The 53,938-nt window shown below is 70.5% G+C and carries 60 protein-coding genes and 1 pseudogene (2 of these 61 running past the window's edge); 25 read left to right on the plus strand and 36 right to left on the minus strand.

Features of this window, described 5'->3' with window-relative positions; all coding sequences use genetic code 11:
* The 3 genes in view from PUT80_RS07475 to PUT80_RS07485 are tightly spaced (at most 19 nt apart) and all read left to right on the plus strand, a layout consistent with a single transcriptional unit that may run on beyond the window.
* On the plus strand, positions 1 to 208 hold the 3' portion of the coding sequence (locus PUT80_RS07475; protein WP_275291495.1) for a hypothetical protein. The gene continues 761 nt to the left of window position 1, outside the view; only the last 208 of its 969 coding nucleotides appear in the window; its start codon lies beyond the left edge, outside the window; it ends in the stop codon at positions 206 to 208.
* 16 nt (positions 209 to 224) lie between these two features.
* Positions 225 to 659 (plus strand): hypothetical protein, encoded by a 435-nt coding sequence (locus tag PUT80_RS07480; RefSeq protein ID WP_275291496.1) that lies wholly within the window; start codon positions 225 to 227, stop codon positions 657 to 659.
* Between the two features lie 19 nt (positions 660 to 678).
* A complete protein-coding gene (locus PUT80_RS07485; protein WP_134730359.1) occupies positions 679 to 1,062 on the plus strand; it encodes a PPOX class F420-dependent oxidoreductase in 384 nt (127 codons plus the stop codon).
* 1 nt (position 1,063) lies between these two features.
* Here PUT80_RS07485 and PUT80_RS07490 read toward each other — a convergent pair whose 3' ends face one another.
* Complete coding sequence (locus PUT80_RS07490; RefSeq protein WP_037809646.1) at positions 1,064 to 1,408, minus strand: DUF1330 domain-containing protein; 345 nt, start codon at positions 1,406 to 1,408, stop codon at positions 1,064 to 1,066.
* Positions 1,409 to 1,493: 85 nt separating this feature from the next.
* Positions 1,494 to 2,412, minus strand: a pseudogene (locus tag PUT80_RS07495) (YafY family protein).
* 88 nt (positions 2,413 to 2,500) lie between these two features.
* Here PUT80_RS07495 and PUT80_RS07500 point away from each other — a divergent pair.
* Both PUT80_RS07500 and PUT80_RS07505 read left to right on the plus strand, forming a co-directional pair.
* The gene (locus PUT80_RS07500; protein ID WP_275291497.1) at positions 2,501 to 2,926 is read left to right on the plus strand and encodes a VOC family protein; all 426 of its coding nucleotides are present in this window, start codon (positions 2,501 to 2,503) and stop codon (positions 2,924 to 2,926) included.
* Positions 2,923 to 3,249 (plus strand): hypothetical protein, encoded by a 327-nt coding sequence (locus PUT80_RS07505; RefSeq protein ID WP_275291498.1) that lies wholly within the window; start codon positions 2,923 to 2,925, stop codon positions 3,247 to 3,249. The genes PUT80_RS07500 and PUT80_RS07505 overlap by 4 nt, the downstream gene beginning before the upstream one ends.
* Before the next feature lie 29 nt (positions 3,250 to 3,278).
* Here the strand turns inward: PUT80_RS07505 and priA are convergent, their stop codons facing one another.
* Entirely contained in the window at positions 3,279 to 4,010 is a 732-nt protein-coding gene (gene priA / locus PUT80_RS07510; protein WP_037370068.1) for a bifunctional 1-(5-phosphoribosyl)-5-((5-phosphoribosylamino)methylideneamino)imidazole-4-carboxamide isomerase/phosphoribosylanthranilate isomerase PriA, read from the minus strand.
* 145 nt (positions 4,011 to 4,155) lie between these two features.
* Positions 4,156 to 4,779 (minus strand): imidazole glycerol phosphate synthase subunit HisH, encoded by a 624-nt coding sequence (gene hisH, locus PUT80_RS07515; protein WP_134730385.1) that lies wholly within the window; start codon positions 4,777 to 4,779, stop codon positions 4,156 to 4,158.
* A gap of 130 nt (positions 4,780 to 4,909) precedes the next feature.
* Here hisH and PUT80_RS07520 point away from each other — a divergent pair, with 130 nt between their 5' ends.
* Positions 4,910 to 5,095, plus strand: coding sequence for a hypothetical protein (locus tag PUT80_RS07520; protein WP_275291499.1), 186 nt, complete (start codon positions 4,910 to 4,912; stop codon positions 5,093 to 5,095).
* A gap of 33 nt (positions 5,096 to 5,128) precedes the next feature.
* Here the strand turns inward: PUT80_RS07520 and PUT80_RS07525 are convergent, their stop codons facing one another.
* Together PUT80_RS07525 and PUT80_RS07530 are read right to left on the minus strand one after the other, a co-directional pair.
* Positions 5,129 to 6,019 (minus strand): transketolase, encoded by an 891-nt coding sequence (locus PUT80_RS07525; protein WP_134730369.1) that lies wholly within the window; start codon positions 6,017 to 6,019, stop codon positions 5,129 to 5,131.
* Positions 6,019 to 6,717 carry a thiamine pyrophosphate-dependent enzyme gene (locus PUT80_RS07530; protein ID WP_275291500.1) on the minus strand — a complete coding sequence of 233 codons (699 nt, stop codon included), beginning with the start codon at positions 6,715 to 6,717 and terminating at the stop codon, positions 6,019 to 6,021. Before PUT80_RS07530 ends, PUT80_RS07525 begins: the two co-directional genes overlap by 1 nt.
* A gap of 54 nt (positions 6,718 to 6,771) precedes the next feature.
* Between PUT80_RS07530 and soxR the strand changes: the two genes are divergently transcribed.
* Genes soxR through PUT80_RS07545 form a run of 3 tightly spaced genes read left to right on the plus strand, consistent with a single transcriptional unit; the run spans position 6,772 to position 8,082 of the window.
* On the plus strand, positions 6,772 to 7,233 hold the full coding sequence (gene soxR / locus PUT80_RS07535; RefSeq protein WP_037809633.1) for a redox-sensitive transcriptional activator SoxR: 462 nt from the start codon (positions 6,772 to 6,774) through the stop codon (positions 7,231 to 7,233).
* Between the two features lie 46 nt (positions 7,234 to 7,279).
* A complete protein-coding gene (locus PUT80_RS07540; protein ID WP_275291501.1) occupies positions 7,280 to 7,828 on the plus strand; it encodes an RNA 2'-phosphotransferase in 549 nt (182 codons plus the stop codon).
* Positions 7,829 to 7,863: 35 nt separating this feature from the next.
* Positions 7,864 to 8,082: a hypothetical protein gene (locus PUT80_RS07545; RefSeq protein WP_037809631.1), complete on the plus strand. Its 219-nt coding sequence runs from the start codon at positions 7,864 to 7,866 to the stop codon at positions 8,080 to 8,082.
* Between the two features lie 62 nt (positions 8,083 to 8,144).
* On the opposite strand, the gene PUT80_RS07550 is transcribed toward PUT80_RS07545, so the two are convergent.
* Positions 8,145 to 8,960, minus strand: a complete 816-nt coding sequence (locus PUT80_RS07550; protein ID WP_275291502.1) for a class I SAM-dependent methyltransferase — start codon at positions 8,958 to 8,960, stop codon at positions 8,145 to 8,147.
* A 70-nt stretch (positions 8,961 to 9,030) separates the two neighbouring features.
* Entirely contained in the window at positions 9,031 to 9,609 is a 579-nt protein-coding gene (locus tag PUT80_RS07555; RefSeq protein WP_037809627.1) for a TetR/AcrR family transcriptional regulator, read from the minus strand.
* 195 nt (positions 9,610 to 9,804) lie between these two features.
* Between PUT80_RS07555 and PUT80_RS07560 the strand changes: the two genes are divergently transcribed.
* Both PUT80_RS07560 and PUT80_RS07565 read left to right on the plus strand, forming a co-directional pair.
* A complete protein-coding gene (locus PUT80_RS07560; RefSeq protein WP_275291503.1) occupies positions 9,805 to 11,988 on the plus strand; it encodes an MMPL family transporter in 2,184 nt (727 codons plus the stop codon).
* A 33-nt stretch (positions 11,989 to 12,021) separates the two neighbouring features.
* The gene (locus PUT80_RS07565; protein ID WP_275291504.1) at positions 12,022 to 12,666 is read left to right on the plus strand and encodes a GNAT family N-acetyltransferase; all 645 of its coding nucleotides are present in this window, start codon (positions 12,022 to 12,024) and stop codon (positions 12,664 to 12,666) included.
* Positions 12,667 to 13,210: 544 nt separating this feature from the next.
* Here the strand turns inward: PUT80_RS07565 and PUT80_RS07570 are convergent.
* Positions 13,211 to 13,369, minus strand: coding sequence for a hypothetical protein (locus tag PUT80_RS07570; protein WP_162836028.1), 159 nt, complete (start codon positions 13,367 to 13,369; stop codon positions 13,211 to 13,213).
* Between the two features lie 17 nt (positions 13,370 to 13,386).
* Here PUT80_RS07570 and PUT80_RS07575 point away from each other — a divergent pair, with 17 nt between their 5' ends.
* The gene (locus tag PUT80_RS07575) at positions 13,387 to 14,124 is read left to right on the plus strand and encodes an MBL fold metallo-hydrolase (RefSeq protein ID WP_275291505.1); all 738 of its coding nucleotides are present in this window, start codon (positions 13,387 to 13,389) and stop codon (positions 14,122 to 14,124) included.
* Positions 14,125 to 14,301: 177 nt separating this feature from the next.
* Here PUT80_RS07575 and hisB read toward each other — a convergent pair whose 3' ends face one another.
* From hisB to hisD, 3 genes are read right to left on the minus strand one after another with little or no spacing between them, the layout of a single operon-like run.
* Positions 14,302 to 14,901 carry an imidazoleglycerol-phosphate dehydratase HisB gene (gene hisB / locus PUT80_RS07580; protein WP_037367102.1) on the minus strand — a complete coding sequence of 200 codons (600 nt, stop codon included), beginning with the start codon at positions 14,899 to 14,901 and terminating at the stop codon, positions 14,302 to 14,304.
* Entirely contained in the window at positions 14,898 to 16,007 is a 1,110-nt protein-coding gene (locus PUT80_RS07585; protein ID WP_238607675.1) for a histidinol-phosphate transaminase, read from the minus strand. Before PUT80_RS07585 ends, hisB begins: the two co-directional genes overlap by 4 nt.
* Positions 16,004 to 17,329: a histidinol dehydrogenase gene (gene hisD, locus PUT80_RS07590; protein WP_238607676.1), complete on the minus strand. Its 1,326-nt coding sequence runs from the start codon at positions 17,327 to 17,329 to the stop codon at positions 16,004 to 16,006. Before hisD ends, PUT80_RS07585 begins: the two co-directional genes overlap by 4 nt.
* Positions 17,330 to 17,413: 84 nt before the next feature.
* Here hisD and PUT80_RS07595 point away from each other — a divergent pair, with 84 nt between their 5' ends.
* A complete protein-coding gene (locus PUT80_RS07595) occupies positions 17,414 to 18,208 on the plus strand; it encodes a carbon-nitrogen hydrolase family protein (protein ID WP_275291506.1) in 795 nt (264 codons plus the stop codon).
* A 176-nt stretch (positions 18,209 to 18,384) separates the two neighbouring features.
* Here PUT80_RS07595 and PUT80_RS07600 read toward each other — a convergent pair whose 3' ends face one another.
* From PUT80_RS07600 to eccB, 3 genes are read right to left on the minus strand one after another with little or no spacing between them, the layout of a single operon-like run.
* Positions 18,385 to 19,038, minus strand: coding sequence for a response regulator transcription factor (locus PUT80_RS07600; RefSeq protein ID WP_037809611.1), 654 nt, complete (start codon positions 19,036 to 19,038; stop codon positions 18,385 to 18,387).
* A complete protein-coding gene (locus PUT80_RS07605; RefSeq protein WP_037810075.1) occupies positions 19,035 to 19,706 on the minus strand; it encodes a response regulator transcription factor in 672 nt (223 codons plus the stop codon). The genes PUT80_RS07600 and PUT80_RS07605 overlap by 4 nt, the downstream gene beginning before the upstream one ends.
* 38 nt (positions 19,707 to 19,744) lie before the next feature.
* Positions 19,745 to 21,151, minus strand: coding sequence for a type VII secretion protein EccB (gene eccB, locus PUT80_RS07610; RefSeq protein WP_275291507.1), 1,407 nt, complete (start codon positions 21,149 to 21,151; stop codon positions 19,745 to 19,747).
* Positions 21,152 to 21,303: 152 nt separating this feature from the next.
* Between eccB and PUT80_RS07615 the strand changes: the two genes are divergently transcribed.
* Positions 21,304 to 22,386 (plus strand): type VII secretion protein EccE, encoded by a 1,083-nt coding sequence (locus PUT80_RS07615; protein ID WP_275291508.1) that lies wholly within the window; start codon positions 21,304 to 21,306, stop codon positions 22,384 to 22,386.
* Between the two features lie 10 nt (positions 22,387 to 22,396).
* Here the strand turns inward: PUT80_RS07615 and PUT80_RS07620 are convergent, their stop codons facing one another.
* The 4 genes from PUT80_RS07620 to PUT80_RS07635 are packed head-to-tail and all read right to left on the minus strand — an operon-like array spanning position 22,397 to position 26,923.
* Positions 22,397 to 23,326, minus strand: a complete 930-nt coding sequence (locus tag PUT80_RS07620) for a sugar phosphate isomerase/epimerase (protein WP_134665783.1) — start codon at positions 23,324 to 23,326, stop codon at positions 22,397 to 22,399.
* The gene (locus PUT80_RS07625; protein ID WP_275291509.1) at positions 23,323 to 24,849 is read right to left on the minus strand and encodes a GMC oxidoreductase; all 1,527 of its coding nucleotides are present in this window, start codon (positions 24,847 to 24,849) and stop codon (positions 23,323 to 23,325) included. The genes PUT80_RS07620 and PUT80_RS07625 overlap by 4 nt, the downstream gene beginning before the upstream one ends.
* Positions 24,846 to 25,778 carry a sugar phosphate isomerase/epimerase gene (locus tag PUT80_RS07630; RefSeq protein ID WP_037809606.1) on the minus strand — a complete coding sequence of 311 codons (933 nt, stop codon included), beginning with the start codon at positions 25,776 to 25,778 and terminating at the stop codon, positions 24,846 to 24,848. Before PUT80_RS07630 ends, PUT80_RS07625 begins: the two co-directional genes overlap by 4 nt.
* Positions 25,775 to 26,923, minus strand: a complete 1,149-nt coding sequence (locus PUT80_RS07635; protein ID WP_134665779.1) for a Gfo/Idh/MocA family oxidoreductase — start codon at positions 26,921 to 26,923, stop codon at positions 25,775 to 25,777. The genes PUT80_RS07630 and PUT80_RS07635 overlap by 4 nt, the downstream gene beginning before the upstream one ends.
* Positions 26,924 to 27,075: 152 nt before the next feature.
* On the opposite strand from PUT80_RS07635, the gene PUT80_RS07640 reads away from it, so the two are divergent.
* Entirely contained in the window at positions 27,076 to 28,323 is a 1,248-nt protein-coding gene (locus PUT80_RS07640) for an ROK family protein (RefSeq protein ID WP_275291510.1), read from the plus strand.
* Positions 28,324 to 28,426: 103 nt separating this feature from the next.
* Positions 28,427 to 29,701, plus strand: coding sequence for an MFS transporter (locus PUT80_RS07645; protein WP_275291511.1), 1,275 nt, complete (start codon positions 28,427 to 28,429; stop codon positions 29,699 to 29,701).
* 31 nt (positions 29,702 to 29,732) lie between these two features.
* Here PUT80_RS07645 and PUT80_RS07650 read toward each other — a convergent pair whose 3' ends face one another.
* Positions 29,733 to 30,014, minus strand: a complete 282-nt coding sequence (locus tag PUT80_RS07650) for a hypothetical protein (protein WP_037809604.1) — start codon at positions 30,012 to 30,014, stop codon at positions 29,733 to 29,735.
* A gap of 474 nt (positions 30,015 to 30,488) precedes the next feature.
* Positions 30,489 to 31,082: an NIPSNAP family protein gene (locus tag PUT80_RS07655; protein WP_275291513.1), complete on the minus strand. Its 594-nt coding sequence runs from the start codon at positions 31,080 to 31,082 to the stop codon at positions 30,489 to 30,491.
* A gap of 84 nt (positions 31,083 to 31,166) precedes the next feature.
* On the opposite strand from PUT80_RS07655, the gene PUT80_RS07660 reads away from it, so the two are divergent.
* Positions 31,167 to 32,120, plus strand: coding sequence for a helix-turn-helix domain-containing protein (locus tag PUT80_RS07660; protein ID WP_238607687.1), 954 nt, complete (start codon positions 31,167 to 31,169; stop codon positions 32,118 to 32,120).
* Here the strand turns inward: PUT80_RS07660 and PUT80_RS07665 are convergent.
* On the minus strand, positions 32,065 to 33,384 hold the full coding sequence (locus PUT80_RS07665) for an MFS transporter (protein WP_275291514.1): 1,320 nt from the start codon (positions 33,382 to 33,384) through the stop codon (positions 32,065 to 32,067). The two genes, PUT80_RS07660 and PUT80_RS07665, sit on opposite strands and share 56 nt — an antisense overlap.
* A gap of 80 nt (positions 33,385 to 33,464) precedes the next feature.
* Between PUT80_RS07665 and PUT80_RS07670 the strand changes: the two genes are divergently transcribed.
* A complete protein-coding gene (locus PUT80_RS07670; protein ID WP_343076872.1) occupies positions 33,465 to 34,433 on the plus strand; it encodes an AsnC family transcriptional regulator in 969 nt (322 codons plus the stop codon).
* Here the strand turns inward: PUT80_RS07670 and eccD are convergent.
* Genes eccD through PUT80_RS07700 form a run of 6 tightly spaced genes read right to left on the minus strand, consistent with a single transcriptional unit; the run spans position 34,423 to position 39,821 of the window.
* Complete coding sequence (gene eccD / locus PUT80_RS07675) at positions 34,423 to 35,799, minus strand: type VII secretion integral membrane protein EccD (RefSeq protein ID WP_275291515.1); 1,377 nt, start codon at positions 35,797 to 35,799, stop codon at positions 34,423 to 34,425. The genes PUT80_RS07670 and eccD overlap by 11 nt on opposite strands.
* On the minus strand, positions 35,796 to 36,119 hold the full coding sequence (locus PUT80_RS07680) for a YbaB/EbfC family nucleoid-associated protein (RefSeq protein ID WP_037809598.1): 324 nt from the start codon (positions 36,117 to 36,119) through the stop codon (positions 35,796 to 35,798). Before PUT80_RS07680 ends, eccD begins: the two co-directional genes overlap by 4 nt.
* Entirely contained in the window at positions 36,112 to 36,603 is a 492-nt protein-coding gene (locus PUT80_RS07685) for a hypothetical protein (RefSeq protein ID WP_275291516.1), read from the minus strand. The genes PUT80_RS07680 and PUT80_RS07685 overlap by 8 nt, the downstream gene beginning before the upstream one ends.
* A 5-nt stretch (positions 36,604 to 36,608) precedes the next feature.
* Complete coding sequence (locus PUT80_RS07690) at positions 36,609 to 37,955, minus strand: WXG100 family type VII secretion target (RefSeq protein WP_343076873.1); 1,347 nt, start codon at positions 37,953 to 37,955, stop codon at positions 36,609 to 36,611.
* Positions 37,956 to 37,958: 3 nt separating this feature from the next.
* Positions 37,959 to 39,014 carry a hypothetical protein gene (locus PUT80_RS07695; protein WP_275291518.1) on the minus strand — a complete coding sequence of 352 codons (1,056 nt, stop codon included), beginning with the start codon at positions 39,012 to 39,014 and terminating at the stop codon, positions 37,959 to 37,961.
* 27 nt (positions 39,015 to 39,041) lie between these two features.
* On the minus strand, positions 39,042 to 39,821 hold the full coding sequence (locus PUT80_RS07700) for a hypothetical protein (protein WP_037809590.1): 780 nt from the start codon (positions 39,819 to 39,821) through the stop codon (positions 39,042 to 39,044).
* A 135-nt stretch (positions 39,822 to 39,956) separates the two neighbouring features.
* On the opposite strand from PUT80_RS07700, the gene eccCa reads away from it, so the two are divergent.
* Positions 39,957 to 43,901, plus strand: coding sequence for a type VII secretion protein EccCa (gene eccCa, locus PUT80_RS07705; RefSeq protein ID WP_275291519.1), 3,945 nt, complete (start codon positions 39,957 to 39,959; stop codon positions 43,899 to 43,901).
* Positions 43,902 to 43,907: 6 nt separating this feature from the next.
* Here eccCa and PUT80_RS07710 read toward each other — a convergent pair whose 3' ends face one another.
* From PUT80_RS07710 to PUT80_RS07735, 6 genes are all read right to left on the minus strand, one after another.
* Positions 43,908 to 44,360 carry a hypothetical protein gene (locus tag PUT80_RS07710; protein ID WP_275291520.1) on the minus strand — a complete coding sequence of 151 codons (453 nt, stop codon included), beginning with the start codon at positions 44,358 to 44,360 and terminating at the stop codon, positions 43,908 to 43,910.
* 163 nt (positions 44,361 to 44,523) lie between these two features.
* Positions 44,524 to 44,889, minus strand: coding sequence for a hypothetical protein (locus PUT80_RS07715; RefSeq protein ID WP_275291521.1), 366 nt, complete (start codon positions 44,887 to 44,889; stop codon positions 44,524 to 44,526).
* Positions 44,879 to 45,682 carry a colicin immunity domain-containing protein gene (locus tag PUT80_RS07720; RefSeq protein ID WP_275291522.1) on the minus strand — a complete coding sequence of 268 codons (804 nt, stop codon included), beginning with the start codon at positions 45,680 to 45,682 and terminating at the stop codon, positions 44,879 to 44,881. Before PUT80_RS07720 ends, PUT80_RS07715 begins: the two co-directional genes overlap by 11 nt.
* A 4-nt stretch (positions 45,683 to 45,686) precedes the next feature.
* Positions 45,687 to 46,445, minus strand: a complete 759-nt coding sequence (locus PUT80_RS07725; protein WP_275291524.1) for a colicin immunity domain-containing protein — start codon at positions 46,443 to 46,445, stop codon at positions 45,687 to 45,689.
* Entirely contained in the window at positions 46,442 to 46,990 is a 549-nt protein-coding gene (locus tag PUT80_RS07730) for a hypothetical protein (protein WP_275291525.1), read from the minus strand. The genes PUT80_RS07725 and PUT80_RS07730 overlap by 4 nt, the downstream gene beginning before the upstream one ends.
* A 172-nt stretch (positions 46,991 to 47,162) precedes the next feature.
* The gene (locus tag PUT80_RS07735) at positions 47,163 to 47,435 is read right to left on the minus strand and encodes a hypothetical protein (protein WP_275291526.1); all 273 of its coding nucleotides are present in this window, start codon (positions 47,433 to 47,435) and stop codon (positions 47,163 to 47,165) included.
* 464 nt (positions 47,436 to 47,899) lie between these two features.
* Between PUT80_RS07735 and PUT80_RS07740 the strand changes: the two genes are divergently transcribed.
* Positions 47,900 to 48,562 (plus strand): trypsin-like serine protease, encoded by a 663-nt coding sequence (locus tag PUT80_RS07740; RefSeq protein ID WP_051171815.1) that lies wholly within the window; start codon positions 47,900 to 47,902, stop codon positions 48,560 to 48,562.
* 55 nt (positions 48,563 to 48,617) lie between these two features.
* On the opposite strand, the gene PUT80_RS07745 is transcribed toward PUT80_RS07740, so the two are convergent.
* Both PUT80_RS07745 and PUT80_RS07750 read right to left on the minus strand, forming a co-directional pair.
* Entirely contained in the window at positions 48,618 to 50,060 is a 1,443-nt protein-coding gene (locus tag PUT80_RS07745; RefSeq protein WP_275291527.1) for a long-chain fatty acid--CoA ligase, read from the minus strand.
* Positions 50,061 to 50,109: 49 nt separating this feature from the next.
* Complete coding sequence (locus PUT80_RS07750; protein ID WP_275291528.1) at positions 50,110 to 51,084, minus strand: hypothetical protein; 975 nt, start codon at positions 51,082 to 51,084, stop codon at positions 50,110 to 50,112.
* Between the two features lie 214 nt (positions 51,085 to 51,298).
* Here PUT80_RS07750 and PUT80_RS07755 point away from each other — a divergent pair, with 214 nt between their 5' ends.
* From PUT80_RS07755 to PUT80_RS07775, 5 genes are all read left to right on the plus strand, one after another.
* Positions 51,299 to 51,640, plus strand: a complete 342-nt coding sequence (locus PUT80_RS07755) for a WXG100 family type VII secretion target (RefSeq protein ID WP_078870305.1) — start codon at positions 51,299 to 51,301, stop codon at positions 51,638 to 51,640.
* A 16-nt stretch (positions 51,641 to 51,656) separates the two neighbouring features.
* Positions 51,657 to 51,956, plus strand: coding sequence for a hypothetical protein (locus PUT80_RS07760; protein ID WP_037809581.1), 300 nt, complete (start codon positions 51,657 to 51,659; stop codon positions 51,954 to 51,956).
* A gap of 97 nt (positions 51,957 to 52,053) precedes the next feature.
* Entirely contained in the window at positions 52,054 to 52,437 is a 384-nt protein-coding gene (locus PUT80_RS07765) for a hypothetical protein (protein WP_043828864.1), read from the plus strand.
* Positions 52,434 to 53,756, plus strand: a complete 1,323-nt coding sequence (locus PUT80_RS07770; RefSeq protein WP_275291529.1) for a WXG100 family type VII secretion target — start codon at positions 52,434 to 52,436, stop codon at positions 53,754 to 53,756. The genes PUT80_RS07765 and PUT80_RS07770 overlap by 4 nt, the downstream gene beginning before the upstream one ends.
* Positions 53,753 to 53,938, plus strand: partial view of an alpha/beta hydrolase gene (locus PUT80_RS07775; RefSeq protein WP_275291530.1) — the beginning only. Its footprint extends 1,092 nt past the window's final position; only the first 186 of its 1,278 coding nucleotides appear in the window; it begins with the start codon at positions 53,753 to 53,755; the stop codon falls past the right edge of the window. The genes PUT80_RS07770 and PUT80_RS07775 overlap by 4 nt, the downstream gene beginning before the upstream one ends.

The raw sequence follows: 53,938 nt of genomic DNA on the forward strand, positions 1-53,938 counted from the left end.
CAGCGGGTCCGGGCCGGTGCAGGTGCGCGGCCTCCCCGGCGCTTACGTGCCCGCCTCCGGACCGGCCGACGCGCAGGTCACCGTGCGATTGTCGACCGGGCGATGGCTGACCGTTTCCGGCCGCTTGCCGCGCGAGCAGCTGGTCGCGGTGGCGGACGGGATCGTGCTCGATTCGGCACCGGAATACGGATGGCTGGGAACCCGCTGACCGCTACCGTGAAGCCATGTCCGAACTGGGGGAGTCTCGGAGCACGCTTTCGCGAGTGGCGTACGCCGTCGGGCTCGGCGCCGCGATCATCGCCGTTCTGGTGGCCTGGTGCGTGGGTGCCAATTACCTCGCCCAGCTCACTGCGAGCGAGCAGCTGACCTGCCGGTTGCGCCAGCTCGTGCCGTGGTCCGGCCTGGGCGTGACGCTGTGGCAGGTCAGTTCCCTCTTGCTGTTCCTGCTCGCCGGAGCCGGGATTTCCGCGCTCCTGGGGCGAATCGGGAGCCGAAAGACGGCGCTCGGCGTGTGTGCGGCCGTGGTCGTGCTGTTCACCTGGGGCTATGTGGCGGCGACGCACGTGGTGATGGAGAAGGTGGCCGGCCACGGCACCTCGGTCGCCGTGCCGACGACGCCCGGCTCGCCGCAGCCCGCCGACCGCTGCCAAGGACTGTGACGCCGTCTACCGTAGGGCTATGTCCGAACTGGAGCGTCTCGGCGCCGAGAAGTACGTCGTGCTGACCACTTTCCGCCGCGACGGCCGCGCGGTCCCGACCCCGGTGTGGGCCTCCCGCGACGGCGACGAGCTGGTCCTGTTCTCCGAACGCAACGCGGGCAAGGTCAAACGCATCCGCAACAACGGCGACGTCCGGCTGCAAGCCTGCGACGTCCGCGGCCGCCGAGTGCACGGCGCCGAAGTCAGCGGCACCGCCCGGCTCCTCGACACCGCCGACAGCGACCGCATCCGCGGGGTCATCGCCCGCGACTACGGCCTCGTCGGACGCGTGACCATGTTCTTCAGCCGCCTTCGCGGCGGACCCGAGCGGACGATCGGGATCGCGATCAAAATCGCCGAGTAAGTCACCGGGCCTCTTCACGGAGCCGGGCGCCCATCGCGGCCGAATCGTGGTTCGGTCCGCAGCCCTCCACCAGGATCACGTCGCCCACCAGATGATCGGTGCGCAGGTGCAGGATCTTGCGGTAGTCCGCCGACGCGTACCACTGCTCGGCGGCGGCGAAATCGGGAAATTCGAGCACCACGGTCGCGCCCGGCCAGGTGCCTTCCAGTACGCGGGTATCCCCGCCGTGCACCAGGAACCGGCCCTCGAACGGGTCGAGCGTCGCCTGGATCAGTTCCATGTACTCGTAGACCTCGGGGTCCACGGTTCCCGGCTGGCGCAGGTGGGCGATGGCGTAGGCGGTCATGTCAGCTCCTTGGCTCGATTCCGTTGTCTGCCAAGCAATCCTGTCCGTTCCCGGGAATGGAGTCGATTACCTCGCGGGTAATCGTTCAGCCGCCGTAACGGGCGGTCAGCTCGCGTCCGATGCGGGCGAGTTCGGCGCGGACCGAGTCCGGTTCCACCACCTCGACCAGGTCTCCCCACCCCGCCAGTTGCTCCGCGATCGAACGCACCCAGTGCGCCGCCACCTTCACTTGTACCCGGCCGTCCTGCTCCCCGAGCACCTCGCAATGCCGCCCGAAATGGGACCGCAGAGTACCGCGCGTCGATCAGGACGGTGGCCGACACGAGCGAGCGCCGCTGCTCCATCTCCTCCACGACCCTGGCCCACTGTTCGCGGAGGTCGAAGTCGTCCGGCCGCTGCGAAGGCAGGTCCGTGGTCGTCGCCGCCGACATCCGGTCGACGCGGAAAGTCCGTTGTCCCGCAGGGGTTCCCGCGATGAGATACCAGACGCCGTCCTTGTCGGCGAGGCCGTACGGATCCACTAAGCGGTCCTTGCCGCTGTAGTCGAACCGCACCTTGCGCCGCTGCACCACCGCCTGTTGGAGGGGTTGGACGAGCGCGGGCGGTTCGCGATCCTGCTCGCCCCACCCCGCCGGATCGGACACGACAGCCCGCGCGGCGGCTTCGGCGTCGGCCCGGAACGTGGCGGGCAGTGCGCGGACAAGCTTGCGCAGCGCGGACGACAGTTCCGGACCACCGGACGCCGCCGGCCCCAGCATCAAGAACAACGCCTGCGACTCGGCCGCGGTCAGCCCGCTGAGGTCGGTGCGCGCCCCGCCGACGAGCGACCAGCCGCCGCCGCGTCCGGGCTGCGGATAGACCGGGATGCCGGCCGCCGACAACGCCTCCAGGTCGCGGCGGGCCGTGGCTACGGAGATCTCCAGGTCCTCGGCCAGTTCGGCAGCGGTCACCCGGCCGCGGGCCTGAAGCAGCAGGACGGCAGCGACGAGACGGTCAGCGCGCATGGTTGGGATTCTCTCTCTAAAAGTGCTCAGAAGATGAGCACTTTGGCGGAGAAGCTAGTCCCACAACCGAGCAGACAAGGATTCAGAGATGCTTCGAGGACTCAGCACCGTCACCTTCGACTCCCCCGACTTCGACGCGGCGAAGCGCTGGTACACCGACCTTTTCGGCGTCGCGCCATACCTGGACACCTCGGCGTACCTGGAGTGGCGCATCGGCGATTACCAGCACGAATTCGGCATCATCCACAGCTCGTACGCCACCAGCGAGCTGTCCCGGACCGCCGATCTCGCCACTGTCGGACAGCCCGCGGGCGCGGTCGTGTTCTGGCACGTCGAGGACGTCCCCACGACGCTGGAGCGAGTCGTCGCGATGGGCGCGAAGGTCCACGACGCCCCGCGCGACCGCGGCACCGGGTTCATCACCGCGTCGGTGATCGACCCGTGGGGCAACGTCCTCGGCCTGATGTACAACCCGCACTACGTCTCGATCCGCGAAACGCTGGTGCGGGCATGACGATCTTCGCCGACGCCGCGGCGTGGCGGAACTGGCTGGCCGAGCACCACGATTCCGCCGCCGAGGTCTGGGTGGTGCTGGCGAAGAAGGGCGCGCCCGGCCTCACCTACGAGCAGGCGCTGCGAGAAGCGCTCTGCTACGGCTGGATCGACGGCCTGACCCGCCGCCGCGACGACTCGACCTACACCCAGCGGTACACGCCGCGACGGCCGAAAAGCCCGTGGTCGCCGCGAAATCTCGCCCGGGCCGAGCTGCTCCGGCAGGAGGGCCGGATGCGCCCGGCCGGGCAGCTCGCGCTCGACCGGGCCGCGATTCCGGTGTGATGTCCGGTGCTCGCCGACGATTCCCGCTTTCAGCGGACGGCGGCGAGGGCTTCCGGGAGGGTGAAAGCGCCCGCGTACAGCGCCTTCCCGACGATCGAGCCTTCGACGCCGTCCGACGCCAGCCCGGCGAGCGCCCGCAGATCGTCCACACTGGACACTCCGCCGGAGGCGATCACCGGGGCGTCGGTGCGGGCGGTGACCTCGCGCAGCAGGTCCAGGTTCGGGCCGCGCAGGGTGCCGTCCTTGCTCACGTCAGTGACGACGTACCGGCTGGCCCCGTCGCGGTCGAGCCGCTCCAGGACCTCCCACAGGTCTCCGCCGTCGGACGTCCAGCCGCGCGCGGACAGCCGGTGCCCGGCCTCGGTGATCCGCACGTCGAGCCCGATCGCGACGCGGTCGCCGTATTCGGAGACGACCTTCGCCGTCCAGTCCGGGTCCTCGAGCGCGGCGGTGCCGAGGTTGACCCGGCGCGCGCCGGTGGCGAGCGCCGCCTCGAGCGACGCGTCGTCGCGGATGCCGCCGGACAGCTCCACCTGCACGTCGAGCCGCTTGACGACGTCGGCGAGCAGCTCGCGGTTGCTGCCCTTGCCGAAGGCCGCGTCGAGGTCCACGAGATGGATCCACTCGGCGCCGTCGCGCTGCCACTGCAGCGCCGCCTCGAGCGGGCTGCCGTAGGAGGTCTCGGTGCCCGCCTCGCCCTGGACGAGTCGGACCGCCTGGCCGTCGGCAACATCAACTGCGGGAAGGAGCGTGAAAGTCACGCGCACAGCCTAAGCGGCGCGGCCGGGCGCACCTTCCGGGGGATATCCGCGCGGCCGGACGGCCTCGGCGACCTGGCGATGCGGCGCACGCCACGGACCGGCGAAGTGAGCGGCGGCACAGTCGCCTCCTGACGGAAACTCCCGGCTAGGCCAGCGTGCCCAGCCAGTTGCGCAGCAGCTGCGCACCCGCGTCCCCGGACTTCTCCGGGTGGAACTGGGTGGCCCACAGCGGCCCGTTCTCCACCGCCGCGACGAAGTCCTCGCCGTGGTTCGCCCAGGTCACCTTGGGCTGCTGCCCGGCGAGGCCGGAGTCCAGTTCCCACTTCCGCGCCGCGTAGGAGTGCACGAAATAGAACCGCTCGTCCGGGTCGATCCCGGCGAACAGCTGCGAATCGGCGGGCGCGCGGACGGTGTTCCAGCCCATGTGCGGGAGCACGTCGGCGTGCAGCCGCTCGACCGTGCCCGGCCATTCGCCGGTGCCCTCGGTCTCCTCGCCGTGCTCGACGCCGCGCGAGAACAGGATCTGCATGCCGACGCAGATGCCCAGCACCGGGCGTCCGCCCGCCAGCCGCTTGCCGATGATCCGGTGCCCGTGCACGCCCAGCAGCCCGCTCATGCACGCCGAGAACGCGCCGACGCCGGGCACCACGAGGCCGTCGGCTTCGAGCGCGGCATGCGGGTCGGCGGTGACTTCCACGTCGGCGCCCGCGCGCGCGACGGCGCGTTCGGCGGAGCGGAGGTTTCCGGAGCCGTAATCGAGGATCACCACACGAGACACGCCCCGAGCCTAGCCTCCCGGACAATTTCGTTCCGAGCCCGTTTCGTTCTCGCCCCGAACGGGTACCCACTGGGCTATGTGCGGGTGCCGCCGGCGCCCCCGGACCCGGAAAGAGGACGAAATGTCCGAGTCCGATCTGCTCTGCCGGATGTTCCAAGCATGGCGGGAAGACATCGACAGCGTGCCGTTCCCGCAGTTCAGGGAGCTGACCATCCCGCTGCAGAAGACCCGCGCGGAGATCGACCTCGCGCGCCAGTCGACCGCGCGCACGGTGAACCCCGTGCGGCGCGCCGACAGCGGCTGGTGACCCCGGGCGGTTGCCCGTTGCCGGGGTCTCTCCTCATCCGGTGAAGAATTCCTTGAGGGACAACGCGATCGAACCCGCGTCGAGCCCGTGCACGAGATCGTGGTCGGCGAGCGTGCCGTAGATCCGCACCTCGGCGTCCCGGCGGGTGCCGAGGTTCAGCAGCCGGTGCGGCCGGTCCGCGAGCGCGTCGGCGACGCAATGCGCGGAGGTTCCCTTGAGGTACGGCTCCACCAGCGCCACATCAGCCACCTCCGGCATCGCGGCGCGCAGCCCTTCGGCGTCGAACGGGCGCACCGTCGAGGTGTAGAGCACCGTCACGTCCATGCCCTCGGCCGCCTCCAGCACCCGGTCCAGCATCGGCCCGACCGCGATCACCACGCCGCGCGTGCCCTGGCGGATCGTCTGGAGCCCGACGCCGAGGTGCGGCTCGGAATTCTCCTGCGCGGACAGCCGCAGGTACGTCCGGCTGTCCCCGGGCACCGAGTCGAGCAGCAGCCGCCGCGCCTCCTCGGGATGCCCGGGCACGTGCACGTACCAGCCGGGCAGGGAATCGATCAGCGCGACGTCGCCGGGAGCCTGGTGCGTTCGGCCTTCCATCGGCATGTCGTAGGAAGCGCCGTACGACACCAGCACCGCGCCGAGGTCCTGATGGCTGAGGTCCAGTTTGATCTGCTCGAACGCGCGCTCCACGAGGAACGCGTTGAAGGTGTGCACGATCGGCCGGAGCCCGGCGAGTGCGAGGCCGGCGCCGGTGCTCACGAGCAATTGCTCGCGGATCCCGACGTTGATCACCCGGTCCGGATGCCGTCGCGCGGCCTCGGCGAGCGACGCGGCCGAGATGTCGGCGAGGACGATCGCCACGTCCTGGTCGCGGTTGACGATTTCCTCGGCGGTGGTCAGGAAGGTGTCCCGCATGTTCGGCATCAGTGCGCGCCTTTCGGTTCCACGACGGCGACGACCGCGAGCGGCCGTCCGGGATGGGGGGTGGTGAACGCGTCGTACAGCGCTTCGTGGTCGCGGCCGGAGACCGTGCGCACGGCCCAGCCCTCGGTTTCGAAACGGCGCGCGATGCCGCCTGGCCAGCCGTGCGTCGAGGATTGGTTGTCCACGACCACCGTGGTCAGCTTGTCGAGCCCGAGCCGTGCGGCGACGACGATCGCCTCGTGGTTGGAGCCTTCGTCGAGTTCGGCGTCGCCGACGAGCGTGACGATGCGCGAGCGGAACCGGCGGGCGCGCAGGCCGAGTGCGGTGCCGACGGCGATAGGCAGGCCGTGCCCGAGCGAACCGCTGGAGATTTCGACGCCGGGCGCGCGGACGCGGTCGGGATGGTGGCCGAGCCGCGAACGCGCCGAACTCCAGCCGGCGAGTTCGTCCTCGTCCAGCCAGCCTTTCGCGACGAGCACCGCGTAGTACGCCATCGGGCCGTGCCCCTTGGACAGCAGGAACCGGTCGCGGCCCGGCTGCCGGGCGGTGTCCGGGCCGAGGTCGAGGACCCGGTCGAACAGCACCCAGAGGACGTCCATTGTGGACTCCGCGGCCGCGTGGTGTTTGTCGTCGCCGGTCATCAGCGAGATCAGCCGGGGCAGGTCCGCGCAGCCCGGCTCGTGCGTCGTCGTGGTCATGGTCCCGACCATGCAACCTCGACCAAACTGAAGGTCAAGCGCTAACCTGGACTAATGACGAGGTTGGCGGACAAGCTGAGCATCGGCCAGGTCGCGGAACGCAGCGGGGTCCCGCACACGGCACTGCGGTTCTACGAGGAGCGCGGCCTGATCACGTCCGAGCGCTCGGCGGGCAACCAGCGCCGCTACGCGCGTTCGGTGCTGCGGCGGATCGCGTTCATCCGCGCCGCGCAACGGGTCGGGCTGTCGCTGGAAGACATCAGCGCGGCGTTGGAGACGCTCCCCGCCGACCACGCGCCGACGAAGGCGGACTGGGCCCGGCTGTCGCGCGAATGGCAGACCGAACTCGACGCCCGGATCGACGCGTTGCAGCGGCTGCGCGACCGGCTGACCGGATGCGTCGGCTGCGGATGCCTGTCGCTGCGCAGCTGCGGCCTGTACAACGCGGACGACGAGCTCTCCCGGTTCGGGCCCGGAGCCAGCAAGCTCCGCCCGGTGCTGGAGGGCGGCATCTGAATTCCGTTGCGCGCCAGTGCTTCGGTGTGGGTTACTACGGGCAGAGATGAACGAGAAAAATCGAACCCGGGTGTCCAAACGGCTGTCCCGGCACCTGCGCCACGACCCCGGCGGACTCGGCCTCACCCTCTCCCCTGGCGGCTGGGTTCCGGTCGACGAGCTCCTCGCGGCACTGGCCCGGAACCGGTTCCCGGTGAGCCGCGCGGAGCTGGACGAGGTCGTCGCGAACTGCGCCAAACAGCGGTTCGCCTTCGACGAGACGAGGACGTTGATCCGCGCCAGCCAGGGACACAGCGTCCGGGTGGATCTGGAACTGGCGGACGCGCCGCCGCCGGAAATCCTCTTCCACGGCACGGCGACGCGGTTCCTGCCCTCGATCCAGGCGGAGGGATTGCGCCCGATGAAGCGGCACGCGGTGCATTTGTCGGCGACCCGCGAGACGGCGTGGAAGGTCGGTTCGCGGCACGGGAAACCGGTCGTGCTCACGGTGGCGGCCGGGGAAATGGCCGCGCGCGGGCACGTGTTTCAGGTGAGCGACAACGGGGTGTGGCTGACTTCGGCGGTTCCGGCGGAGTTTCTGACGGCGCCCGAGTAGCGCATACTGAACGGGTCGCGCCCGAGGAGGTGGCCATGCCGGACTACACGATCGTCCAGTGCAGCGAAGGCCATTATTTCTCCACGATCTGGCTGCCCTTGGTGTCGTTCAAGGCGATCCGGCTCGGCGACCGCCGGCTGCAGCGCTGCCCGGTGTGCCGCCGTTTCCGCTCTGTCGTCCGGGTTCCCGCGGATCAGTTGACGGCCGAGGAACTGCGCGCGGCTGAAGCGCTGAAGGACTCCCGGCTGCCGTAACCGACCGCCTCGGCGAGTTTCCGGGTGCGGACGGTGCGGAGGTACGTGGGCGCTTCCGCGGTTCAGCCGGTTTCGCCGACCCGGCACAGGATTTCCCCGTGCGGGATCGAGAACCAGCCGTCCGGATCGGCCGCCCACGCACGCCACGCGGCGGAGATTTCGCGGAGGTCTTCCGCGGACGCGTGTCCGCCCGCCACGGCTTGTTCGGCGATTTTGGAATCCAGGATCCGTTCCGCCCACATGCCGCCCCACCACGCGCGTTCCTCGGGCGTGGAATGACACCAGATCGAGGCGCTCGGCTTGACGTCGCGGGCGCCCGCGGCGTGCGCCCAGGCCAGCAATCGCCGTCCCGCGTCCGGCTCGGCGCCATTGCCGTGCGCGACCGCGCGGTAGACCTCGAGCCAGCGGTCGAGCCGCGAATCCGCCGGCCACCAGAACGCCGCGGCGTAGTCGGTGTCGCGCGCGGCGACCACACCACCGGGCTTCGCCAGCGCCAGCATGTGCCGCAGCGCTTCCACCGGTTCGGTCAGGTGCAGCAGCACCTGGTGCGCGTGCACGACGTCGAACCGGCCGACCGCCGGGGCCGCGGTGATGTCGGCGCGCTCGAACCGGACGTTGGACACGCCTTCGCTCCGCGCGTGCGCCCGCGCCTGCTCCAGAACGGCTTCCGACACGTCGATGCCGACGACCTCGCCCGGAGCCACCCGGCGGGCGAGATCCACCGTGATCGTCCCGGGGCCGCAGCCGACGTCCAGCACGCTGCGCCCGGGAAGCAGCTCCGGTGCGAGGTAGGCCGCCGAATTGTCGACGGTTCGCCAAACTTGCGACCGTACAACGCTTTCCGCGTGCCCCTGCCCGTAAGCGCTATCCGAAGACATGCTTCGAGGTTAGGAGCCTCGTCCCAGATACTGCAACAGGATTCTCAGTTCTTGAGATTACCTCGAGTGCTCAGCAGACCCGGCGGCGCGGCCTGCCCAGCAGCCGCCGCCCCACTCCGACCAGTTCCTGGCGGAGCGTTTCGTCGTCCACCTCGGCCAGATCAGGCGCGCCGCCCGCCATCGCGATGCCGGTAAACGCCACGATCGCCGTCACGCGAGCGGTCACGTCCGGCTCCGGCTCCCCGGCCACGATCGAGATCAGCGCCTGTTTGAACCCTTCGACGCCGTGCCGCGATTTCGCGAGCGCCGCGTCGATGCCCGGGTCGCTGGAGAACAGCGCGACCAGCACCCGGTGTCGCACCACAAGATCGACGAAACCGTCCAGCAGATGGTCCACGCGCGCGCCGTGGCGGCGGTGCTTCGCCGCCTCGACGACCAGTTCGTCCAGTTCCCGGATGCCCGGTTCCGCGACCGCCTCGGTGATCTCCGACTTCGTCTTGAAGTGGTAGTACACCGCGGCCTTGGTGACGCCCAGCTCGTCGGCGATCATCTGCAGCGACGTGCCTTCCACGCCGTGCTCCGAAAACAGCCGCAGCGCGGTGGCGAGCAGCCTGGTCCGGGTGTCCGCGACCGGTTCGACGGTCGTCATCGCGCCCTCCTCGTCAAGCGGAGTGCGCTGCTCCGCAGCACATCATCGTACTTGCCGGGCGACTAGTCCGAAACTTGCCGTGCGGCTAGTCACATCCTAGCCGATCGACTTGGCAGCCCCTTGCCGAACGGCTAGCTTCGAAAGGGCGATTCCCAGTGCGGAGAGCCCGCTTCGGGCGCGAAACGGAGACGACTCGTGGCACCCTTCCTGTACCGGCTCGGCAGGCTGTCGTTCCGCCGCCGGGTCCTCGTGGCGGCGGTCTGGGCGCTTGTCCTCGCGGCGGTGGGCGCGGGCGCGCTCACGCTGTCGGGCAAGCTGTCCGATTCGGTGACCATCCCCGGCACCGAATCCCAGCAGGCGATCGACCGGCTGGCCGAGCACTTCCCGCAGGCCGCGGCGGGCGGCGGCACCGCGCGCGTGGCGATCGCCGCGCCGGAGGGGCACAAGGTCACCGACCCGGCGGGGCAGGCGGCCGTCGAGTCGGTGGTGGGCAAGCTGAAGTCCGCGCCGAAGGTGGCCGCGGTGGTCGACCCGTTCCAGGCGAAGTCGGTGTCCCCCGACGGCCGGGTCGCGCTCGCGCAGGTGAGCTACCAGGTGAAGGGCTTCGAGCTCAGCGATTCCGACCGGTCCGCACTGCTGGCGACCGGTGATCACGCGAAGCAGCTGGGATATCAGGTCGAGTACGGCGGCGACGCGGTGCAGGGCATCCCGGCGACCGGAGCCACCGAAGGCCTCGGCGTCGCGGTCGCGGCGGTCGTCCTGATCATCACCTTCGGTTCGCTGCTGGCCGCCGGGATTCCGTTGCTGACCGCGCTGATCGGGGTCGGCGTCGGGATGGCGGGCATCATGCTGGCGTCCGGCTCGCTGGAGCTGAACTCCAACACTCCGGTGCTGGCGTTGATGATCGGGCTCGCGGTGGGCATCGACTACGCGCTGTTCATCGTCTCCCGTTACCGGCACGAACTCGCCGAGGGCCGCGAACCCGAGGAAGCCGCCGGCCGAGCCGTTGGCACCGCTGGTTCCGCGGTGGTGTTCGCCGGGCTGACGGTGATCATCGCGCTCGCCGGGCTGACCGTCGTCGGTATTCCGTTCCTCGGCCAGATGGGCGTCGCCGCCGCGGCGACCGTCGTGATCGCCGTGCTGATCGCGTTGACGCTGCTGCCCGCCGTGCTCGGCTTCGCGGGTGCCCGGGTCGCCAGCAGCAAGATCCGCGTGCGCCGCCGCACCGAGGGCCCGACGCATGGCGAGCGCTGGGCGCGTTTTGTTGCGCGGCACCGGGTTCCGGTCCTGCTGACCGCGCTGGTCGGGTTGGCCGTGGTCGCGGTTCCCGCGCTGAGCATGCAACTCGGCCTGCCCAACGACTCGACCGCCGCGCCGGACACCACCCAGCGCAAGGCCTACGACCTGGTCAGCAAGGGATTCGGCGAGGGCGCGAACGGACCGCTGCTGGTCGTCGTCGACACCGGCCCGAACCACAATCCGGCCGCGTTGAAGCAGGCCGCGGCGGACATCGGCAAGCTGCCGGACGTCGCCGCGGTGACGCCGCCCCGGGTCAACCCGGCCGGGGACACCGCGGTGCTCACGGTGATCCCGAAGAGCGGCCCGAGCAGCACGCAGACCGAAGACCTCGTGTCCGCGATCCGCGCGCAATCCGCGCCGTTGCAGGAAAACACCGGCGGCAGCCTCGCGGTGACCGGCCAGACCGCGGCCAACATCGACGTGTCGCAGAAGCTGTCCGACGCGATGCTGCCCTACCTCGCGCTGATCGTCGGGCTGGCGTTCCTGTTGCTGATGCTGGTGTTCCGCTCGGTCGTGGTGCCGCTGAAGGCGACGCTCGGCTTCCTCGGCTCGGTGGTCGCGACGTTCGGCGCGGTGGTCGCGGTGTTCCAGTGGGGCTGGCTCACCGATCTGCTCGGCGTCGCCTCGACCGGCCCGATCATGAGCATGCTGCCGATCCTGCTGATCGGCGTCCTGTTCGGGCTCGCGATGGACTACCAGGTGTTCCTGGTGACCCGGATGCGCGAGGAGCACGTGCACGGAGCCGAACCGCAGGAGGCGATGGTGACCGGGTTCCGGCACGGGGCGCGGGTCGTCGTGGCGGCGGCGCTGATCATGATCTCGGTGTTCGCCGGGTTCGTGCTGGCGGAGTCGGCCCTGATCCAGTCGATCGGGTTCGCGCTGGCCTTCGGCGTGCTGGTGGACGCGTTCGTGATCCGGATGACCATCGTGCCCGCGGTGATGTCCCTGCTCGGCCGCGGCGCGTGGTGGCTGCCCAAGTGGCTCGACCGGATCCTGCCGAACGTCGACGTCGAAGGCGAAGGCCTCGTCCGCGAACTCGGCACCCGCGGCGACGACGAACGCGAGCTGACTCGAGTCTGAGTTTTTGTCGGTGGTGGTTCGTACCCTGGTTTCATGATCGAGGACACGGTACGGACTTGGGTCGCGGGATGGGCGTTGTCACGGCAGACGCCGGCGCCGGTCGAGAAGCCATGGGGGCTTTTCGTCGAGGTGCCGGACAATCCCGCGGAAGTGGGCAGGCACGTCCTGCCCGAGGCTGAGGAATCGCTGGTCCGCGCTGCTGCGGGCGCGGTCAGCGAACCTCGGACGTGGCTGAAAACGCCCGCTGAGCCAGAAACAATCGAGCCGTGGATGCCGGATGGCTGGGTAGTCGCGTGGGAAGAAACCGGCCACCTGATGGCGACGGATCTGCTGGCGACGAACCCGGTCGCGCCGGAGGGCTACACGGTGACGGTGGAGGTCAGCGGCGCCGTCACGTTCCTCCACGTGCTGGACGCGACGGGCGAGCAGGCAGCGAAGGGCCAGATGGCGACTGTCGGCGACGCGGTGGTCGTGGACCGGGTGGTGACTGAGGAAGCCCACCGGCGCCGCGGACTGGGCGGGTTCGTGATGCGCTCGCTCGCCGACCACGCGGTCTCGGACGGAGCGGTCCTGGGCGTGCTCGGGGCGACGGATGCGGGGCGGGCGCTGTACGAGACGTTGGGGTGGAAGAAGCAGGCGACGCTGGCTGAGTGCATTTATCAGCCGTTGGCGGCTTAGTCGCGGGACGCTTGGGGAGGTGTTTCATTGACAGGAGTCACGTGCTAGGCGTGGGGAGATTCGCGTTCGTTGCCGGGAAGGCTTGCTTCAGGAGCGGCGTGGGACCGCGCTCGTCGCCGCGAGTTACGCGCTTGCCGTGAGGGGCGTGCGCTAGCTGTGGGGAGGCACGCTGTGGGCAGGGAAGTCCGTGTTTCGTTGCGGGGAGGGCGCCAGGAGCGACAAGGGCCGCGTTGGCCGCCGCGAACCACGGGCTGCTGTGGAAGGGCTCGCGTTAGCTGCCTGGGCAAGTCTCGGGAGGCGCGAAGGTCCGCACCAATTGCTGGGCGGCACAGGGCAGGTGCGGGCCCGCACCTGCGCGAGAGGGTCCGGGTCGGCGGCCAAGCCCGCGTCAGCAGCCAAGCCCGCGTCGGCGACCAAGCCCGTGTCGGCGCCCAAGTCCGCGTAGGCGAGCAGGTCCGCGTCAGCAGCCAAGCCCGTGTCGGCGAGCAGGTCCGCATCAACAGTGCGGGAAGCGTGCGTCGGGAGCGGGAAGATCCCGGAGTGGTCAGCTGACCAGCCAGGCGATGGCCCCGCCGATCGCCAGCACTGCCGCGATGCCCAGCACCACGGCGAAGAACTTCGCGGTCTTCCACAGCGAGTAGACCCCGCCGGCCAGGAAGCCGCCGAGGGCCAGCAGCAGGACCGCGATCAGTTCTTTGCTCACAGGGGTTAGCGTGCCACATGGCTTTCACCGTGACGGTACTGGGCAGCGCGACGCCGTACCCGCGCCCGGACGCTCCGTGCTCCGGGTACCTGGTGCGCCACGAGGACACCGCGATCTGGCTCGACGCCGGGCCCGGCACCCTCGCTGCCCTGCAGGAACACGTCTCGCCGGCCGAGCTGGACGCGATCTGGATCTCGCATCTGCACGCGGACCACGTCGCGGATCTGTTACCGGCGGTGTACGCACTGTTGTTCGCGGATCTCCGCCCGCGGCGGCCGATCCCGCTCTACGGCCCGCCGGGGACGGCGGCGCGGATCTCCGCGTTCCTGAGCAACACCGGCCGCGCGCCGATCGAGGAGGCGTTCGCCGTCCGGGAACTCCACGACGGACATCGGACCCGGGTCGGCGGGCTGCGCCTCGAGACGGTGGCCGTGTCGCACGGGTTCCCGGCGTTCGGCGTGCGGATCACTGACGGGGAGCGGACTTTCGCGTACTCCGGGGACACCGGGCCGTGCTCGGCGCTCTCGGAGCTGGCGAAGGGGACGGATCTGTTCCTGTGCGAAGCGGACAGCATCGAGCCGTCCGCGGAACACCTGACTCCGGCGGAAGCGGGCCACGCGGCTGCCGGTGCCGCACGGCTGGTGCTCACGCATCTCGGCCACACGGTCACCGCCCGCGACGCGGTTCGCCTTGCCGCCGAACACTTTCCCGGGCCGGTGGCTTATGCCGCGCCGCGGACGGTGTTCCGCGTGTGAGCGGTCAGAACGAGAACCGAGTGCGCGGTGGCGGTCCGCTGGAGCGAGCTTGCCCGCGAATTACCGACCTGAATATCGCGAGGTCGATTCCCGCGTCTCCTGCTCGATGCGGGCCGCATTCCCGTCGCGGCCACCGTGCGCGGCGTCCAGCAGCAACGCCGCGCACGTTCGTAGCCGTTAAAGCACGCCCTTCGTGGACGGAATCCCACCGGCGCGCGGGTCCGGTTCCGTGGCCGCGCGCAGCGCCCTCGCCACAGCCTTGTACTCCGCTTCCGCGATGTGGTGCGGGTCGCGGCCGTGGATGACGCGGACGTGCAGGGCGATCTGCGCGTGGAACGCCAGCGAGTCGAAGACGTGCCGGGTCAGGACGAACGGGTAGTTGTTGCCGATCGTGAAGGTGTTGAACTGCTCCGGCTCCCCGACGTGCACGCAGTACGGGCGGCCGGAGACGTCGATCGCGGCGTGGGCGAGGGTTTCGTCCATCGGGATCCACGCGTCGCCGAAACGGCGGATGCCGCTCTTGTCCCCGAGGGCCTGACGCAGTGCCTGGCCGAGCACGATCGCGGTGTCCTCGACGGTGTGGTGCGCGTCGATGTGGACGTCGCCGGTCGCTTCGACCTTCAGGTCCAGCGAACCGTGCACGCCGAACGCGGTGAGCATGTGGTCGTAGAACGGCACGCCGGTGGCGATCTCCACCTGGCCGGTCCCGTCGAGGTCCAGCTGGACCAGGATGGACGATTCCTTGGTGGTGCGCTCCACCTTGCCGACGCGGCTCATCGCTTGACTTCCTTACTCGCTTCGAGGAAAGCGTCGTTCTCTTCCGGGGTGCCGACGGTCACCCGCAGGTGGCCTTCGATGCCCACGTCCCGGATCAGCACGCCGTGGTCCAAATAGGACTGCCAGCTGGCCGGCGCGTCGCTGAACCGTCCGAAGAGGACGAAGTTGGCGTCGCTCGGCACCGGGGTGAATCCCAAGCCCAGCAAGGCTTCCACGACGCGGTCGCGTTCGGCGGAGAGCCGGTGCACCGACGCGAGGGTGGCGTCGGCGTGCCGGAGGGCGGCGCGGGCGGCCGCCTGGGTGACCTTGGAAAGGTGGTACGGCAAGCGGACCAGCTGCAGGGCGTCCACGATGGCCGGTGCGGCGGCGAGGTAGCCCAGCCGTCCGCCGGCGAAGGCGAACGCCTTGCTCATCGTGCGCGACACGATCAGCTTCGCCGGGTACTCCGCGATCAGCTCGATCGCGGAGGCCTGCGACGAAAACTCCGCGTACGCCTCGTCCACCACGACGATCCCCGGGGCCGCGTCGAGCACGCCGCGCAGCTGGTCCAGCGGGATCGACCCGCCGGTGGGGTTGTTCGGGCTGGTCACGAAGACGATGTCCGGCTTCCGCTCGGCGACCGCCTTGGCGGCCTGCTCGGTGTCGAGCGAGAAGTCCGCACGGCGCGGCACCGGCAGCCAGTCGGTGCGCGTGCCGGTCGCGATGATCGGGTGCATCGAGTACGACGGCTCGAAGCCCAGCGCGGTGCGGCCGGGACCGCCGAACGCCTGGAGGATCTGCTGCAGGATCTCGTTCGACCCGTTCGCCGCCCACACGTTCGCCTCGGATAGCACGACCCGGGTGGACACCGTCAAGTAGTCCGCCAGATCGGTGCGCAGCGCCACCGCGTCGCGGTCCGGGTACCGGTGCAGCGACGCGGCTTCGGCGCGCACGGCCTCGGCGACGTCGTCGACCAGTTCGGGCGGCGGCGGATACGGGTTTTCGTTGGTGTTGAGCCGGATCGGGACGTCCAGCTGCGGCGCGCCGTACGGGGTGCGGCCCCGCAGGTCTTCGCGCAGCGGAAGTTCGGCGAGGGTGACCTCGCCGCCGGGAGTGGCTTCGTTCATCGGCCGTCTCCTTCGAAACGTGCGGTGACGGCTTCGCCGTGCGCGGGCAGGTCTTCGGCGTCCGCGAGCGCGACGACGCGGGGGGCGATCTCGCGCAGGGCGTCCTCCGAGTAGTCCACGACGTGGATCCCCTTCAGGAAGCTCTGCACCGACAGGCCCGAGGAATGCCGCGCGAACCCGCCGGTGGGCAGCACGTGGTTCGAGCCGGCGCAGTAGTCGCCCAGCGAAACCGGGGCGTACGCGCCGACGAAGATCGCTCCGGCGTTGCGCACCCGTGCGGCCACTTCGCGGGCGTTCGCGGTCTGGATCTCCAGGTGCTCGGCGGCATACGCGTCCACGACGCGCAGTCCGTCGTCCACAGTGGACACCAGGATGACGCCGGACTGCTTGCCGCCCAGCGCCTGGCCGACCCGTTCGGAGTGCTTCGTCGCGGGGACGCGGGCGGCCAGTTCCGTCTCGACCGCGTCGGCCAGCTTCTCGGACGTGGTCACCAGGACGCTCGCGGCGAGCGGGTCGTGCTCGGCCTGGCTGATCAGGTCGGCGGCGACGTGCGCCGGGTCGGCCGTCTCGTCGGCGAGGATCGCGATCTCGGTCGGACCGGCCTCGGAGTCGATCCCGATCACGCCGCGGACCAGGCGCTTGGCCGCGGTGAGGAAGATGTTGCCGGGACCGGTGACGATGTCCACCGGGGCCAGTTCGGCGCCGTCGGTGTCGACGCCGCCGTAGGCGACCAGCGCGACCGCCTGCGCGCCGCCGACCGCCCACACCTCGTCCACGCCGAGCAGCGCGGCCGCGGCCAGGATCGTCGGGTGCGGCCGCCCGCCGAACGCGGCCTGCGGCGGCGAGCACACGACCAGCGAGCGCACGCCGGCCAGCTGCGCCGGGACGACGTTCATCACCACGGTCGACGGGTACACCGCCAGCCCGCCCGGCGCGTACAGGCCGACGCGGTCGACCGGCACCCAGCGCTCGGTGACCGTGCCGCCGGGCACGACCTGGGTCGTGACGTCCTGGCGGCGCTGGTCGGAGTGCACTTTCCGGGCGCGCTTGATGGACTCCTCCAGCGCGGCGCGGACCTGCGGGTCCAGCTCGGACAGCGCCTTGGACAGCTCTTCGGCGGGCACCCGGACCGTCTCCGGGCGCACCTTGTCGAACCGCTCGGTGAACTCGAGGACCGCCTCGACCCCGCGGTCGCGGACCGCCTCGACCACCGGCCGGACCTGATGCAGCGCCGCGTCCACGTCGTACTCGGCGCGCGGAAGCGCGGCACGGAGCTCGGCAGCGGAGGGGACCTGCCCGCGCAGGTCGGTGCGGTTCAACATGGACACCAGGGTACGAGGTGGCCCGCGCGCGCCCGGCAGGGATACTCGATGCCGACCCGCTGTCCCCGGACCAGGGAGGCTCGTGTGCCCCGGATCGCGTTGTGCCAGCTCAACTCGGGCGACGACCCGGAAGAAAACCTGAAAACGGTTCGCTCCGGCGTGGAGGCCGCGGCGGCCGCCGGAGCGCGGGTGGTGGTGTTCCCGGAGGCGACGATGGCCCGCTTCGGCCGCCCGCTCGCCCCGGTCGCGCAGCAGCTGGACGGCCCGTGGGCGACGGCGGTCGCCGCGATCGCCTCGGAGCACGACGTGCTGGTGATCGCCGGGATGTTCACGCCAGCGGACAACGGGCGGGTGCGGAACACGCTGCTGATCACCGGGCTGGGGCAGCATCTCGGGTACGACAAGATCCACCTGTACGACGCGTTCGGCTTCGCCGAATCGGACACCGTCGCGCCGGGTGCGGAGGTCGTGACGTTCTCCGCGGAGGGGACGGTGTTCGGGGTCGCTACCTGCTACGACCTGCGGTTCCCGGAGCTGTTCCGACGCCTGGCCGACGACGGCGCGGACGTGGTGATGGTCCCGGCGTCGTGGGGCGCGGGAGCCGGGAAGCGGGAGCAGTGGGAAGTCCTGGTGCGGGCACGGGCGCTGGACTCGGGCTGCTGGGTAGCGGCTTGCGGGCAGGCCGACCCGGCGGCGACCGGGGTGGAAGTCAACCCGAAGGCGCCGACCGGCATCGGGTACTCGCTGGTGGCGGACGGTTTCGGGCGGGTGGAAGCGCAGGCTGGGGCCGGGGTGGAGATGCTGGTGGTGGACGTGGACCCGGAGGTGGCGGGGAAGGCTCGGACGGCTACTGGGGCGTTGGCCAACCGGCGGCTCTGACTCTGGGGGCCTTGCGCCCCAATGTGGCATTGGTTGCGTCAGACGCACCGAACGCCACATTGGGTGCGTTGAATGAGCCAGCGGCGCGCAGCGCCTCCGCTGAGGGCGGTGGCGGGGGGCATGGATGGAGCACCCAATGCCACATTGGGGCGCCGGCGGCGTGCGGTCACGAAACCTCAGCGCAGCAACCCTTCCCGGATCGCCACCCGCACGAATCCCGCCCTCCGTCGCTCTCCCGTCTTGTCCCGGATCCGGTCCAGATACGACCGCACCGTCCGGACGCTGATGTCCAGGATCTCCGCGACGTCGACGTCCCGCTCCCCCGCCGCTACCAGGCGCAGGACCTGTTTTTCCCGTTCCGACAGCACGATCTTCGGTCCCGCGTGCCGTTCGTCGCTGTCCTGGATGATCATGCCGGCCAAGGTCGGCGAGACGTACGCGTTGTCCTCCGCGATCGTCCGGATCGCGCGAAGCAGTTCGTCGCCGTCTACGTCCTTCGACAGGAAGCCCTTCGCGCCGGCTTGCATCGCGCCGAGGACCTCGGGCTGTTCCGCGTGCGCGGACACCACGAGCACCTTGTGCCCCATCTGCCCCACCTCGAGCACCGCGGCCGCGTCCTGGACGCCGCGCAGTTTCAGGTCGAGCACGACCACGCTGCCCTTCGGCTGGTCCTGCACCGCGAACCGCGCCACGGAGTCGGCTACCGCGCCCAGTTCGATGTCCGGGGCGTCGTTCAGCACGCGCGCGACCGCGTCCCGGTACAGCGGGTGGTCTTCGATCACCCCGACCTGGATGGGTCCGCTCCGGCGCCGCCCCTCGTCGGCTTTCACGTCACTGTTTCCTTCCCCACCAGGCCGCGGCGGATCGCTTCCTTCACGAGGCCGGGGCGCCGCCGTTCGCCGGTCTTGTCGCGGATCCGGTCGAGGTAGCCGCGCACGGTGCGGACGCCGATGCCGAGGATCCGCGCGATGTCGACGTCCCGTTCGCCCGCCGCGACGAGCCGCAGCACCTGCACTTCGCGCGGCGACAGTTCCATTTCCGGCCGGGTGACCGGGCGGTCGGTGTTGTCCTTGATGATCATTCCGGCGACCACTGCCGACACGTACGCGCCGCCGCCCGCGACCGCGCGGATGGCGATCAGCAACTCGTCGACGTCGACGTCCTTCGACAGGAATCCCTTGGCCCCGGCGGCGATCGCGGCGAGCACCGTCTCCGGCTCGGCTTGCGCCGACACGACCAGCACGTGATGGCCCAGCTCGGCGACCTCGAGCACCGCGGCCGCGCCGGCCACGCCCGGCAGGCCGAGGTCGAGCAGGACGACGCTGCCGGCGGGCTGGCGCGCGACGTGGAAGCGCGCGACCGAATCGACCACCGCGCCCAGTTCGACGTCCGGGGCCTCCATGAGGACGCGTTCCACCGACCGGCGGTACAGCGGATGGTCTTCGATCACTGCGACGTGGACGCTGCCGGAAGCTGGGGATTCGGGGCGGTCCGGCACGTCGCTGGGTCGCTGCGCTGTCGTGGTCACCGGCTCGCTCACCCCGTTCCCGCAGGCTGCCCGGCCGCGGCGGGATCGAGCGCGGGACCGGTCGGCATCAGCGCGAGAAGCCCGCCCGCGACCGGATGCCCGGACCCAGAACCGTAGCCCAGCGACGTGAGCGCCGTCCCGTTCGCCACCGGATATTTTCGCCCCGTGTCCGTGACGAGATAAATGGTTCCCGACCCGGGATCGGTCGCGACCGCGCCGCGCGAGGGCGGGACGTAGACGACATCGGCGACCCGGGCGTCGGTCCGGCTCTGCACCGGCAGCGCGCGGGCGCCGGGCGGGACCGGCAGATCCGCCGAGACCGTCACGCGGCCGTTCTGCGCGCACAGGGTCACCGCGCTGCCGGTGATCGGCGCTTTCCCGGGGATCCGGTCCGGGTACGCCGCCGGATCCGCGCCGCCGGAACGGGGTTCGCTCACCTTCTTCACCGAGGCGACGTCCGCGGCGCGCACCCGCGCCGGTTCCGGACGGCCCGGATACGCCGGTTCGTTCGCCGGGGTCGTGACGAGCAGCGCGGCCTCGGTCTGGCCGACGGGTTCGAGTCCGTCCGGGCGGACGAGGTAGTAGGTCGAGGCGGTGGCGGGCCCGGCCATCGGGTCGACGACCGACAGCACCTGGCCGACGCGCGTCTCCTGCGTCCCGACGCGCGGGCCGCGGTTTCCCGCGCCGTCGACGGGGATCTCGCCGAGGTCGCGTCCGGCCGGCACGGTGTCGATCCAGCGCGCGGACACGGTGATCGTCGGGTAGCTGTCGAATTGCAGGGCCGCCGCGGCTTCGTCGCTCAGCCGGTACCGGTGGCCGCCCGCGAGCAGGAACCGGCCGCCCTGCGGAACGCGCACGATCACGCCCGAATCGCGCGGCAGCTCGACCCCGGACGCGGCCGGTTCCAGCAGCACGGCGACGAGCGGTTCGGCCGACGCGGGCGCGTCCTGGGTGGTGCGGCTGCAACTGGCCCACGGGGTGGTGATCAGCTTGCTGGGCAAGGAATCCGGCGCGCCGACGATGCCGATCTGGGTGCCGCGCGGGGCCGTGCCGAGCTTCTCGGCGGGCACCGTGACGGTCTCGTGTCCGTTGCCGCCGGCGAGCAGCCGCGCGGACGCGTAGTTGAGCACCGGGTGCACCGCGCCGTCCGCGCCGAGCACGAACCGCGCCCCGCTGTCCTCCTCGACGATCACCTTGCCGCCGGCCAGCCAGTCTTTCCCGCCGGACGGGCTGACCAGGCCGATCACCCCGAACACCGCGGTCACGAGCAGGGCCGCGCCGACGCCGAGCAGCGTGCCGAGCACGAGACGGCGGCTGGGCGACACCGGATGGTTGGCGTCCGCGGCGACGAGCGCGGACACGAGACGGCGGCGCAGGAACTGGTACGCCTGGATCTGGTCCCGCTGCGTCCACACGCTGTCCCGGCCCCCTGGAGATCACATCCGCTTCCCGCGCAGGCTAGACAGCTCTCCGGACGCGCACGAGGGTAATTTTTACGCCCACGCGCCCGCGCGGGGACGCTAGCGTTCGCGGGGCCGGGTCTCCGCCCGGGGAAGAGGGGAATGCGTTGTCCGTGTCCGCGCCGCCTGCCCCTGCTCCTGCCCGAGCCCCCGGGACCGCCGGGATTTCGGGCACCGCGCCGTGGCCGTGGCTGCTGCCGATCCGCCCGTTGCAGGCGGCCGGGTGGGAGATCGCCGCGCTGGCCCTGCTGCTCGCGTTCACCGTGCACGGCCTGGCCCAGCCGATGCGGATCACCATCGCCGCGCTGGCCGGGCTGCTGGTGGTGACGACGTCGGTACGGGTCGCCGGACGGCATTTCGCCGGCTGGGCGTGGACGTGGCTCGCGCATCGGCTGCGTCGCCACGACAGCCGCCGCGACAGCCCGGACGCCTTGCTGCGCATCGCCGGTCCGGTGAAGGTGCGTCAGCACGTCGACCGCGCGGGCAACCGCTTCGGCGTCGCCGAGGTCGACGGCGACTGGAGCGCGATCGTCCGCCTCACGCCCGGTGCCGGGGAACCTTCGACGGACGAACTGCTGGCCATCCTCCGCACGACGTTCCGGAACCCGGACATCCCGCTGGCCGCCGTGCAGCTGCTGACGTGGGCGGTGCCCAGGGATTCGCGGGTGTACCGGGTGCGCTGGCTCGCGGTGCGCTACCGGCCGGAAGACGCGCCGATCGCCGCCCTCGCCCGCGGCGGCGGCGAACTGGGGGCGCTGCGGAGCACGGCGAGCGCGGCGCTGAGCTTGATGGTGGCGCTGGCGGAGGCGGGCTTTCCCTCGACGGTGCTGGAGGCCGGCGAGCTGACCAACGAGCTCCGGGTGGCGCTGGGGGTTTCCGCTGGCAACCCGGAGTCCGACGGGGATTTCTGGCGCGCGTGGCAATGGGGCGGGCTCACGCAGACGTGCTACTCGCCGCGGTCCTCGCGGGGGCTTGCCCGGACGCTCGGATTGGCGGTGCAGGGGGCGGCGTTTACCGCTACGTCGGCGACCGTGCGGCGGACGCCGGGCGGGCGGGAGAAGCTGGAGCTGACCGTTCGGGTGGGGGCGAGGGCGGCGGAAGTGCCTGTGCCGCAGGGGATTTCCGTGGTGCCGCTGCACGGTGGACACGCCGCCGCAGTACGACGGACCCTGCCGCTCGCCCTCACCTGACAACCCGACCTCACGCGGCAGGGAAGTTGCTCTCCACCCACTTCCAGCTCGCCCGCGCGCTGGCCAGCGGTTCCATCGACGGCCGGTCGACCTCCACGATGATCCAGCCGTCGAACGCGGCGGGCAGTTCGCCCAGGCAGTCGAGCAGCGGCACGCCGCCGAGGCCCGGTTCGAGGAAGAGGTTGTCGGTCGAGCGGGTGTAGGGCCCCGGCGAGGCCTGCAGAGCACGGACCCGGTCGACGTCGAGGTCCTTGATGTGCAGCGCGGCGATCCGGTCGCGGTGTTCGCGCAGCATCCCGCGGACGTCCGCGCCCGCCCAGAACAGGTGGCCGAGGTCGAATCCCGCGCCGAGGACGGAATCCGGGATCCCGGCGAGGACGTGCTCGATCTCCTCCCGCGTCTCGACCCACGAGCCGACGTGGTTGTGGAACGCGGGCCGGATCCCTTCCGCGGTCAGGATTTCCGCGGCCCGGCCGAGGAGGTCGGTGTAGTGCTCCAGCCGGGCCCGGTCGAAGGCATGTCCGACACCCGCCGCCTCGTCGAAGCGCGGCATTCCGCCGCCGGTGACCATCTCGGCGGACAGGAAGATCGTGTCGAGGCCGAGGGCGTGCGTTTCGTCGGCGCGGCGGCGCACGCCGTCGAACCAGCGGAATTCCGCCGCGGAACCCGGTTCGAGCGTCACGCCGTGCGATTCCGGCAGCGGGACCTGCAGGTAACCCGGGGCCGCGCGCAGGCCGTTCTCGGCGAGCAGTTCGCGGTAGGCCCGGATGGTCTGCGTGGGCAGGACTTCCATCATCACCGCGGAAAACCCGGATTCGGCGGCCTCGCGGAGCACTCGCGGCTGCTTGTCCAGGAAGGCCGGGTCGTCGTACTCCCAGCCCTTGGCCAGGTCCGTCCACTGCAGGGTGTTGATGGCGAACTGGGAACGGTCGAGCGTCATGGCTGCTCCTGCTTCGTCGAAGTCGAAGATGTCCGGCCGAGCACGGCGCGGGCGGCGCGCACGGCGGTCGTCATGCCGGTGAGGGTCGAGTTGCAGACCAGCGCGGTGGGCACGACGCCGTTGCCTGCCACGTAAAGGTTGTCGAAGCCCCACACCCGGCAGTCCGGATCGCAGACGCTCGTGCCGTCGTCGGCGGGCCCCATCCGGACGGTTCCGGTGAAGTGCAGCGAACATCCCGGGTCGAGCAGCGCCGATTCCGTCGCCGGGTCGAACGAGCCGAGCGCGTCGCCGAGCGCCTGCTGGGTGCGCCGGGCCTGCTCGATGAGTTCGCGGTCGCGCTCGGACCATCCGAAGTGGACAGTGAGGCGAGGCATGCCCATCGCGTCGGTCTCCTCGTCGGAGAATTCCAGCCGGTTGTCCGCCTGGATTTCCGTCGGGATGTAGAAGCTCGCGCCGACCTGGTACGCCAGGCGGGTGCCGTCCTCCGCGGTGAACGTCTGCGTGCCGATCTGGGCCTGGAACGGTTGCGCGGCACCGCTGTGCGGCAGCCAGTAGTGCTCGACCATGATCTCGCCGTCGGCCGGCGTCGGCAGCGCGGACAGGTCGAATCCGAGCCGCTGGGGGTCGGCGAGTACGCGTCCGGTGAGGAAGGCGTGTTCGTTGAGGTAGCGGCCCAGTGCGGGCGGCCGGATTCCGGAGGCGAACAGCAGTTGAGGGCTGCGCATCGTGTCAGCGCAGACGACGGTGGCGGCGGCCCGGATTTCCCGGGTGGCACCGGATCGTACGTCCTGCAGCACGGCACCGCGCACCTCGCCGCCTTCGTGGATCAGCCGGATCGCGCGGGTGCCGGTCAACAGGGTGAAGTTCGGATCCGTTGCGGCGTCGGCGATCGGCGGGAAGATCACGTTGGGCCCGGTGCGGCGGAGCACTCCCTCGGCGTCCCGCTGGGCCGCCATCGGCATCGGCTGGATGCCGCGGCCGGGAGCATCGACGTCCGCGAACAGCTTCTCGATGGTCGCGGTCACCACCCGGCCCGCTTCGGTGTCCGGGAAGGGATTCCGGTTGACCCGCAGCAGTTCTCCGGCCCGGCCGAGGTCGTTCCGCCATTCCGCGGAGTCCACAAAGGACGGTATCTCGTCACCCCACGGCGCGGGGGTGGCGGCGGTCCAGTGGACGCCCATTCCGCCCGCGTTCCAGGCGATCGAGGCGGCGGGCATCTCGTCGGCGTTCTCGCCGAGCGACGTGAGGTGGTACATGCCGGGCTCGACATCCACGATGGTGGCACCGACGTCCGCGGTCGGCGCGACGCCGGTGTAGAAGCCCTGGATGCCGGAGGCGACGCGCTGGTTGTAGCGCTCCCAGATCTCCGGGTCGGCGACGTCGTGCAGGTGCTGGCCCGGGGTCGGGCCGATCACCGGGCCGCCGTCGGCGATCACGATGCGGACGTCCGGGTCGGCGTCGCGCAGTTCGCGGGCGACGGCGGCGCCCATGAGCCCGCCGCCGACGATGAGCACGTCGTTCACGCTTCCTCCGGGGTTTCGATCACGTGCGGCCGCAGCGTCCGGTGCGCGATCTCGAGACCGCGCGTGACCTTTCCGGGAGTGCCGCCCCAGACCGGGTCCTCGTGCTCGACCGAGAGCGTGCCGTCGAACCCGTGCTCGTGCAGCCGGTCGACGACCTTCGCCCAGTCGACCTGGCCCAGCCCCGGGATCCGGTAGCGCCACCAGCCGGTTTCCCACGGGTCGGCCTTGGCGGTCTTGCCGAAGAAGCCGTAGCGCTGCCGGGCGCGCGGGTCCAGTTCGACGTCCTTGGCCTGGGCGTGCAGGATGCGGTCGGCATACGGGGCGATGGTCTCCACCGGGTCGATGCCGATCCAGGTGAGATGCGACGGGTCCCAGTTCAGGTACAGGCCGAGGCTGAACATCCACTCCCACAGCTCGGGCGAGTAGGCGAGGTTGCCCGGATAGCCGTCCGGATGCCAGCCCTCCATCACGCAGTTCTCGATGATCAGCCGGACCCCGCGCTCCCCCGCGTACTCGACCAGCGCCGGGAAGACGGTCTCGGCCTCGGCCTGGTTCTCCCGAACCGACTTGCCGGGGTCCCGGCCGACGAACGTGCCGACCAGCCCGACGCCGAGCTCCTGCGCGGCGTCGATCGAAGCCCGCAGATGGGTGTGGATCTCCGCGCGCCGCACCGGATCCGGGTGCAGGTTGTTCTCGTAGTAGGCGAGCGCGGAAATGCCGAGACCGTGGCGCGCCATCAGTTCCCGGGTCCGGTCCGCCTGCTCCGGCCCGAACTCGGCGACCGGCAGGTGGGACGCTTCGAAATCACGGCCGCCGGTCGAGGGCCAGCACGCCACTTCGAGCGCTTCGTAGCCCGCGCCCGCGGCCCACTTCGCGATCCGTTCGAGGTCCCATCCGGGCAGGCACGCGGTCAGCATTCCGAGTTTCATCGTTCCACCTTCGTCCACGATCCGTCGCGGGCCGAGCGCAGCACCGCGTCGACCAGCCGAGCCGAACGCAGCCCGTCCGCGAAACCGGGCAGGCCGTCGGGCACGGCGCCGTCCACCGCCGCGTAAGTGTCGGCGACGAACGCTTCGAAACACTGGGCGTACCCCTGCGCGTGCCCGGCGGGAAGCTGCGACAGCCTGCGCTGCTCCGGCGAGCCGGTTCCGCTGTCCCGCACGACGATCCGGGATTCGTCCGCGCCGCCGAGCCAGATCGACTCGGGCCGTTCCTGGTCGAAGACCGCGCTGCCGCCGGAGCCGTCGAGTTCGAACCACAGCCGGTTCTTCCGGCCGGCGGCCACCTGCGAGATCGTCGCCGAAGCCAGCACCCCGGTTCCGGTGCGCAGCAACAGCGTCGCCGAATCCTCGGTCCGCACCGGGACCCGTTCCCCCGAACCGGATCCGCCGAAGCTGGGGCCGCCGGAGCCCGGGCGGTCGGGCACGGCGACCGAGGTCGCGGCGGTCAGCTCGGCGAACGGGTCGCCGGTGATCCACTCGACCAGATCGCACCAGTGCGAGCCGATGTCGGCGAACGCCCGCGACGGCCCGCCGGAGTCCGGGAAGACGCGCCAGCCCGAGACGTCCGGGGAGAGCATCCAGTCCTGCAGGTAGCTCCCGTGCACCAGCAGCAGCCGGTCGCCCAGTTCGCCGCTGCGCACGCGGGCCCGCAGTTCGCGGACGATCGGGTGGTAGCGGTAGACGAACGGCACGGTCGCCACGAGCCCGCTCTGCTCGGCGAGGGCGGCCATCCGCCCGGCCTGCTCGACCGAGACGCCCAGCGGCTTCTCGCAGATCACGTGCTTGCCCGCCCGCAGCGCGGCCTCGGCGTATTCGGCGTGCGTGGCGTTGGGCGTGCAGACGTGCACGACCTCGACGCGCTCGTCTTCGAGCACTTCGGCGAGGTCCCGGTATCCGGTGCTGATCCGCCATTGGTCGGCGACCTCGCGGGACCGCTCCGGCGTCGAGGCGAGCACCCCGGTCACCTCCGCGCCCGCCAGCAGCGCGGCCCGGCGGTGCACGGCGGCGATCATCCCCGCACCGAGCACGGCGACGCCTCGCCGGGGTTTCTTCCGGGGGTCCTGCTCCGCCATACGTGTCCTTTCACCTGCGAAGACGTGGCCTGGGGTCTCACGCCCTGCTCCGTCGTGGCCCCACGCTAAGCCGCCGCTTTATGTCGGATCAAGTCAAAAATAAAGGCACTTTCAGTCAAAAAGAACGGCATTAATGGTCTAACATCCGGGCTATGACCGACTGGACCCCCGTCCGGCTCTCCTCCCCGCCCGCCCCGGAAAACGACGCCGCCGACCGGGCGCACAGCCAGCTGCTGCGGCTGATCGCGTCCGGTTCGGCGGACACGCGCGCGGCGCTCGTGCGCTCGACCGGCATGTCGCGGTCCACGCTGAACGGGCACCTGGACGCGCTGCTGCGCTCCCGCGTCCTGGTCGAATCGGGCACCTCGGCGCACGTCGGCCGCGGCCGTCCGGCCCACCGGCTCCGGCTCGCCGCGCGGGCGGGTGTGGTGCTGGCGGCGGACCTCGGCGCGCACAGCACCCGGGTCGCCGTCGCCGACACGGCGCAGACGATCCTCGCCGAGCAGCAGTTCCCGCTCGCGCTGGAGCAGGGCCCCGAAGCCGCGCTGGACGCGTTGACCGACCGGCTGCGCGAACTGCTCCGCGAGGCCGAGGTCGAGCCCGGCGAGGTCACCGCGCTCGCCATCGGGCTGCCCGGCCCGGTCGACGCGCAGACCGGTTCCCCGGTGCGTCCGCCGATCATGCCCGGCTGGGACCGGTATCCGGTCGGGCAGGTGATGGGCGAGCGGCTTTCCTGCGCCGTGCTCGTGGACAACGACGTGAACCTGATGGCGCTCGGCGAGGCACGAGCCCGGCCCGCCGAGGCGAACCCGTTGCTGTTCCTCAAGATCGGCACCGGGATCGGCGGCGGCCTCGTGCTCGCGGACGGGCGCATCCACCGCGGCTCCGACGGCGCGGCCGGCGACATCGGGCACGTGCGCGTCCCCGGCGACGACCAGACCGTCTGCCAATGCGGCAACGTCGGCTGCGTCGAAGCCGTGGCCTCCGCCGGAGCCGTGCTGCGCATCGTCCAGGCCGAACTGCCCGCGCTTCAGTCCATTGAGGACCTCGCCCGCGCCCTCCGCGACGGGGAGCCGACCGTGGTGCGCCACGTCCGCACCGCGGCCGAAACGATCGGCGAGGTGGTCGCGATGCTGGTGCACTTCTACAACCCGCGGACGATCGCGCTCGGCGGCCTGATCACCGCGGCGGGCGACGACGTGCTGGCCGGGATCCGCAGCGTCGTCTACCGCCGCGCGCTGCCGCTGGCCACCCGGAACCTGGTGCTGACGCACAGCGAACTCGGCAGGCACGCGGGCGTCGCGGGCGGGATCGTCTCGGCGGTCGAGCACACCCTTTCGCCGTCCGGGATCCGGGCGCTGAAGGAATCCGTACTTGACAGGGTGCCCGGCGCGAGGTGAACATCCTTGCTGTCTCACGCCCGAGAACGTCGGAACCGCCACCGCGGGTGGCGTCTGCGTCGCCCCGGCGACCCGCGGAACCGATCCCCTCTCGGAGAAAGCCATGACGCACACGGTCAGTGCGGACCGGTCCGTTCGCACGGCAGGCCCGAAATTCGTCGTCGCCTACATCGCGGCACTGCTCGGCTGCTACTTCGCCCTCATCACCCCGGCGTCGGTCACCGTCGCCCTCCGGCTCCAGCAGATCGACCCCGAGCACAAGGTCGGCGCCCTCGCGCTCGCGCTCGGCCTCGGCGCGCTGCTCGCCGTCGTCGCCAACCCGCTCTTCGGCCACCTGTCCGACCGCACCACGTCCCGGTTCGGCATGCGCAAACCCTGGCTGATCGCCGGGATCTTCGGCGGCACCGGCGGGCTGCTCGTGGTCGCGTTCGCCACCACGACGGCCATGGTCGTGGTCGGCTGGTGCCTGACCCAGATCCTGTTCAACGCCGCGCTCGCCGCGATGGTCGCCCTGCTGCCCGACCAGATCCCGGCGGAGCGGCGCGGCGTGGTGAGCGCGCTGATGGGCGTCTGCTTCCCGGTTTCGATGATCGGCGGCAGCTACGTCGCGCAGGCCGTCACCGGGCTGCCGCCGTTCTGGATGTTCCTGCTCCCCGCGATCGCCGCGCCGATCACCGTCGTCATCCTGTGCGCCGTCCTGCGGGACCGCCGCCTCGACCCGGCGGAGCGGACCCCGTTCGGCATCCGCGACCTCGGCCGGATGTTCTCGTTCCGGCCCCGGCACAACCCGCCGTTCGCGTGGGCCTGCCTCATGGTTTTCCTGCTGTCCATCGGGTTCTCGACCTTCACCACCTACCTGGTCTACTACCTGTCCGACGTGCTGGGCGTGGGCAGCGGCGAGGTCGCGCACGCCGCGTTCGTCGTGAACCTGATCGCCTTCGGCATCGCCCTGCCCGCGAGCCTGGCCGGCGGCTGGATCACCGACCGGTTCGGCCGCCGCGGGCTGATGATGCTCTCGTCAGCGGTGATGCTGGCGCTCGCGCTGGCGGTGCTGATCGTGGCGAAGAGCGTCCCGATGCTCTACGTCAGCGCCGCGATCGCCGGAGTCGGGCTGGGCGGGTACTTCTGCGGCCATTTCGCGGTCCCGGCCGCGCTCCTCTCGGGGGACGGCGAGGCGGCGCGCGAGATGGGAGTGGTGAACATCGCGCTCACGCTGCCGAGTTCGCTGGTTCCGGTTTACGGGCCCGCGCTGCTGTCGTTCGGGTCGAGCACGAGCACGAATTACCCGCTGCTGTTCGGGTCGGGTGTGGTCGCTTGCCTGCTGGCGATTCCGGTGATGCGGAAGATCCGCGGGCTCAACCGGCAGTCTGCGGGGTGACGGGAGGTTCGTGAGGGGAACCCTGAAGGAATCAGATTCCGTCAGGGTTCCCCTCACGACCTGGGGAAAGCAGGCGCTCCAGTTCGGTTTCGGCCTCGCTGCTTCCGGCGTCCGAAAGCCGTTGCAGTTCCCGCAGATCGCTCTTCGCCACCGCCCGGCGGGTCAGCAAGCGTCCGGCGTGTTCGCTGCCCTCGTCGAGCAGTTCGGACAGCTCGGCCAGGTCGCCGCGGCGGTCGGCGAGATCGGCGAGACGGTCCAGTGCGGTTTCGTTCCCCTCGTCAGCGAGGGCGCGCAGGGTGTCGTAATCGTGCATGGCTCCTGCCCGAGCCCGCGCGCGACGCCTCCGGATACCGCCGCTACGACGCGCAGGCGGTCATCGACCTGGCCCGCATCGTCACGCTCGACCGGATCGACGCGGAGTGGCGCGGTCGCATCCGGCAACGCGAACAACGCCGCGCCCGGTTGCGGGGCCTCGATCAGCCCGACCGCCTCTGTCTGCCGTCCGACGCCATCACGTTCATGGACCGGCTGAAGCGAGCAGGACTGTAGCGGCACGAGAATGCCATCCGCGACGGCCGGATCCTTTGTCTGCGCGCTCGGTCCGGACGTCGCCCGCGCCGTTCTCGCCAGCCGCAGGACTATCCGGAGTACGTCGCTGTTCTCCGCGCGTACGACGAGGCGATCGAGTGGAGTCCCGACGATCCCCCGGCTCGAAACGATCGCCGACGCAGCCGCCAAGCTCGGCCAGCGGATGACGTTGCCGTCTGATCTGCCGTCGCCCAGCGGATCAGCGAAGCGAAGAACGCGCCGTCGGAGCCAAGCGAAGCCGCTGCACCTCGGCACCGATAGTCAACTGGGACTCGAACACCCGCAACGCCGCGAGATCCGGGAAAACCCAGACCCCGACGCGGACGTTCTCCCCTTCGCGCACCGGCAGCGCACGGAAGGTGTTCTCCGCGGGCTCGGTGACGAAGGAGGCAAGCGGCGCAACGAAATCAGCACCAGGCGGGCCGATCAGGACCAGGATTCGCGAGGGCGGTTCGACGGCATCGGCGGGCCGGGACATCGGCGGGAAGTCGGTTTCGGGGCGGAGCAGCAGGACGTTGTCGCTGTCGAGCATGGTGGCGTTCGCGGCGGCGCGGTGTTTCCGCCAGGCCTCGCCTTCGAGGTAGAACGCGGTCAGCGCGGCGTGCCGGGCGGCCATGTCCGGGAAGGAACGGAACCACACGAACCGGTCCGGGTCGTCCTCGTCGCGGAATTGGCCGACGACGGTGCAGCCCGCGGCCTCCTGCGGTTCCACCAGCGCACGGTCGAACAGGTCGATCAGGACGTCCCGTTGCCCGGGCTGGAGGGTGTACTGGCGGAGTTCCACGACGGTCACGCCAGCGAATCTGCCACCCGTTCGCGGCGCGAGCGAGTGGCAGGACTGACTCCTTCCGCAAAATTCCTGCCGTATCCTCACAGCATGCGAACCGTCGCGGTCGCGCTGGTCGACGACATGCCGTTGTTCGAGCTGGCCATCGCCGCCGAGGTGTTCGGGCCGTCCCGGACCGACCTCGCCGACCCCTGGTACGAGCTGCGGTTCTGCGCGGAGAAGCCGGAAACCCGCACCGAATTCGGCTTCCGGCAGCACGCCAGTCACGGTCTCGAGACACTCAAAGACGCCGATACCGTGCTGGTTCCCGCCTTGCCGTACGCGTGTGTCCAAACTGGACAACCGATCCCGGCGCACCTGGTCGACGCCATCCGGGAGGCAGCGGCCCATGGCGCCCGGATCGTTTCGCTGTGCACGGGCGCGTTCGCGCTCGCGGCGGCGGGGCTGCTGGACGGTCGGCGAGCGGCGACGCATTGGATGTACGCCGCCACGCTCGCCATGCTGCATCCGCGGGTCCAGGTGGACGCGTCGGTGCTCTACGTGGACGACGGACAAGTGCTCACCAGCGCCGGACGCAGCGCGGGCATCGACCTCTGCCTGCACGTCGTGCGCAGCGACCTCGGCGCGCACGTCGCCAACGAGGTCGCCCGCCGGATGGTGCTGCCCGCGCATCGCGGCGGCGGGCAGGCGCAGTACGTCTCCGCGACGGTGCCGGACACCGACGACGCCGGGCTCGGTCCGGTGCTGCACTGGGCGACGCGCCACCTCGATCAGCCGCTGACTGTCGTGCAGCTGGCCCGCCGAGCCGGGGTCAGCCCGCGCACATTCGTCCGCCGGTTCCACGACGCCACCGGGACCACGCCGTTGCAATGGCTGCTCGACCAGCGCGTCCTGCGCGCCCGCAGCCTGCTGGAATCCACCGATCTGCCGGTCGGCCTGATCGGCGAACGCAGCGGCCTCGGTTCGGCGGCCAACCTCCGCCGCCACTTCACACTCCGGCTGGGGACGGCTCCGACGGAATATCGGCGCGCGTTCCGCGGATGAGCCCGAGCGCGGTCACTCCGGCCGCGACGGTCAGGACGACCGCTGTCCAGCACGCGACCGTCACGCCGGCGTCGAGGAAAACCGTGGTCAGCATGGCGACTCCGACGGTTCCGCCGAGTTGCTGCACCGCGTTCAGCAGCCCGGCCGCCGAACCTGTCTCCGAGGGACGGACGAGGGCCAGCGCCGCGGTGAAGAACGGCACGGTGAACAATCCGGTTCCCGTTCCCGCGATCGCCAGCGGGAGCAGCAGCGGCCAGCCCAGCGCGATACCGGTGATCCCCGCGGCCAGGAAAACTACGCCAGCAAAGAGAATCCGGGTGCCGAAGCGCGGGACGAGCCAGCGTCCGGCCACAAAGGACGATACTGCCAGTCCGCACGACCACGGCAGCAACGAGAGTCCGGCGGTCCGGGCGTCGGCGTGCTGGGTCAGTTGCAGGAACAGGACGACAACCTGGGTCAGACCGGTCATCACGGCGAAGAACAGCACTGACGTCGTCAATCCGGCCGGGAAACCGAGGCCGCGAAAAAGGCTGCGCTCGATCAGGCCGCCGCGAAACCGTTGCTGCAGAGCGAAAACCACGAGCACCGCCACTCCGGCGGCAACGAGATAACCGTTCCACTGTGTGAGGAGCGGATAGACCACGAGCCCGGCCCCCAGCACGACCAAACCGGTCCCGAGCAGGTCGAGCCGCGGCCGGGAGGCGGACCGGTCTTCGGTCAGCAATCCGGACGCGGCGAGCACGGCGACGCCGAGCGGGACGTTCACCAGGAACACCGACCGCCACGACCAGGCGTCGGTCAGCAGCCCGCCGAGGACCGGACCGCTCACCGCGGCCAGCCCCATCACCGGGCCGATCATGCCGAGTGCGCGAGCCCGGGCCGCGCCGTCGAACAGGACGCGGATGAGGCCGATCGTCTGCGGGATCACCAGGGCGGCCGAAGCTCCTTGCAGGGCCCGGAAAACGAGCAGGAACCCGGGTGTGGTCGCCGCCGCGCACAAGGCCGAGGAGAGCACGAAACCGGCCACGCCGAGTTGGAAGGTGCGGCGTCGGCCGATGATGTCGCCGAGGCGTCCGCCGGTGATCAGCAGGAGCGCGAAGGGCAGCGTGTACCCGGCGGTGTAGAAGGAGATCGTGCTGGCCGCGCCGCCGAGTTCGGCGTGCACCGCGGGGGCGGCGACCTGGACGATGGTGGTGTCGAGGAGGTTCATCGCCTCCGCGACGAGCAGGACCGTCAGCGCGGCCCAGCGACGTGAATCGTTCATGCCGCCAGCCTGGGCAGCGGCGAGACACGATTCCAGCCACCGGCTCAAAGGAACAGAAATCTTCCACTCAGGACAGTCTGGTGCAGAATCAAGCCATGCTCGACGACCTCGACCACGCCCTGGTCCACGCACTCCAGATCGACGGCCGCGCCCCGTTCGCGCGGATCGGCACCGTCCTGGGCGTCTCGACGCAGACCGTCGCACGCCGCTACCGACGGCTGCGCGCTGAAGCCGGACTGCGCGTCGTCGGGCTCGCCGCACCGCATCGCGCCGGACAGACGCAGTGGCTCGTGCGGCTCACCGTCGTCCCGGCAGTCGCACAACGGGTCGCCGACGCGCTGGTCCGGCGCACCGACACGACCTGGGTCAAGCTCGCCGGCGGTGGTACGGAAATCTGCGTCATCGTCCACACCGCCAACGGGTTCGCACCGGAGCACGGCCTGCTGCTGCACGACATCCCGCGTACGACCGGCATCACCGCCGTGTCCGCGCATCAGCTGCTGCACCTGTATCACGGCGGGCCGACCGCCTGGCAAGGCCGCGCCGAGGTTCTCACCGACGCCCAACGTCGCCAGCTGGAACCCGAAACCCGCGCCGCGGCTACCGAAGCGACCGCCGCCGACGAGCCCTTGCTCACCGCGTTGCAGCGAGACGGCCGCCTAGGCCAGACCGAGCTGGCGACCGTCACCGGCTGGTCCGCCGCAACCGTCGCCCGCCGAATCGCCGACCTGCGCGCGGCGGAAACCCTCTATTTCGACGTGGAAATCGACGCCCGGCTCTTCGGCGCGACCACGCAGGCACTGCTGTGGATGGCCGTCGCCCCCGCCGACCTCGACGCGGTCGCCACCGAACTCGCCACCCACCGCGAACTAGCCGTCGTCGCCGCGACCACCGGGCCGACGAACCTGCTCGCGCACGCCCTCTGCGCCGATCCCCCAGCCCTGCACCGCTACCTCACCCACCAACTCGGCGCACTCCCCGGCATCCGCTCCTGCGAAACCGCGCCAGTCCTGCGCACCCTCAAAGCCGCCAGCCCACTCACCCGCTGACCGCCTCGTACACCCCAGCGATCAACGCCACGAACGGCACCAACGACAACAGCACCAGAAACTCGGAAATATCCAGCAACCGCGACCAGTACGGCGATCGCACCCCGCGTGCGACCCGCGTCGCGTAGAACAGCGACACCACCGCGGCCAGCACCAGCGCCAGTCCGGCGGCGAGGAGCGCGATCCGCTGGTTGTCCGCGATCAGCCAGAAACCCGCGGTCAGCAAGGCGGCGAGACCAAAACCAACCAGCACCAGCCGTTGCGTGCGGCCCGCGTACGCGCGCGAACGCTGGATCCACGCCGTCCCGACCAGCGCCGCCAGCCCGGCTTCCCACGGTCCGCCGGTGGCGAGCACGATCGACGAACCGATCACCACCAGCCCGAGCGCCACCAGCAGGCTGGTGAGCAACGCCTGCGCGTACGTCGTCCGCCCGGCCATTTCCGCGCCGAGCGACGGCTGTTCGTTGGCGCGGAAGGATTCCATGTCGTCCGGCACGCGCGGGAGCGGCATCCGGCCCAGCCGCAGCGCGAGCATCGGCGCGACAGCCGCCAACGCGGTCGCCAGCACGGCCGCGACAGCCGCGGCGGCAACCGGCTTCGCGCCCGTCAGCAGCACCACGCCGGTCGCGATCGCGCCGATCCCGGCCGAACCGACCACCGCGACGAAGAACGGCAGCCGGTCCGCCACCGAAACCGCGGCCAGCACCCCGTAAACAGTCACCGCGGCGAGCCCGGCGGCAAGCGGTCCGGCGGAGAGCGAGAACATCGAATGCGGTGGCAGCAAAGACATTCCGGACAGGAACGCCACTCCGACCCCGGCCAGCGCACCGGCCGCACCCGCGCCCGAATCGCCGTATGCGCGGCTCAGCGCGCCGCCGCCGAGCAGCAGCACGACCGCGAGCAGCCCGGTGCCGATCGGTGCGAGCACGCTTCCCGCCAGCGACGCCTGGATCAGCAGCCCGCCCGCGAACAACAGCAGCGCGGCCGCGGTGATCCCGGCCCGCCGCGCGACCTTCGGCCCCCACGCCGTCGACGCGGATTCGCCGACGCTCGCGATCGAGTCGACCACGTCGTCGAACAGCAGCGGGCCGCGCGGACGTTCGCGCGGGGTCAGGTGCAGCACCTCGCCGTCTCGCACCTGCGCGGCGGCCACGGTGAGCCCGAGCGCGAGCGGCGCGCCGCCGAGCCGCGACAGCACCCAGCCCGGATGCTCGGCCGACGCCTGCCCGGCCGCCCCGGCGAGCCGGACCAGCTGCGGCACCAGTTCGGCGAACGTGCTCTGCTGCGGCAGCGCGACGTCCACCCTGGCGCGCGGGGTGACGATCGTGACGCGCCGGGTCGACCCGGCGACGGTCGGCGCGCTCACTGCTGGGACCTGGACGCCTCGATCACCGGCGCGAACTTCGCGCTGCTCGCCTCGGCGAGCTTCTGCAGGCCGGCGTTCACCGCTTCGAGCACGATTTCCGACAGCGTGCGCGCGTCGTACTCGCGGATCGCGCGCTGGTCGATGTCGACCGAGGTGAACCGGCCGTCGCCGCGCAGCGTCACGGTCACCTCGTTCTGCCGCGAGGCGGCCTTGACCTCCATCGCCTCGACCGTGCGCTGGATCCGCTGGACCTCTTCGGTCTGCTTGCGGACCTGCGCGAGCAGCTCGTCCATGTCCGGCACGGCATACGGTTCAGTCACCGTCGTTCTCCTTCTCCTGCGGGGTTTCGCGGCGGACGTGCACGCTGGCGACGAACTTCCGGAAGTCGGGGACGAGCGTGCGCGCGTCCTGCGGATCGGCCGTGCAGACCAGTTCCAGCACGACCCGTCCGGCCGGACCGGGCACGGTCAGGAACACCTGGATCTGCACCAGATCCTGGCCTTCCCCGGTGCGCAGCCGCAAGGTCTGGGTGCAGCCGGGCGCGACCGCGCTGCCGACCTCTTGGCGGTCGAGGACGTCGAGCAGCGCCATCGTCCGGCCGAGCCGTTCGACCGCCTCGTCGGCGATGTCCTTCATCGGCAGGGAATCCGGGCGCTGCTGGATGCCGAGCGTGATGTTCGGGGTGAACTCCGCCCGCGGATTCGGGTGCACGGCAACGAAAACGAGACCGGGTGCGATCGGCGGCACCGGCGTCCAGCCCTCCGGGACGTCGAAGCCCAGCGGGAGCGTCACCAGATCCGCCATGGCGCTCACCACGAACCCACATACTGCACGGCGTCGTCCCACGCCCCGCCGAGCGCGTCCGCCGCCTGACCAGCGGCGTCGCCGACCGCGTCGACCGCCGCGCCGCCGTATTCGCTGACCGCCGCGCCGACCTTCGGCAGGTCGATGTCGATCTTCGCGCCGACTCCGGCCCCGAGCCCCAGCGCGGCACCGGCCTTGAAGTTCATCTTCAAATGCCCGTTGTCATACACGAACTGCCCGTCGAGCTGCGCGCCGATTCCATATTGGACACTCCCGCTCGCGCCGACGCCGACCCCCGCGACATCCGCCGCGACCTGACCCTCGAGCTTGCCGCCCGCGAAAGCGTTGGCGTGCACACCAAGCCCGTGTATCCCCAGCTGCCCCGACGCGCTGACCTCGCCGCCAGCGAAAGCCGAACCGCGAGCGCTGCCGTGCGCGACGCCGTAGCTTCCGCTGGTCCCGATGTCCTCCCGGAACCCCAGCTCCGCATGGCCGGACGCCTTCGCGTCCCAGCCTTGCGAGGAGATTTTCCCGTCGTACTCCGGAATGAAGCCGTCCTGCTCGTGCGCTGCCTTGAGGTAAGTGATCTCGGTGGCGCGGGCGATCGCGCTCTTCTGCTTCGGCTGCCCGAACGGCGTGTCCGCCTTCTTCGGCGCACGGGTGCCTTCGAGCCCGTTCCAGGTCAGCTTCTTCCAGCCGGAATTGCCGAACCACGACGGCACCGAACGCGGCCGCTTCCGTCCGTCCAGCGTGTCGCCGTTGACCCAGGACAACGGGCCGTAAACGCGTTTGCCCAGCTTGCCCGGCTTGCTCATCGGCCCGGCCCACGGCGCGGGGAACAACTCGGCCAGCGCGTCCGACAGCTCGTCGGCGACCTGCCCGGCCGCTGCGACCGCTTGCTCGCCCAAATCCCTTGCCGCAGCGATAAAAGCGCCCACCGCGTTCGGATCCGCCGACCGGGCTTGGTTGATCAGCTGTGCGCCGTACTGATCGAACTGCGCGACAACGGAATCGACCCCTGAACGCGCCCACCGCAACAGCTGTCCGGCCATCGACAACCGCTTGCTCTGGTCAGCCAGCTTCGTGCCGTCTTCGGTCAACGCGTGCGCGACGTCGGCCGCTGCTGTCGCGTACGCGGTGTACGCAGCACCGTCCCAGTCAGCGTGCAATGCCGTGGCAGCGTCCGCGATTTCGGTGGCTTTGCCGGTGATCGTGGACGCGTTGGTGCCACAGCGGTTCGCCGCCGCTTCGAGCGCCGCCGGGTCGCCCGTGACCCGGCGCTGGTATTCGACCAGCACCTGCCGGTAGTTCGACAGCACCGAGCTGACGACTCCGGACGCGTCCACGGCCACCGGCTACGCGCCCTTCGCGTCGATGTCGACGTGCTGCTGGAAGTGTTTGCCCTGGTAGGTGACGTCGACATCGATGTCCACGTCCTGCCCGGCCGGGGCCTCGACGGTCGACTGCCCGGTGTTCAGGTCGGTGTGGATCACGACCTCGTGCGCACCGGTCGACTGGCCCGGCACCGAAGGCACCGAAGGCGCGGGAGACGGTGCCGGTGCCGGAGCCGGGTGGTCCACCGGAATCCAGCTGTTCCCCGCATTGGCCCCCACACCCGCACCGCCTCCAGAAGGCCAGCCACCAGTACCGCTGCCAGTCGGCCAGCCGCCGTTGGACAACGCGGGCGGCGTGTAGTTCGTGAACGACGGGTTGCCGCCGGGCACTCCCCCGCCGCTGCCGCCGATGGCCGCCTGCCCGGACGCGCTCGCGACCGGCGCGGGCATCTGCGGCGCGGTGACCGGCGTGCCGGAGACCGCCGCGTTGCCCGCCGCACCTCCTCCGTCGGAAGAACCGTGGTGGAACAGCTTTTCGAGGTCGCCGATGATCGTCGCGACCTGGGTGATCTGGTTCGCGAGGTCGCCCGCGCCGAGGGCCTTCAGCAACCCGCCGACCGCGGTGATGAATCCGCGCAGCGTCGCGCTGGTAGCAGTGGAAAGCGCGACCGCGGCCCCGTAGGTCCACCAGTTCGACATGAGCGACGCGACGGTCGGGTTCACCGCCGCGACCACCGACCGGTACGCCTCCTGCGCCGTCTTCACCAGCGTGCCGGAAACGCCGAGCAGTTCAGCGCCCTTCTCGATCACGTTGATGATCTTGGTGAGCTGGTCGAGCGAATGGGAGATCTTCTGCAGCGCCGATTCCGACGCCCCGCCGGACCAGACCTTGCCGAGCTGGTCGGCGGCCTTGCTGAGCTCGGTGTAGAGCGAGGTCAGCTCGGCGGCCTTGTGCAGCAGGTCGAGGACGTGCTTCGCGATCTGCTCCGGCTGGCCGGTGACGATCTGCGGCAGCACGGTGATCGGGCCGCCGCCGGAAGCGGTGGCGTCCATCGCGCTGGAGTTCGGGAAGAGCATCGGACCTCACTTGGTCGGGGTTCGGGGTCAGACGGAGGCGGGCCGGTACACGCTGACCTTGGCCAGTCCGCCGAGGCCCGGATCGACAGGGCCGTGGTTGTAGAGAGCGCCGCCGTCCCCGGCGACGCCGATCACCGGATGCTGGTCGGCGAGCAGAAGCGGTTCCACCACGACGACGTCGCCGCTGTGCACGCCGCCGGGCACGTCGCCGAAGGTGCGCGCGGTGCCCGAGTAGACCTCGATCAGGCCGACGCGCGCCTGGTTGTCGGCATCGCCGGCGAGCCAGTCGTTGAAGTCCGCGACGCCGTGGAACCGGGCGTCGGTGAGCGGATGCTCGGCGAGCCTGCCGAGGTCCGCGTCGCCGAGGTACCGCAGCACGTTGCCGACCGACGACGGTTCGCCGTGCGCACCGGCGCTGTCGGTGATCGCCGCCTCGGCCAGGTGCGCGGCGTGCGGTGTTCCCCAGATTGACGTCAACGACGGCGAAGAAGACTGCGCATGGCCGCCGCCGTAGCCGTCGGATACTGCTTCGTCAGCGCTTTGGTAAGCGTCCGCGCTGTGCTTGACCAGGCCGTTGATCTCCTGCAGCAATTGCAGCAGCGAGCGCACCGCGGTCACCTGCTGCGAGTGCAGCGCCTCGTTCGCCGCCGCGACGACGCTGCCGAAGCTGGCGAACGTCGTCGGCTGCAGGACGAGTTTTTCCAGGTCCGCGACGGCGTTGATGCCGTGGGCGATGACGGCGCCCACGTTGCCGACGGTGGAGCGCATGGCCTCCGGCTCGGCCCGGTACTCGCCGGTCGTGCCCATGGCGCTCCCTCCCGCTCTCCCGCGATCGACGCACCGGTGCGGGGCGTCAGCGCAGAGCGTAAGTTCGCGCCGCCGGGCGAGCGGACGGCAAAAGTACCCACCGCGACCGGACAGCGGACGGCCAAAATACGGGGCATGAGTGCCCCCCGCGACCGCCTCGGCCTGCTCGGCGAGCAGCCTGGGGAGATCATGCTGCAGTCCCCGCCGATGCTGCCCAAGAGCGGCTCCGGCGGCGTGATGCAGCTCATGATGTTCCTGCCGATGATGCTCGGCATGGGCGCGATGTCGTTCGTCTACATCGGACGCGACGGCGGGGTGATGACCTGGATCTTCGGCGCGCTGTTCGTCACCGCGATGGGCGGCATGATCGTGATGTCGCTCGGCCGCGGCGGCATGGCGAAGAAGGCGCAGATCAACGAGGAGCGCCGCGACTACCAGCGGTACCTCGCGGGCCTGCGCACGCGCGTACGCGCGGTCGCCGACTCCCAGCGCGCCACGCTGATCGCGCAGCAGCCGGATCCGGCCGACCTGTGGGCGTACGTCGAAACCGACCAGCACTGGGACCGCCGCCGCGGCGACCGCTCGTTCGCGATGGTGCGCGCGGCCACCGGCCCGCAGCCGCTCGCGACGCCGTTGCGCGCGCCGCAGATCGCGCCGCTGGAAGAGCTGGACCCGGTTTCCTCCACCAACCTCAAGCACTTCATCCAGACCTTCTCGACCGTCGAGGGCCTGCCGGTTTCGATCTCGCTGCGCTCGTACGCGGCCGCGACGCTGTCCGGACGCCGGTTCGAGGTGCTCGGGATGACCCGCGCGGTGCTGGCGCAGCTGGTGACTTTCCATTCCCCGACCGACCTGCGCGTCGCGTTCTGTGTTGCCCCGGACCGTTCGCACGACTGGGAATGGGCGAAGTGGCTGCCGCACGCCACCGCGCCGGTGCTGTCCGACGCGACCGGCCCGCGGCGCTTGTTCGCCGACAGCGCGGCGGAACTGGCTCGCCTGCTCGGCCCGGACCTCGGCGACCGCCCAGCGTTCTCGCGCCGTGGTGCCGCTGCGGACCTGCCGCACATCGTGCTCGTCGTCGACGGCGGCGACTCCCACGGCGAACCGCGCCTGCTCGCCGAGGACGGCCGGCTGGGCGTCACAGTGCTGGAGATCGGCGGCGACCAGCCGCGCGCGACGTCGACCGACCGGCTATTGAGCCTGCACGTCGCACCGGATCAGCTCGGCATGGTGGTACTCGACGGCACCGAAGCGCGGCTCGGGTTCCTCGGCATGCCGGACCGGCTCGACCACGGCGCGGCCGAAGCGCTGGCCCGGATGCTGACGCCGCTGCACCAAGGCGGCGCGGTGGTCAGCGAACAGCCGATGTCCTCGACGTTCGGGCTCGCCGGGCTGCTCGGCATCGGCGACCCGCGCGACACCGACCCGACCGTCACCTGGGCCCCGCGCCCGGCGCGCGACCGGCTGCGGATCCCGTTGGGCGTCAACCCCGACGGCCGCCCGGTCGACCTGGACCTCAAGGAATCCGCCGAGGGCGGCATGGGCCCGCACGGGCTGGTCATCGGCGCGACCGGGTCCGGCAAGAGCGAACTGCTGCGCACGCTGGTCACCGCGCTGGCCGTCACGCATTCGTCGGAGAAGCTGAACCTCGCGCTGATCGACTTCAAGGGCGGCGCGACGTTCGCGGGCATGACCAACCTGCCGCACACCTGCGCGGTGATCACGAACCTGTCCGACGACCTCGCGCTCGTCGACCGCATGGCGGACGCGCTGAACGGCGAACTGCTGCGGCGTCAGGAACTTCTGCACGCGGCCGGGAATTACGCGTCGGTGCGCGATTACGAGAAGGCGCGCGCGGACGGTACGCCGCTGCAACCGTTGCCGTCGCTGCTGGTGATCATCGACGAGTTCTCGGAGCTGCTTTCGTCGCGGCCGGAGTTCATCGACCTGTTCGTCGCGATCGGACGACTCGGCCGTTCCCTCGGAATCCACCTGCTCCTCGCTTCTCAACGACTGGAGGAAGGCCGCCTGCGCGGGCTCGACTCGCACCTGTCGTACCGGATCGGCCTGCGCACGTTCTCCGCCGCGGAAAGCCGTGCGGTGCTGGGTGTCGCGGACGCCTACCAACTGCCGCCGGTACCGGGATCGGCGTATCTGAAGTCCGACAACGACACCCTGATCCGGCTCAAAGCCGCTTACGTCTCCGGCGAACTCCCGCCGCGCAGCCGCATCGTGCGCTCGGACGGACAACAACTCGGCGTGCTGCCCTTCACCCTGGGCCCGGTTGAAGTCCCGGTCGCCGAACAACCCGCCGCCGAGGCTCCGGAGAAGGGCACCGGCGAGACCATCATCGGCGCGATGCTGTCCCGTTTGGAGGGACGCGGCCCGGCCGCACACCAGATCTGGCTGCCGCCGCTGGCCGAACCGCCCACTTTGGACCAGCTGCTGCCGCCCATCGGCGAAGACCCGCGCCGCGGTCTGTGCCCGCTCGGCTGGGGCGGCAACGGCAAGCTGACCATTCCCGTCGCGTTGGTGGACAAGCCTTTCGAACAGCGCCGCGACATGCTGTGGGCGGATTTCTCCGGAGCCGCGGGCAACGCGGTCATCGTCGGCGCACCGCAAAGCGGCAAGTCGACATTGATGAAGGACATCGCGGCGATGCTCGCGCTCACCCACACCCCCGCCGAAGTGCAGTTCTTCATCCTGGACATGGGCGGCGGCGCACTGGCCCCGATCGTCGGCCTCCCGCACGTCTCGGGCTACGCCACCCGCCGCGACCCGCAACGCTGCCGCCGGGTCGTCGCGGAACTGGTCACTTTGCTGGAACAGCGGGAAGAATTCTTCGCCGCACACGGGATCGAGTCGATGGCCGCCTTCCGCAGCCGCCGCGGCGAGTTCACCGAAAGCAGCGACGACCGCGAGTTCGGCGACGTCTTCCTGTTCGTGGACAACTGGACCACCATCCGGTCCGAATACGAACGCCTGGAAGAACAAATCACCGCGCTCGCCCAACGGGGTCTCGGTTTCGGCATCCACGTCCTGGTCTCGCTCAACCAGTGGATCGGCGCCCGCGCCCAGCTCCGCGACGCCATCAGCACCCGCTTCGAACTGCGCCTGGGCGACCCGGCGGATTCGTCGATCGACCGCAAGATCGCGCAAAACGTCCCCGCCGACCGCCCCGGCCGCGGCCTGACCGCCGACAAACTGCACTTCCTCGCGGCCCTCCCGCGCATCGACTCCGACCAACGCCCAGAAACCGTCGGCGCCGGCGGCCTGGACCTGGTCCGCCGAGTCTCCGCGGCTTGGACCGGCCCCCGCGCCCCTCAAGTTCGCCTCCTCCCGCCGGAAGTCCCGCTGGACTCGCTTCCCGCCGCCCCGTCCGGCCGGATCACGTTGGGATTGGCCGAATCCACCCTGCGCCCCGTCCACCTGGACTTCCGGACGGACCCGCACTTCCTAGCCTTCGGCGACGTCGAATCGGGCAAGAGCTCGCTGCTGCGCGCGCTCGTCACCGGCATCTGCCAGACGAACACCCCCGACGAGGCATTGATCCTGGTCGGCGACTACCGCCGCGGCCTGCTAGGCGTGGTAGACCAACCGCACCTGCTCGGCTATGCCGGTGCGGAGAACACGTTGACCGACCTGGTGAACCAATGCGCGACCGCGATGCGCAACCGCCTCCCCGGTCCGGACGTCACGCCAGATCAGCTACGCAACCGCTCGTGGTGGCGCGGCCCAGACCTGTACGTGGTCATCGACGACTACGAACTCGTCGCCACCGCGGGCCGGAACCCCGTGCTGCCCTTGCTGGAATTCCTGCCGCAAGCAAGGGACATCGGCCTGCACCTCATCCTGGCCCGCTCCTCCGGCGGTGCCGGACGCGGCCTGTACGAGGCGGTAATCCAGCGAGTGCGGGAACTGGGCTCACCAGGCCTGGTCATGTCCGGCGGCAAGGAGGAGGGCGCCCTGCTGGGCGATGTGAAACCTTCGCCGCAGCCCGCGGGCCGGGGAACGCTGGTGTCGCGTCGGCACGGGACCGAGCTGGTGCAGGTGGCGTGGACCAAGCCGGTGGAGGACTGAACGGGCTCAGTCGAGGAAGATCTCTCGGCTCGACAGATGGCTCGAGTAGGAAACGTCCCATTCCGCGGGCACTTCCCGCCGAACCCGCCGGGCGAGTTCCCAGCCGCGCTCGTCGAAGCTGCGCTCGGCTTCCGCCGAGGGGAACGCGGAGGAAGCCGGGTCGTCGTGGTTCATCGTGGCTTCCCATTCGTCCTGCCAGGCGGACAGGTCGCGAGCCAGCTCCGCGCTCAGCCCCAGCTCCGGCGACGCGGGGTCGACGGGGGTGGTCACGTCGTGGGCGTACGGATCGAAGACCCACAGCGGGTCGGCGCTCCATTCCGCCATGACCTTGATCGACTGCCACGGGATCTCCGGCCGTTCCACGGGGAGCGGCTTCCGGCGCGTGGGCCAGGAGAAGATGTCCGAGATCCGGTGGAAATCCCAGAAGCTGACGGGCCGCTCAGGCTCTGGCGCAGGCATGGGAGCGCACAGCCGCCATCAGCACGCGAGGCGTCGTCGCTGAGCCGTAGAGCATCGTCCGGACGAACACGGCGAGTTCACGAACAGCCGGCCGACCCGAAGCGACGGACTCCAAACGACCTCGTCGCCGACAGCGAAGATATAACTCATCCGGCCCCCACAGTCACAGTTCGTCGAGGTCCACCGCGAAGCCGGAGCCGTCGTCGTACGGAACCACGTCCCACAAAGACTTCGCCGCCCGCCACACCGCCGTTACCGTCGGCCATTCGTCGTCGCCGATCACCGTGAGCGTCACCAGCGCGTCAGCCGCGCCGACCCGGCCCGACGGGTCGTCCGGCGCCGCCTCCGCGATCATCGCCGCGACCAACGGCGTGCCTGCCGAGAACTCGATCCGGCAGCCCGCCTCCGCGGACACCCAGCCTTCGCCGCTGCACCGGTCTTCGACCGGCAGACCCGCTGTCAACGCATCGAACCCGGCAGCAGCGTCGAGCCCGCCGGTCCGGCAGTACAGCCGGATCTCATACGCCATCAGTCGCCAGCTCTCGCAATGCCGCCTGCACTTCAGCGAGCAACTCCGCGTCCGTCACGTCGCCAGGGTCACGCAGGGTCGGATCGATCGGATAGTCCTCCAGCACGAAGAAGAGGTGATTCAAGACCCGCTCGAGTGGCGCCCGCAGCCGTTCCCCTCGTTCCTGGGACATCCGCCACGCCGCGAACCACGTCCTCGCGAACTCCGGCCCCGGCAACTCCCCGCGGACGAACGATTCCATCGCCGCCAGCTGCCGCGCCACGAAGGAATCAGCACGTACATCACCCGGCTTGGCCCACGCATGATCCACCGGCGGGTACTCCGCCGCGACGCCGGGCAACTCCGGGAACCGCGCCGCCAACCGCCGCGCCGTCCGCCCGAAGCAGGCCCGGGCAGCGTCGACGCCTCCGGGCACGGCACCGGAGAGGAACGACCGGGTGCCCGCCACCAGCACGTATCCTCCGCCGCTGGCGAGTACCGCCCCGGACAAGTCGGGGACGACGAACAGCACCGAGGCACCACCGGTCAGCCTCGATTGCACGGCCAACCGCTCCACCGCCGTTCCCGGCTCAAGACCGCAACGCAGCACCTCACTCGCGCCGACGGATCGCGCCCCCATGCGTAAGCGGTCCAGAACCGCATTGTCCACTCCGGACGGAGCGACAATCGGAACGACAGGTTTTCCTTCCACAGCAAGCCATTCGTCGGCAAAGCGCCGCGGCCCGGCAAGAACAGCCTCGCCGGGCCACGGCACCGCCGCAGAGGTCACCCCCATCGAACGCCCCTCCCCCACCTGGTCACGAAGCCAGCCGCCGCAGCGCCTCGTGCACCCCGGCGACCAGTTCCTCGTCCGTCGGGTCGCCCGGCTCTCGCAGCGCCGGGTCGATCGGATAGTCCTCCAGCAGATAGAAAACCTCGTGCAACACCCGCGCGAACGGCGGTCGCACCCGTTCCCCTCCTTCGATGGACAACCGCCAAGCGGTGCCCCACGCCTTCGCGAACTCCGGCCCGGACAGCTCCCCGCGGACGAACGACTCCATCACCGCCAGCATCCGCGCCATGCAGGAATCAGCGGGCACTTCGCTCCGCGTGGCCCACGCGCGCACCACCGGCGAGTACTCCGCCGCCACGGCAGGCAAGCCGGGATACTGCCCAGCCCACCGCTGAGCTTCCTCCTCGAACGCGTCCCGGGCGTAGTCGACTCCCGCGAGCGTGACTCCGAGGAGGAACTCCCGAGTGCCCGCCGCCAGCACGTATCCCTCGCCACTCGCGAGAAGCGCCCCGGAAAGATCCGGCAGGACGAACAGCACCGGCAGTTCCTCCGGCGCCAGCGCGGAATCCACTGTCAGCCGCACCGGAACCGACCCCGGTTCGAGCGCGCAGCGCAACACCTCGTCCGCACCGGCCGACCGCGCTCCCGCGCGCAACCGATCGAGCACCGCATCGTCCAAGCCGGACGGAGCGATGATCGGAACGACCGATTTCCCGCCCGCAGCAAGCCATTCGCCGGCAAAGCGCCGCGGCCCGGCAAGGACAGTCTCGCGCTCCCCGTTCACGGCAGTACCCGATACAGCGGTTCCCAGCGCGACACCAGGGCCCTGACCTCCGGATCGGAGAGATGGTCCCGCAGCCCCACCGCGACCCGGACGAGCTGCCGGACCCGGTGCAGCCGAGCGATCTCCGGGGTGGACAACGTCTTCCACCCCGGACTCAGCCGCACCGACTCATCGATCCGCTCCGGCGTCAGGACGGCGATGACCCGCTGGATCGCGTCGTCGGGCTCGCACCCGCTGCCCGGCAGCGAAATCCCGGACTCGCCGATCATCAGCGCCAGCTGCAGCCGCCGGTTGAGCAGGTCGTCCGCTTCGATCAGATCATGGTCCTCCAGGTACGAATACAGGTCGCCGACCGCACGCAGATACCGCTCCTTCTCCGCCGTCGACAGCGCCGGTTCGCCGAACCTGAGCGCCGACGCCAGGCTGGGAACCAGCATCCCCAGCAGGGAGTTCCACCCGCGCGGATGGGTCCCGTCGGGCAGCCGTCCGCCGCCGATCCACCACTCGAACCGCTCCTGCCAGGACAACCCGGCCAACGGCTCCATCCAGGGCCACATCAGAACTGAAGGCCCATCAGCCGGATCGATTCGTCCTCGCCTGCCGACCGCATGCTGAGAACAGCCTGCGAGATCTCTTGCGTCTGAAGGGTATGCGGCACGACCACGAGGCTACCGTCCTTGAGGATCGCATAGGAATTCTGATTCCTTCAGGTTCCCCTCACGACGTCACGAAAGCCCAAGCACGGGATAACTGGCCTACCCCACCGGCGGAGGCGTCGTCGGCGCCGCACTGACGAACTACCTCACCAAGATCCAAGACCGCCGCCAGCTTCGCGCCGAGGTCTATCGGCGGCTCGAAGCGGCCCGCGCGATCTCCGGCGGTGTGCGCGAAATCCGGATCGGTTTGCCCCCGAATACCTTGACCAGCCGGAAAAGCCTCGCCGATGCGCTCGGGATCGTCGCCGTCCTCGAAGACGGGACAGACGCCCACCGCGAAGCCCTCTCCGAACTGCTCACCGCCGTGCTGGTCGCCGGAATCCCCCGCCGCGTAGCCGATTTCGCCGTCAACTCGGCGGAATCGCCGACTCCGGTCAACTGGCTCAAGCCGCCCAGGCCTACCGGACGGAAACCACCGGCCTTCTGCTCGCCGTCCTCTGGCATCCGTGGCGAGCCCGGCTCCGCACCCGCGGCCGGATCCGCAAGCTTCGCGTCGCCGTGCACGCCCTGCACCGGACACAGGAAGCCGCCGTCGCCGTGCTCACCCGTCCGGAGCAAGCCGATGCCCTCCACCGGCGGCTGGACCCCGACGGCGCGCTCCGCGAAACGTGGATCGAAGACCGACTTCCGTAGGTTACCGGATTTCCACTTGCCGCCTACGGTCGGGAAATCACCACCGAGGCGGAGGGATTTTCCATGCGTTACGCGAAAGCGGCGGCCGTGGTCGCCGGGGCTGCGATGGCGTTCGGGGTCGGGGCGGTCGTCCCGGCGAGTGCCGACACGCACATCATCGGCGGCGATACCGTGAAGTCGGCCCCGTGGGGCGCCCAGGTGTTCTGGGACGACGTCACCGACTACGGCGGCTTCGAATGCTCCGGCACGATCATCGCCTCGCAGTGGGTGCTCACCGCGCAGCACTGCCTGAACAAGGGCGGCATGCACGTCAAGGTCGGCGACGTCGCGCTGGGCCAGGGCACCGAAGCCGCGGTCGACGAGCAGAAGGCCTCGCCCAACGGCGACATCGCGCTGCTGCACCTCAAGTCCGCTGTGGACACCACGTTCATGAAGCTGGCCGACAAGGACCCGGAAAACGGTGCCACCAACCAGATTTACGGCTGGGGCCGCACCAAGGACCAGAGCCCGCCCTCGGACACGCTCAAGACCGCGGACGTCCAGGTGACCGGCGAGAGCACGGACGCCTTCAACGGCAAGGCGATCGCCAGCAAGGGCGTCACCGGCTCCTCGTGGCACGGCGACTCCGGCGGCCCGCAACTGGCCGACGGCGTCCAGGTCGGCGTCTGCTCCACCGGCGAGAACTCCGGCAGCGACGAACACGGCACGCAGAACTACGCCAGCGTCGCCAACAGCCGCGACTGGATCAAGCAGACCGCGGGCGTCTGATCCGCGCGTTCCGGCCTGCCGCCCCCGTGCGCGGCAGGCCGGAACCCCGCGGCGGTCACCGGGCGAGGGCGCGCAGCGCGGCCTTGTCCGGTTTTCCCGACTCCGCGACCGGAACCTCGTCCAGCACCGTGAACGAAGCCGGAACCGCGGCCTCCCCCAATTCCGCGGCCACCGCCGCCCGCAATTCCTCCGGATCCGGAGTGCGCCCCGGCGCGGCGACCACGAACGCGTGCGCCGCTTCCCCGGTCCGTTCGTCCGGAACCGCGACGACATACGCCTGATCCACGGCGGAATGCGCGGCGAGCGCCCGCTCGATCGGCCCGGTGTAATGGATCACCGCGTTCACGATCACCACATCCCGGGCGCGACCGGTCAAATACAGAAAACCGTTCTTGTCGAGCCGCCCGATGTCCTGAGTACGGACCCAGCCATCGGCCAGCACCGTCCCGCTCAGCGAAGGATCACGCCAGTAGCCCGCGAAAGCCCTTGCGGTACGGGCGAAAACCTCCCCCGTCGTCCCCGCGGGAACCGCACGGCCCGAAGCATCCCGCACCTCCAGCGAAACCCCTTCGACCGGCAATCCGACCGAAGCGATCGCCTCCGGATGCGCCGCCACGTCCGCCGTGTCCAGCACAGTCAATTTCCCGGTCTCGGTCTGCCCGTATCCTTGCCGCAACGCGGGTCCGATTCGCTTGAATCCCTCAGCCAGCAACCCAGGTTCGACCGGAGACCCGGCGACAGTCAGCATTCGGAGCCCGGAAAGATCGATTTCCTCCTCCCGCAGCACATCCAGCATCCGATACAATCGGGGAACCGTCACCAGCGCCGCCGTGATGTCCAACCGCGGCAGAATCCAGGGAAAGTCCGGCAATCCCTCCGGAATCACCGCGGTACCGCCAGCGAGCAAACAAGCCTGCAAATGCAGCACCATCACCGCGCTGCTCAATGTCCCGAACAGCAGAAACCGCCGGTAGTCCGCCGCCGAATCCCCGGCCCGCTGTTCAAGTCCGAACTCCCCCAACGCGTCGAACCGGTACGCGACCCCCTTGGGCACCCCCGTGCTCCCGCTGGTGAACACCACCCAGCCAACGTCCGACGGTTTCCCGCGCGGTACCGGTTCCCCATACGCGGCAAGGAGTTCCGGCCCGATCGGAAGCGTCCGTACCCCCGCCAGCTCCGGCAGTTCGGCGTCGGTCACCACCGCGGCCACCCCGTCCAGCACCGCGTCGAGATGCACCGCGGGCAACCCGGCCCGCACCCCCACCGCCCGAGCCCCCAGCGTCTGCACCGCGATCTGGGCGGCCCAGCCCTCCGGCGTCACCCCGGTCGCGAGCCCGACTCCGTCTCCCTGCCGGATCCCGGCCGCCCGCAGCCCGGCGGCGAACCGGCCGATCAGGTCGAGCACCTCGCCCCGGCGCACCCGCCGCTCCCCGTGCTCGAACGCGATCGCGTCCGGCGCGCGCCGCAGCGAATCCAGCAGGTCTTGGGGAAATGCCATCACACCGTCCTCCCGTCGGGCCAACCCGCCAAGGCGTACCGGAGAGATCTCAGAATCCCCTCAGCGCATGCCGCTCATCGGGAACACCCGCGCGAGACCGGACCGACAGCAAGCCACCGAGCGCCACCACCGCGACCAACCCAAAAGCCGCAGCCAGTGTCCAAAAGTCCGGCCGCACAACCGACTGCCCGCGCATCGCCTGCCACGCCGTAATCGCGACGACCCCCGCGTACCCGGCCGCCCCAGTCCACACCAGCCGACGCCGCACCAGCTCGTGCGACAACACCGGGTACCGCCGGGACAACGCGACCAGCGCCAAAGCAAGCAGCGGCAACGCCTGAATCGCGTGGATCCCGACGAAATGCGGGATCCGCAGGTCCCCGCCGACCGTGCTCCAGCCCAGCAGCGGCAGCCCCGGCCCGCCGTCCTCGAGACCGATCGTGTGCCCGCCGATCATCGCCGGTTTCCCGCCGCCGTCCAGCACCCGCTGCTGCGCCGGGCTGGCCGAGAACATCAGGAGCGCCAACCCCATTCCGCCCGCCGCGAGCGCGGTTCCCCACCGCAGCGCGGACGTCAGCGCGCGGTCCGGCAGCTTCTGGAACAACAGCAGCACTACCACCGCCGCGGTCGCGCCCCACGCGGTGAACGCGCCGGTGGCGAGGATGTTGCCGATCGTGACGTCGGCCGGCGTCGCGTGGTTGAAGTGCAGCGGCCGGTCCTGGAACAGCACCTGCCACACCAGCAGCGCCATGTCCGTGCCCATGCCGACCGCGAACGCCGTGCCCATCCACCAGCCGGCCCGGCGGCCGCGCTTCACCAGCGAAAGCAGCCATGCCAGCGTCGGCGCGTACAACGCCACCGAAACCGCGAATTTGAACGGTTTCGCCCACAGCGGCGCGTTGACGAGCGTGCGATCATCCAGGAGCAGCCCGAACCCGCACGCGACCAGCAGCACCGCCATCGCCCCGGCCAGCACGCCGAGCGGGCGGTGCAGCCGGAACAGTCGTGATCCCCAGGAAGTCATGGGGGTCAGCCTGGCCGCGCGCGGGGCCGCGAGCACTGGCGCCGTCCCCCGTCTTGCCGGTAGGGAGCGCCCCACCTGTGGGTAATAGTGCCGTCAAAGCGACCGGCAGTTGTGCCGTTTGACCACACCCGCTCTTTTTCTAGCGTGACATTCACACCGCGCGGCCCGCCGCGCACCGGGATTTTCCACGAGAGGGAAGGAGGTGGCCCGTCAGATGTCCAGTCCGGGATTCCAGGCAGATTCCGCTGCCATGACGCGCGCCGTCCAGGGCTTCGAGGAAACCGCTTCGAACGCTAAGACGACCATGGCCAGCTTGGAGTCCGAGCTGACCGAGACGCTGCGGAACTACAAGGGCGACCAGGCGGTCGCCTTCTGGGACCTGCAGCGCAGGCTTCAGGAGAAGATGGGCGCCGCCGTCCGGGAGCTCGACACGATGTCGCAGCTCGTGCACACCAGCCACGCGAACTACAACTCGGGCGACTCCGACGTGCACCAGAGCTTCCAGAGCGTCAGCCACACCGTCGAGGGCAACGTGATCCCTCGCCTCAACCCCTGAGAGAGGACAAGACACCATGGCTGACGTCGTAGAAATCAGCTTCGGGGCCCTGCAGCACAGCTCCGCGTCGCTCGCCGCCAAGGCGAAGGCGCTGACCTCCCAGCTGGAGCAGCTGCACCAGAACCTGCAGCCGATCACCCAGACCTGGTACGCCTCGGGCAGCTCCGCCGGTGAAGCGGCGCGCGCGTCCGAGACCCGGCTCCGCCAGGCGACCGCCGACATCGTCGCGATCATCGCGCAGTTCGGCACCAAGGTCGGCGACGCCCACGATCTCCAGCACCAGCTGGAGAACCGCAACCAGGGCCTGTTCGCCTGATCCGGCCCCGACGCCGGCCGTCCGGGGCGGGACCACCCCCCGCCCGCTCCGGACGGCCGGCTTTCCCGCGTCCTGCCGCACGAGAGGTCACCGGCCGATGCCCGACCAGTCGTACTACGTCCACCTGGAATCGCTGACGGACTTCGTCCGGGAGCTGGAAACCCAGATCCACGCGATGTCCCGGCCGAACGACTTCCTGCGCACCCTCGGGGAGCATCCGCTGCTGTTCGGGGAGTTCGGGGAAGCCGCTTCGCTCGCCGACGCCCACCGCGCCGCGGTCGCCGAGATGCAGGGCCTGCTCGAGCAGGTCCGCGGGGCGATCACGTTCGCGCAGGACGTCACCACCACCGTCGCCGACGGATACGCCCAGGCCGACCAGTCGGTCGCGGGCGACCTGCACCAATCGGGTCAGCAGACCGGTCTGCTCGACCCGCTTTTTTCGTTGCTGGGCCTTGATTCTTCAGGGGGTAAGAACGCATGAGCGGGCCTCGCACCAACTTCGCCGGCTACACCCACCAGCAGCTCTACGCGATGCTGCAGGCGGGCGATCCGACCACCGCGCGCGCCGCGGCCGAACAGTGGAGTTCAGCCTCGCGCGGGCTGTACGACCAGGCCGAGAACCTGTCGGACCAGCTCACCGACTTCTCCAGCTCGTGGACCGGCGGCGCGGCCGACCAGTACCGGACCATGATGACCGACCTGGTCGGCGGCATCCGCAAGGTCGCGGTCACCGCGCAGGGCATGCGCGACATGCTGGAGGACGCCGCGGACGCGCTGGTCAAGGCGAAGGCCGAGATGCCGCCGCCGGTCGCGGTGCCGGACGTCTCCCCCGCCGACGTCGCGCTCGCGGTCAACCCGCCGCTGCTCCCGGCGGACACCCCGCCGGCCACGATCATCGCCGCGACGCAGCAGCGGCAGCAGGCGATCGCCAACGTCGAAGCGCAGCAACAGGCCGCCAACGCCGCCGGCTCCGCGCACGCGAAGGCGATCGTCGTCATGAACAACCTCGCGACGAATTACGACACCGCCGAGGACTCGATCCCGGTCTCGCCCAACGCGGCCGCCCCGCCGCCCAAGCCGGTCCCCGGCGGCGGCGCTTCGACCGGCGGCACCGGCGCGATCGGCAACACCCCGGACGGCGGCACCGCGGTCGGCGCGCCGGTCGATTCGCACCCGCTGCCCACCGACGGCACGCAGGTTCCGGGCTCTTCGCAGCCCGGACACCCGGCGCAGAATCCGGGCAGCCCGCTGTTCGGCGACATGTTCACCGCCGGTCTCGCGGCCGCGTCCGCGGCGGCGTTCGGCCGATTCGGGTCGATCATGCCGAAGGTTCCGCCGTGGGCCTCGGGCAAGGACAAAGACAAGGACGGCAAGGACAAGGAGCAGGACGTGCCTCCGGGCACGAAGCTCGGCGGCGGAGCCGGTCCCGCGGGCGGTGGCGGCGGCGGGATCCCGGTCGGCGGCGGGGAAGCCCCGTCGATCGACGGCGGCGGCATTCCGTCCGGCGGCGGTCTGAGCGGTGCCGGGGAAGCTCCGGCCGCGCACTCCGGGCTCGCCGGGAACGCGCAGTCGAACGTCCTCAGCGGACTCGCGGGCGGCGCCGCCGGGGCAGCGGGCGCGGCGGCCAAGAGCGCCATGCCGATGATGCCCATGATGCCGATGGGCGGCATGGGCGCGGGCGGTGACCTGGGCTCGGGCCGCCGGATCCCGGCGTGGCTCGTCGAAACCGAGAACGTGTGGGGCCAGCAGGCTCCGGTCGCGCCCTCGGTCATCGGCGAAGAGCCGGCCGACCAGCCGTGACCGACGGCTACCGGGTCGCACCGGCGAAACTCGCCAGTGCGGCGTCCGAATTGGACACTCGCGCCGGGGCGCTCCGGACCGTTCAGCAGGCCGTGGCGGGCGAACGAATCCCCGCCACGGCCTTCGGCCAGGTGTCCGCGTCGTCCGGATGTGCCGCCGGGCTCGCGAAAACGCTCAACGCA

It is taken from the genome of Amycolatopsis sp. La24, assembly GCF_029087445.1.
Taxonomy (GTDB): Bacteria; Actinomycetota; Actinomycetes; order Mycobacteriales; family Pseudonocardiaceae; genus Amycolatopsis; species Amycolatopsis nivea.

Bases quoted from the DNA above. Each gene is read 5' to 3' on its own strand.
- PUT80_RS07480 (WP_275291496.1), top strand. From the start codon at position 225: ATGTCCGAACTGGGGGAGTCTCGGAGCACGCTTTCGCGAGTGGCGTAC.
- PUT80_RS07485 (WP_134730359.1), top strand. From the start codon at position 679: ATGTCCGAACTGGAGCGTCTCGGCGCCGAGAAGTACGTCGTGCTGACC.
- PUT80_RS07490 (WP_037809646.1), bottom strand. From the start codon at position 1,408: ATGACCGCCTACGCCATCGCCCACCTGCGCCAGCCGGGAACCGTGGAC.
- PUT80_RS07500 (WP_275291497.1), top strand. From the start codon at position 2,501: ATGCTTCGAGGACTCAGCACCGTCACCTTCGACTCCCCCGACTTCGAC.
- PUT80_RS07505 (WP_275291498.1), top strand. From the start codon at position 2,923: ATGACGATCTTCGCCGACGCCGCGGCGTGGCGGAACTGGCTGGCCGAG.
- PUT80_RS07520 (WP_275291499.1), top strand. From the start codon at position 4,910: ATGTCCGAGTCCGATCTGCTCTGCCGGATGTTCCAAGCATGGCGGGAA.
- PUT80_RS07525 (WP_134730369.1), bottom strand. From the start codon at position 6,019: ATGCCGAACATGCGGGACACCTTCCTGACCACCGCCGAGGAAATCGTC.
- PUT80_RS07530 (WP_275291500.1), bottom strand. From the start codon at position 6,717: ATGACCACGACGACGCACGAGCCGGGCTGCGCGGACCTGCCCCGGCTG.
- soxR (WP_037809633.1), top strand. From the start codon at position 6,772: ATGACGAGGTTGGCGGACAAGCTGAGCATCGGCCAGGTCGCGGAACGC.
- PUT80_RS07540 (WP_275291501.1), top strand. From the start codon at position 7,280: ATGAACGAGAAAAATCGAACCCGGGTGTCCAAACGGCTGTCCCGGCAC.
- PUT80_RS07545 (WP_037809631.1), top strand. From the start codon at position 7,864: ATGCCGGACTACACGATCGTCCAGTGCAGCGAAGGCCATTATTTCTCC.
- PUT80_RS07550 (WP_275291502.1), bottom strand. From the start codon at position 8,960: ATGTCTTCGGATAGCGCTTACGGGCAGGGGCACGCGGAAAGCGTTGTA.
- PUT80_RS07555 (WP_037809627.1), bottom strand. From the start codon at position 9,609: ATGACGACCGTCGAACCGGTCGCGGACACCCGGACCAGGCTGCTCGCC.
- PUT80_RS07565 (WP_275291504.1), top strand. From the start codon at position 12,022: ATGATCGAGGACACGGTACGGACTTGGGTCGCGGGATGGGCGTTGTCA.
- PUT80_RS07575 (WP_275291505.1), top strand. From the start codon at position 13,387: ATGGCTTTCACCGTGACGGTACTGGGCAGCGCGACGCCGTACCCGCGC.
- hisB (WP_037367102.1), bottom strand. From the start codon at position 14,901: ATGAGCCGCGTCGGCAAGGTGGAGCGCACCACCAAGGAATCGTCCATC.
- PUT80_RS07585 (WP_238607675.1), bottom strand. From the start codon at position 16,007: ATGAACGAAGCCACTCCCGGCGGCGAGGTCACCCTCGCCGAACTTCCG.
- hisD (WP_238607676.1), bottom strand. From the start codon at position 17,329: ATGTTGAACCGCACCGACCTGCGCGGGCAGGTCCCCTCCGCTGCCGAG.
- PUT80_RS07620 (WP_134665783.1), bottom strand. From the start codon at position 23,326: ATGACGCTCGACCGTTCCCAGTTCGCCATCAACACCCTGCAGTGGACG.
- PUT80_RS07630 (WP_037809606.1), bottom strand. From the start codon at position 25,778: ATGAAACTCGGAATGCTGACCGCGTGCCTGCCCGGATGGGACCTCGAA.
- PUT80_RS07635 (WP_134665779.1), bottom strand. From the start codon at position 26,923: ATGGCGGAGCAGGACCCCCGGAAGAAACCCCGGCGAGGCGTCGCCGTG.
- PUT80_RS07640 (WP_275291510.1), top strand. From the start codon at position 27,076: ATGACCGACTGGACCCCCGTCCGGCTCTCCTCCCCGCCCGCCCCGGAA.
- PUT80_RS07645 (WP_275291511.1), top strand. From the start codon at position 28,427: ATGACGCACACGGTCAGTGCGGACCGGTCCGTTCGCACGGCAGGCCCG.
- PUT80_RS07650 (WP_037809604.1), bottom strand. From the start codon at position 30,014: ATGCACGATTACGACACCCTGCGCGCCCTCGCTGACGAGGGGAACGAA.
- PUT80_RS07660 (WP_238607687.1), top strand. From the start codon at position 31,167: ATGCGAACCGTCGCGGTCGCGCTGGTCGACGACATGCCGTTGTTCGAG.
- PUT80_RS07665 (WP_275291514.1), bottom strand. From the start codon at position 33,384: ATGAACGATTCACGTCGCTGGGCCGCGCTGACGGTCCTGCTCGTCGCG.
- PUT80_RS07685 (WP_275291516.1), bottom strand. From the start codon at position 36,603: ATGGCGGATCTGGTGACGCTCCCGCTGGGCTTCGACGTCCCGGAGGGC.
- PUT80_RS07695 (WP_275291518.1), bottom strand. From the start codon at position 39,014: ATGCTCTTCCCGAACTCCAGCGCGATGGACGCCACCGCTTCCGGCGGC.
- PUT80_RS07700 (WP_037809590.1), bottom strand. From the start codon at position 39,821: ATGGGCACGACCGGCGAGTACCGGGCCGAGCCGGAGGCCATGCGCTCC.
- eccCa (WP_275291519.1), top strand. From the start codon at position 39,957: ATGAGTGCCCCCCGCGACCGCCTCGGCCTGCTCGGCGAGCAGCCTGGG.
- PUT80_RS07710 (WP_275291520.1), bottom strand. From the start codon at position 44,360: ATGCCTGCGCCAGAGCCTGAGCGGCCCGTCAGCTTCTGGGATTTCCAC.
- PUT80_RS07715 (WP_275291521.1), bottom strand. From the start codon at position 44,889: ATGGCGTATGAGATCCGGCTGTACTGCCGGACCGGCGGGCTCGACGCT.
- PUT80_RS07730 (WP_275291525.1), bottom strand. From the start codon at position 46,990: ATGGAGCCGTTGGCCGGGTTGTCCTGGCAGGAGCGGTTCGAGTGGTGG.
- PUT80_RS07740 (WP_051171815.1), top strand. From the start codon at position 47,900: ATGGCGTTCGGGGTCGGGGCGGTCGTCCCGGCGAGTGCCGACACGCAC.
- PUT80_RS07745 (WP_275291527.1), bottom strand. From the start codon at position 50,060: ATGGCATTTCCCCAAGACCTGCTGGATTCGCTGCGGCGCGCGCCGGAC.
- PUT80_RS07750 (WP_275291528.1), bottom strand. From the start codon at position 51,084: ATGACTTCCTGGGGATCACGACTGTTCCGGCTGCACCGCCCGCTCGGC.
- PUT80_RS07755 (WP_078870305.1), top strand. From the start codon at position 51,299: ATGTCCAGTCCGGGATTCCAGGCAGATTCCGCTGCCATGACGCGCGCC.
- PUT80_RS07760 (WP_037809581.1), top strand. From the start codon at position 51,657: ATGGCTGACGTCGTAGAAATCAGCTTCGGGGCCCTGCAGCACAGCTCC.
- PUT80_RS07765 (WP_043828864.1), top strand. From the start codon at position 52,054: ATGCCCGACCAGTCGTACTACGTCCACCTGGAATCGCTGACGGACTTC.
- PUT80_RS07770 (WP_275291529.1), top strand. From the start codon at position 52,434: ATGAGCGGGCCTCGCACCAACTTCGCCGGCTACACCCACCAGCAGCTC.